Source organism: Pseudoalteromonas sp. UCD-33C (genome assembly GCF_001306895.1).
Taxonomy (GTDB): domain Bacteria; phylum Pseudomonadota; class Gammaproteobacteria; order Enterobacterales; family Alteromonadaceae; genus Pseudoalteromonas.
On sequence record NZ_LJTB01000001.1, the window covers coordinates 173,014 to 230,684 of the forward strand.

Annotated in this window: 51 protein-coding genes and 5 tRNA genes (2 of these 56 only partly in view); 18 read left to right on the plus strand and 38 right to left on the minus strand. The window is 41.7% G+C overall.

Going from position 1 to position 57,671, the window contains the following annotated elements:
• On the minus strand, window positions 1-2,092 hold the 5' portion of the coding sequence (gene arcB, locus AOG26_RS00690; RefSeq protein ID WP_054560773.1) for an aerobic respiration two-component sensor histidine kinase ArcB. It extends 236 nt beyond the left edge of the window; only the first 2,092 of its 2,328 coding nucleotides appear in the window; it begins with the start codon at window positions 2,090-2,092; its stop codon lies off the left edge, out of view.
• Between the two features lie 173 nt (window positions 2,093-2,265).
• On the opposite strand from arcB, the gene folE2 reads away from it, so the two are divergent.
• From folE2 to AOG26_RS00710, 4 genes are all read left to right on the plus strand, one after another.
• Complete coding sequence (gene folE2 / locus AOG26_RS00695) at window positions 2,266-3,186, plus strand: GTP cyclohydrolase FolE2 (RefSeq protein ID WP_054560774.1); 921 nt, start codon at window positions 2,266-2,268, stop codon at window positions 3,184-3,186.
• Window positions 3,187-3,267: 81 nt separating this feature from the next.
• Window positions 3,268-3,861: a DUF2726 domain-containing protein gene (locus tag AOG26_RS00700; RefSeq protein WP_054560775.1), complete on the plus strand. Its 594-nt coding sequence runs from the start codon at window positions 3,268-3,270 to the stop codon at window positions 3,859-3,861.
• 103 nt (window positions 3,862-3,964) lie between these two features.
• On the plus strand, window positions 3,965-4,672 hold the full coding sequence (mtnN, locus tag AOG26_RS00705; protein WP_054551291.1) for a 5'-methylthioadenosine/S-adenosylhomocysteine nucleosidase: 708 nt from the start codon (window positions 3,965-3,967) through the stop codon (window positions 4,670-4,672).
• 1 nt (window position 4,673) lies between these two features.
• Complete coding sequence (locus AOG26_RS00710) at window positions 4,674-5,624, plus strand: cobalamin biosynthesis protein CobD/CbiB (RefSeq protein WP_054560776.1); 951 nt, start codon at window positions 4,674-4,676, stop codon at window positions 5,622-5,624.
• Between the two features lie 58 nt (window positions 5,625-5,682).
• Here AOG26_RS00710 and tyrS read toward each other — a convergent pair whose 3' ends face one another.
• A complete protein-coding gene (gene tyrS, locus AOG26_RS00715) occupies window positions 5,683-6,882 on the minus strand; it encodes a tyrosine--tRNA ligase (RefSeq protein WP_054560777.1) in 1,200 nt (399 codons plus the stop codon).
• Window positions 6,883-7,281: 399 nt separating this feature from the next.
• Here tyrS and AOG26_RS00720 point away from each other — a divergent pair, with 399 nt between their 5' ends.
• Window positions 7,282-8,598 carry a peptidoglycan DD-metalloendopeptidase family protein gene (locus tag AOG26_RS00720; protein ID WP_054560778.1) on the plus strand — a complete coding sequence of 439 codons (1,317 nt, stop codon included), beginning with the start codon at window positions 7,282-7,284 and terminating at the stop codon, window positions 8,596-8,598.
• Between the two features lie 123 nt (window positions 8,599-8,721).
• Here AOG26_RS00720 and AOG26_RS20830 read toward each other — a convergent pair whose 3' ends face one another.
• From AOG26_RS20830 to AOG26_RS00735, 4 genes are all read right to left on the minus strand, one after another.
• A complete protein-coding gene (locus AOG26_RS20830) occupies window positions 8,722-8,898 on the minus strand; it encodes a hypothetical protein (protein WP_200907848.1) in 177 nt (58 codons plus the stop codon).
• Window positions 8,899-9,025: 127 nt separating this feature from the next.
• Complete coding sequence (locus tag AOG26_RS00725; RefSeq protein ID WP_054560779.1) at window positions 9,026-10,156, minus strand: sodium ion-translocating decarboxylase subunit beta; 1,131 nt, start codon at window positions 10,154-10,156, stop codon at window positions 9,026-9,028.
• A gap of 10 nt (window positions 10,157-10,166) precedes the next feature.
• Entirely contained in the window at window positions 10,167-11,939 is a 1,773-nt protein-coding gene (oadA, locus tag AOG26_RS00730) for a sodium-extruding oxaloacetate decarboxylase subunit alpha (RefSeq protein ID WP_054560780.1), read from the minus strand.
• 15 nt (window positions 11,940-11,954) lie between these two features.
• Entirely contained in the window at window positions 11,955-12,203 is a 249-nt protein-coding gene (locus tag AOG26_RS00735) for an OadG family protein (RefSeq protein ID WP_054560781.1), read from the minus strand.
• Window positions 12,204-12,737: 534 nt separating this feature from the next.
• On the opposite strand from AOG26_RS00735, the gene AOG26_RS20415 reads away from it, so the two are divergent.
• Both AOG26_RS20415 and AOG26_RS00740 read left to right on the plus strand, forming a co-directional pair.
• Complete coding sequence (locus AOG26_RS20415) at window positions 12,738-12,911, plus strand: DUF1328 domain-containing protein (protein WP_064971747.1); 174 nt, start codon at window positions 12,738-12,740, stop codon at window positions 12,909-12,911.
• Between the two features lie 51 nt (window positions 12,912-12,962).
• Window positions 12,963-13,154, plus strand: coding sequence for a hypothetical protein (locus AOG26_RS00740; RefSeq protein WP_054551284.1), 192 nt, complete (start codon window positions 12,963-12,965; stop codon window positions 13,152-13,154).
• Between the two features lie 642 nt (window positions 13,155-13,796).
• Here AOG26_RS00740 and AOG26_RS00745 read toward each other — a convergent pair.
• Window positions 13,797-14,720 carry a hypothetical protein gene (locus tag AOG26_RS00745; RefSeq protein ID WP_054560782.1) on the minus strand — a complete coding sequence of 308 codons (924 nt, stop codon included), beginning with the start codon at window positions 14,718-14,720 and terminating at the stop codon, window positions 13,797-13,799.
• A gap of 124 nt (window positions 14,721-14,844) precedes the next feature.
• Between AOG26_RS00745 and AOG26_RS00750 the strand changes: the two genes are divergently transcribed.
• Complete coding sequence (locus tag AOG26_RS00750) at window positions 14,845-15,312, plus strand: YcxB family protein (protein WP_054561186.1); 468 nt, start codon at window positions 14,845-14,847, stop codon at window positions 15,310-15,312.
• A gap of 27 nt (window positions 15,313-15,339) precedes the next feature.
• Here AOG26_RS00750 and csrA read toward each other — a convergent pair whose 3' ends face one another.
• The 7 genes from csrA to AOG26_RS00785 all read right to left on the minus strand — a co-directional run bounded on the left by csrA (window position 15,340) and on the right by AOG26_RS00785 (window position 22,742).
• Window positions 15,340-15,531, minus strand: coding sequence for a carbon storage regulator CsrA (csrA, locus tag AOG26_RS00755; RefSeq protein ID WP_036970495.1), 192 nt, complete (start codon window positions 15,529-15,531; stop codon window positions 15,340-15,342).
• A gap of 93 nt (window positions 15,532-15,624) precedes the next feature.
• A complete protein-coding gene (locus AOG26_RS00760; RefSeq protein WP_054551281.1) occupies window positions 15,625-16,842 on the minus strand; it encodes an aspartate kinase in 1,218 nt (405 codons plus the stop codon).
• 6 nt (window positions 16,843-16,848) lie between these two features.
• Window positions 16,849-19,449, minus strand: coding sequence for an alanine--tRNA ligase (gene alaS, locus AOG26_RS00765; protein WP_054560783.1), 2,601 nt, complete (start codon window positions 19,447-19,449; stop codon window positions 16,849-16,851).
• Window positions 19,450-19,466: 17 nt separating this feature from the next.
• Window positions 19,467-19,919: a regulatory protein RecX gene (locus tag AOG26_RS00770; protein ID WP_054551279.1), complete on the minus strand. Its 453-nt coding sequence runs from the start codon at window positions 19,917-19,919 to the stop codon at window positions 19,467-19,469.
• The gene (locus tag AOG26_RS00775) at window positions 19,919-20,713 is read right to left on the minus strand and encodes a BPSS1780 family membrane protein (RefSeq protein ID WP_054560784.1); all 795 of its coding nucleotides are present in this window, start codon (window positions 20,711-20,713) and stop codon (window positions 19,919-19,921) included. Before AOG26_RS00775 ends, AOG26_RS00770 begins: the two co-directional genes overlap by 1 nt.
• 78 nt (window positions 20,714-20,791) lie before the next feature.
• Window positions 20,792-21,418, minus strand: coding sequence for a GTP cyclohydrolase II (locus AOG26_RS00780; protein WP_054551277.1), 627 nt, complete (start codon window positions 21,416-21,418; stop codon window positions 20,792-20,794).
• Window positions 21,419-21,812: 394 nt separating this feature from the next.
• Window positions 21,813-22,742 carry a LysR family transcriptional regulator gene (locus tag AOG26_RS00785; protein WP_054560785.1) on the minus strand — a complete coding sequence of 310 codons (930 nt, stop codon included), beginning with the start codon at window positions 22,740-22,742 and terminating at the stop codon, window positions 21,813-21,815.
• A gap of 97 nt (window positions 22,743-22,839) precedes the next feature.
• Between AOG26_RS00785 and AOG26_RS00790 the strand changes: the two genes are divergently transcribed.
• The 4 genes from AOG26_RS00790 to AOG26_RS00805 all read left to right on the plus strand — a co-directional run bounded on the left by AOG26_RS00790 (window position 22,840) and on the right by AOG26_RS00805 (window position 26,451).
• A complete protein-coding gene (locus tag AOG26_RS00790) occupies window positions 22,840-23,295 on the plus strand; it encodes a nuclear transport factor 2 family protein (RefSeq protein WP_054560786.1) in 456 nt (151 codons plus the stop codon).
• A gap of 1 nt (window position 23,296) precedes the next feature.
• On the plus strand, window positions 23,297-24,259 hold the full coding sequence (locus AOG26_RS00795; protein ID WP_054560787.1) for a TIGR03571 family LLM class oxidoreductase: 963 nt from the start codon (window positions 23,297-23,299) through the stop codon (window positions 24,257-24,259).
• Window positions 24,256-25,188 carry a nuclear transport factor 2 family protein gene (locus tag AOG26_RS00800; RefSeq protein WP_054560788.1) on the plus strand — a complete coding sequence of 311 codons (933 nt, stop codon included), beginning with the start codon at window positions 24,256-24,258 and terminating at the stop codon, window positions 25,186-25,188. The genes AOG26_RS00795 and AOG26_RS00800 overlap by 4 nt, the downstream gene beginning before the upstream one ends.
• Before the next feature lie 189 nt (window positions 25,189-25,377).
• On the plus strand, window positions 25,378-26,451 hold the full coding sequence (locus AOG26_RS00805; protein ID WP_054560789.1) for an energy transducer TonB: 1,074 nt from the start codon (window positions 25,378-25,380) through the stop codon (window positions 26,449-26,451).
• 66 nt (window positions 26,452-26,517) lie between these two features.
• Here the strand turns inward: AOG26_RS00805 and AOG26_RS00810 are convergent, their stop codons facing one another.
• Both AOG26_RS00810 and AOG26_RS00815 read right to left on the minus strand, forming a co-directional pair.
• Window positions 26,518-26,967 (minus strand): low molecular weight protein-tyrosine-phosphatase, encoded by a 450-nt coding sequence (locus tag AOG26_RS00810; RefSeq protein WP_054560790.1) that lies wholly within the window; start codon window positions 26,965-26,967, stop codon window positions 26,518-26,520.
• A 9-nt stretch (window positions 26,968-26,976) separates the two neighbouring features.
• Complete coding sequence (locus tag AOG26_RS00815; RefSeq protein WP_054560791.1) at window positions 26,977-27,483, minus strand: DUF3087 domain-containing protein; 507 nt, start codon at window positions 27,481-27,483, stop codon at window positions 26,977-26,979.
• 105 nt (window positions 27,484-27,588) lie between these two features.
• Here AOG26_RS00815 and AOG26_RS00820 point away from each other — a divergent pair, with 105 nt between their 5' ends.
• From AOG26_RS00820 to AOG26_RS00835, 4 genes are all read left to right on the plus strand, one after another.
• Window positions 27,589-28,236, plus strand: coding sequence for an energy transducer TonB (locus AOG26_RS00820; RefSeq protein ID WP_054560792.1), 648 nt, complete (start codon window positions 27,589-27,591; stop codon window positions 28,234-28,236).
• A gap of 6 nt (window positions 28,237-28,242) precedes the next feature.
• Window positions 28,243-28,794 (plus strand): RNA polymerase sigma factor, encoded by a 552-nt coding sequence (locus AOG26_RS00825; protein ID WP_054560793.1) that lies wholly within the window; start codon window positions 28,243-28,245, stop codon window positions 28,792-28,794.
• Window positions 28,784-29,383, plus strand: a complete 600-nt coding sequence (locus tag AOG26_RS00830; RefSeq protein ID WP_054560794.1) for a hypothetical protein — start codon at window positions 28,784-28,786, stop codon at window positions 29,381-29,383. Before AOG26_RS00825 ends, AOG26_RS00830 begins: the two co-directional genes overlap by 11 nt.
• A gap of 463 nt (window positions 29,384-29,846) precedes the next feature.
• The gene (locus AOG26_RS00835) at window positions 29,847-30,983 is read left to right on the plus strand and encodes a PQQ-dependent sugar dehydrogenase (RefSeq protein WP_054560795.1); all 1,137 of its coding nucleotides are present in this window, start codon (window positions 29,847-29,849) and stop codon (window positions 30,981-30,983) included.
• A gap of 246 nt (window positions 30,984-31,229) precedes the next feature.
• On the opposite strand, the gene AOG26_RS00840 is transcribed toward AOG26_RS00835, so the two are convergent.
• Together AOG26_RS00840 and pbp4b are read right to left on the minus strand one after the other, a co-directional pair.
• Entirely contained in the window at window positions 31,230-32,606 is a 1,377-nt protein-coding gene (locus tag AOG26_RS00840; protein ID WP_054560796.1) for a Na+/H+ antiporter NhaC family protein, read from the minus strand.
• 94 nt (window positions 32,607-32,700) lie between these two features.
• Window positions 32,701-35,148: a penicillin binding protein PBP4B gene (gene pbp4b, locus AOG26_RS00845; protein ID WP_082401540.1), complete on the minus strand. Its 2,448-nt coding sequence runs from the start codon at window positions 35,146-35,148 to the stop codon at window positions 32,701-32,703.
• Window positions 35,149-35,485: 337 nt separating this feature from the next.
• Between pbp4b and AOG26_RS00850 the strand changes: the two genes are divergently transcribed.
• Together AOG26_RS00850 and AOG26_RS00855 are read left to right on the plus strand one after the other, a co-directional pair.
• On the plus strand, window positions 35,486-36,331 hold the full coding sequence (locus AOG26_RS00850; RefSeq protein ID WP_054560797.1) for a MurR/RpiR family transcriptional regulator: 846 nt from the start codon (window positions 35,486-35,488) through the stop codon (window positions 36,329-36,331).
• A 377-nt stretch (window positions 36,332-36,708) separates the two neighbouring features.
• Window positions 36,709-39,747, plus strand: a complete 3,039-nt coding sequence (locus tag AOG26_RS00855; protein WP_054560798.1) for a TonB-dependent receptor — start codon at window positions 36,709-36,711, stop codon at window positions 39,745-39,747.
• A gap of 64 nt (window positions 39,748-39,811) precedes the next feature.
• Here AOG26_RS00855 and AOG26_RS00860 read toward each other — a convergent pair whose 3' ends face one another.
• The 20 genes from AOG26_RS00860 to recJ form a co-directional block, all read right to left on the minus strand.
• Complete coding sequence (locus AOG26_RS00860; RefSeq protein ID WP_054560799.1) at window positions 39,812-40,240, minus strand: energy transducer TonB; 429 nt, start codon at window positions 40,238-40,240, stop codon at window positions 39,812-39,814.
• A gap of 102 nt (window positions 40,241-40,342) precedes the next feature.
• Window positions 40,343-41,521 carry an exo-beta-N-acetylmuramidase NamZ family protein gene (locus AOG26_RS00865; RefSeq protein WP_054560800.1) on the minus strand — a complete coding sequence of 393 codons (1,179 nt, stop codon included), beginning with the start codon at window positions 41,519-41,521 and terminating at the stop codon, window positions 40,343-40,345.
• Window positions 41,521-42,456, minus strand: coding sequence for an N-acetylmuramic acid 6-phosphate etherase (gene murQ / locus AOG26_RS00870; protein ID WP_054560801.1), 936 nt, complete (start codon window positions 42,454-42,456; stop codon window positions 41,521-41,523). Before murQ ends, AOG26_RS00865 begins: the two co-directional genes overlap by 1 nt.
• Window positions 42,446-43,357: a BadF/BadG/BcrA/BcrD ATPase family protein gene (locus AOG26_RS00875; protein WP_054560802.1), complete on the minus strand. Its 912-nt coding sequence runs from the start codon at window positions 43,355-43,357 to the stop codon at window positions 42,446-42,448. The genes murQ and AOG26_RS00875 overlap by 11 nt, the downstream gene beginning before the upstream one ends.
• On the minus strand, window positions 43,358-44,926 hold the full coding sequence (locus AOG26_RS00880) for a sodium:solute symporter (RefSeq protein ID WP_054560803.1): 1,569 nt from the start codon (window positions 44,924-44,926) through the stop codon (window positions 43,358-43,360).
• A gap of 80 nt (window positions 44,927-45,006) precedes the next feature.
• Window positions 45,007-45,756: a L,D-transpeptidase family protein gene (locus AOG26_RS00885; protein WP_082401541.1), complete on the minus strand. Its 750-nt coding sequence runs from the start codon at window positions 45,754-45,756 to the stop codon at window positions 45,007-45,009.
• A complete protein-coding gene (locus tag AOG26_RS00890) occupies window positions 45,753-46,865 on the minus strand; it encodes a dipeptide epimerase (RefSeq protein ID WP_054560805.1) in 1,113 nt (370 codons plus the stop codon). Before AOG26_RS00890 ends, AOG26_RS00885 begins: the two co-directional genes overlap by 4 nt.
• Window positions 46,866-46,873: 8 nt before the next feature.
• Complete coding sequence (locus AOG26_RS00895) at window positions 46,874-48,250, minus strand: SH3 domain-containing protein (protein ID WP_054560806.1); 1,377 nt, start codon at window positions 48,248-48,250, stop codon at window positions 46,874-46,876.
• A 28-nt stretch (window positions 48,251-48,278) separates the two neighbouring features.
• On the minus strand, window positions 48,279-49,520 hold the full coding sequence (locus AOG26_RS20905) for a hypothetical protein (protein ID WP_235575453.1): 1,242 nt from the start codon (window positions 49,518-49,520) through the stop codon (window positions 48,279-48,281).
• Window positions 49,521-49,737: 217 nt separating this feature from the next.
• Entirely contained in the window at window positions 49,738-50,610 is an 873-nt protein-coding gene (locus AOG26_RS00905; protein ID WP_054560808.1) for a hypothetical protein, read from the minus strand.
• A complete protein-coding gene (locus tag AOG26_RS00910) occupies window positions 50,594-52,030 on the minus strand; it encodes an alpha/beta fold hydrolase (protein WP_054560809.1) in 1,437 nt (478 codons plus the stop codon). The genes AOG26_RS00905 and AOG26_RS00910 overlap by 17 nt, the downstream gene beginning before the upstream one ends.
• A gap of 796 nt (window positions 52,031-52,826) precedes the next feature.
• Window positions 52,827-52,903: transfer RNA gene (locus AOG26_RS00915), tRNA-Arg, on the minus strand.
• Between the two features lie 98 nt (window positions 52,904-53,001).
• Window positions 53,002-53,078, minus strand: a tRNA-Arg gene (locus AOG26_RS00920).
• A gap of 39 nt (window positions 53,079-53,117) precedes the next feature.
• A tRNA-Arg gene (locus AOG26_RS00925) sits at window positions 53,118-53,194 on the minus strand.
• 167 nt (window positions 53,195-53,361) lie between these two features.
• A tRNA-Arg gene (locus AOG26_RS00930) sits at window positions 53,362-53,438 on the minus strand.
• A gap of 38 nt (window positions 53,439-53,476) precedes the next feature.
• Window positions 53,477-53,569, minus strand: a tRNA-Ser gene (locus AOG26_RS00935).
• A 112-nt stretch (window positions 53,570-53,681) separates the two neighbouring features.
• Complete coding sequence (locus AOG26_RS00940; RefSeq protein ID WP_054560810.1) at window positions 53,682-53,879, minus strand: hypothetical protein; 198 nt, start codon at window positions 53,877-53,879, stop codon at window positions 53,682-53,684.
• A 252-nt stretch (window positions 53,880-54,131) separates the two neighbouring features.
• Entirely contained in the window at window positions 54,132-55,667 is a 1,536-nt protein-coding gene (gene lysS / locus AOG26_RS00945; RefSeq protein WP_054560811.1) for a lysine--tRNA ligase, read from the minus strand.
• Between the two features lie 26 nt (window positions 55,668-55,693).
• Window positions 55,694-56,792, minus strand: a protein-coding gene (prfB, locus tag AOG26_RS00950) for a peptide chain release factor 2 (protein WP_152966926.1) whose coding sequence is annotated in 2 segments (ribosomal slippage) — window positions 55,694-56,716 and window positions 56,718-56,792 — 1,098 coding nt in all. Because the reading frame shifts where the segments join, the coding sequence is not laid out codon by codon here.
• A gap of 143 nt (window positions 56,793-56,935) precedes the next feature.
• A protein-coding gene (gene recJ / locus AOG26_RS00955; RefSeq protein WP_054560812.1) for a single-stranded-DNA-specific exonuclease RecJ crosses the window boundary here: on the minus strand, window positions 56,936-57,671 show its 3' end. Its footprint extends 986 nt past the window's final position; only the last 736 of its 1,722 coding nucleotides appear in the window; the start codon falls outside the window, past its right edge; its stop codon occupies window positions 56,936-56,938.

Genomic DNA, 57,671 nt, shown 5'->3' on the forward strand with positions numbered 1-57,671 from the left:
GCTCAGTTTGGTACTGAGGATTTAACTTATTAAATAACTCACAACTGCGATTAAAGATAACCAGCCCCATTGAGCCTACAAAGTCTTCGATGGTTTCTATATCGAGCAGCTCAACGCGAATACCCGATAAATCTTTTTCAGTCACAGCTTTGATTGGCTCAGGCTGACAGTTTTGTTGCTGCTTGATATCAAATAACTCACCGAGCATTTTATCGAGTTTAGTGGTATTGATAGGCTTAGCGAGTGCACCTTGAATATTAATACCTGCAAGCTCTTCTTCGGCGCTACGCACGTTGGCAGTTAAGGCAACGATTGGTAAGTTATCAAAGTGTTCATCGTCACGAATTTGACGAGCAACTTCATCACCATTGATATCAGGTAATTGCATATCAAGTAAAACTAGGTCTAAGTCATCTTCTGTGTAGACAAACGACAGCGCATCCTCACCAGTTTCAGCCCAAATAACTTCGTGACCACGCTGCTCAAGTAAGTTAGTAGCAATTTCAGCATTTAGCGGCACATCTTCCACTAAAAGAATGTTTAAGCTGCGTACCGCATAACTTTGCTCGGTAGGCGCAATACAAAGCTTAAGCGGTATTTCAACAACAAAAACACTGCCCTCACCTTCAGTACTGCTGACATTAATTTCACCTTTCATTGCGCTAACAAGTGCTTTTGTTACCGCAAGGCCGATACCAGAGCCAATAGCATTGGTACCGTTAATATCTGGTGCTTTGTAGTACATGTCAAAAATACGATGCAGCTGCTCTTGTGGAATACCTTGCCCCGTGTCGCTCACACGCATCACTAACCACGGACCATCGGCACGATTCTCACGACGACATTCAAGCTCTACATGGCCTTGCTGAGTAAACTTAACGGCATTATTGATAAGGTTCCAAACAACTTGGCGTAAACGGGTCGGATCAAGAGATGCGTAAACATCCAGTGTGCCTTTACGTTTAATATTGAACTCAAGGCCTTTTTGTTCAGCAATTAAGCCTGCAAAATTCACTACGTCATTAATAAAGTCGGCCACATTGACTGAGTCAGCAACAATATCGAGCTGCTCACGGTCAATTTTATCCAAGTCGATAATATCATTAAAAATATTGCCAAGGGTCTCGGCACTTGAAAACACCGTGTTACACCAACTACGTTGCTGTTTATCGAGTTCAGTATCAAGTAGCATGCGGGTTAAACCCACAATACCGTTAAGCGGCGTTCTTAATTCATGGCTTAAAGTTGCAATGAATTTCCCTTTATCTTTATAAGCTGCTTCAAGGGCTTGTGCTGCTTCTTTACGACTGGTGATATCACGGCCAAAGGCAAGTAAACCTATGTACTCACCTTTTTCATTAATAAAAGGTAACTTACGCATTTCAAACCAGCGCTTTTCACCATCAACGGGGTATTCAACGTCAAGCGTCAGAGCTTGATGGGTTTGAGATACTTTTTTGTCGGTGCGCAGTACTTCTGGTAAATAATCACTTGGGTAGATTTCTTCGACACTTTTACCAATTAGCTCATCGCTACTTTTACCTATCACTTGTTCAAACATTTTATTACAGCCAGCAAATACACCATTGTTATCGCGGTAATAAAATAAATCGGGAGATGAGTCGACAATAGAGCGCAATAGCATGCCTTGTTGCGCAAGCTCTTGTTGGGTTTTCTTACGCTCGGCGATTTCGCGTCTAAGTTCTTCTATTGCTCTGTGCTTGGCATGAAACGCCATTTTACGCTCATCAATCTCTTCGTTTAAGCGACTGATATTATCTTTTAGCGTTTGGTTGAGCAGTTTTTCTTGTTTGGTTGCGCTATCTAGGTAGCTATAAGAGGCTTCTAATTGGCGAATTGAGTTAAGCAGTACAGTTATTAAAATCGGCGATACCACCGCAGTGAAGAACATCACCGCTAAAACATCAACTAAAGTTACCGTTCCAACTGCTACATAATAAAACATGCACGATAAGATCAGCGACATGACCAATAATAAGGCATAACAGGCGGCGGCAGTTTTAAACTCACCATACTTAGAAATAAAGCTTGAGAGTGTGCGAGCCCACGGACTCAAAGAAGAATCAATCATATATAAAGCTTAGGCACATAATCGAAAAAAAACAGCATAGCTAATTTTATCACTATTCCTTTAGAAATATTCATATTGTGCGATAAACATAGAATTTTTTCATCAACGCCGCTTTTTTATATTTTTTCATGTAAAATACCGCGCTTTAATAATTGCAAAGAATGAGTATTACCATGCAAACCACAATGCCAGATATTGCTGATACGGCTCCCGCCTTACAAACAGGTAAATTAGACTGGGTTGGCATGGGCGAAATTGAACTTCCTTTCATTTTTGAAACTCGCAATATTGCCCCTGTAAATGTAATTGCCAAGGCACGCGCTTTTGTAAACTTGCATAAAGAAGACGCAAAAGGCATTCATATGTCGCGTTTATTTTTAGCCCTTGATACCTTATCAACCGAGCAGCAAGTTAATCCACAAACTCTTAAACAAGCACTTGATGCCTTTATTAGCAGCCATGATGATTTAAGTGACCAAGCACAAATCGAATTTAAATTTGAGCTACCTCTGCGTCGTAAATCTTTATTAAGTGGCAAAGTAGGTTGGAAAAACTACCCTGTTCATTTGATCGCTAAGATCAACCAAGGCACTGTAAGTTTTGAGTTAATGGTTGATGTGACTTACTCGTCAACATGCCCATGTTCAGCGGCTCTTGCTCGTCAATTAATTCAAAATGCCTTTAGCGAAAAGTTTGCAGAGCAAAATATTGATAAGCAAACTGTTTTAGAATGGCTAGGCACAACTGACGGCATTGTTGCTACACCACACTCACAACGTTCAATTGCAAACGTGAAAGTAAAGCTCGACAGCAAAATTGACAGTTTTGATGTGGTTGGCTTAATTGATGCTTTAGAAGCTGAGCTAAAAACGCCTGTACAAGCGGCTGTCAAACGTGAAGATGAGCAAGAGTTTGCCCGCTTAAATGGTCAAAACCTCATGTTCTGCGAAGATGCTGCTCGTAAAATTAAAGGTTTACTTGAACAGCAAAGCTACGCAGATTATTGGCTGCAAATAAACCACTATGAATCACTTCATGCCCACGACGCAGTAGCTATCGCTGTTAAAGGGGTTGCTGGCGGATACACGGCTTAAAAATTTCGGGTGACTTCACACACTTAGGCACGCTAATTGCTATTAATTTTCAGTGTCAATTTGTTGTTGTGGAGTTACCGTATGGAATTCGCTTTATTATCAATTTTAGTATTAGTCGTAGTAGCCTCTGTTGTTGCGTCAAAGTTTACCGATGAAGGCGGAAACCCTTATCCTTTCACTCGTAAGCAAACTGTTTTTACGCAAGTTGAGAGTGCTTTTTTACATCTTCTAGAACGTGCTGTAGGCGACCAATATAAAATCGTCAGCCGCGTTAAACTCATTGATTTAATTGACTGTAAGCAAGGTTTATCTGTCAAAGCTAAACGTGCTGCAATGGCTAAAGCCAAAAACAAACAGCTAGATTACGTGCTTATCGACAAAGACAAACTTACTATTGTAGCCGCTGTTGATTTAGTCAATAACACCAACCGCGACGGCCATAAAGCACAACGTGACTGGTTTGTTAGTGGCGCGTTAGAAGCGGCAGGCATTCCGCATATTCGCATGAAGGTAAAATCAGGTTATCAACCTAGAGAAGTGCGTGATGCAATCATGTTTAAACTTGGTAAACCTGCAGCAGCGCCTGCAAGACCTGCACGCAACCGCGTTACTAAACCTGCGGTATTATCACCATCACAAGCAAAAGCACACTCAACGGCGCTTGCAGAAATATAACCTGTCATAATATTGGCAAAAGCAGACTTTAAGGTCTGCTTTTTTGTTTGTTTCAGGCATTTTTAGGTATAATCATCCTATTCAATCTAAGGAATCAAATATTATGCACGTTGGTATTATTGGCGCGATGGAGCCAGAAGTAAAAATCTTACGCGAAGCAATGGTAAACCCAAGCATCATGACTAAAGCTGGTTTTACCTTTTACACCGGTGAACTAGCGGGTAACACAGTTACTTTAGTTCAATCTGGTATTGGTAAAGTGGCTTCTGCAGTAGCAACAACACTACTAATCGATAACTTCAGTCCAGATTGTGTGATCAACACAGGTTCTGCAGGTGGTTTTGAGCCATCGCTAAATGTAGGCGATGTCGTTATTTCTTCAGAAGTTCGTCACCATGATGTAGACGTAACTGCATTCGGTTACGAAATCGGTCAAGTACCACAAATGCCAGCAGGCTTTGCTGCGCACCCTAAACTGATTGAAGCGGCAGAGCAAAGCGTAAGTCAAATCAGCGATGTTAAAACCATGATTGGCCTAATTTGTACTGGTGATTCATTCATGTGTGACCCGGTACGAATTGAAAAAACACGTGCTGAATTCCCAACTATGCTTGCAGTAGAAATGGAAGGTGCAGCAATTGCACAAGCTTGTCATGTGCTAGAAACACCATTTGTTGTTATTCGTTCAATGTCTGACATTGCTGGCAAAGAGTCGCCGCAATCATTTGAAGAGTATATCGAAACTGCATCTATCAACTCATCTAAAATGGTTGTTGCTCTTTTAGAGAAGCTAACATCGGTGAGTTTATAAGGTGATTGCAAATATTGTTCAAAACCATTTGGACATTATTGTATTTTTTGTCGCGCTCTTAGCTGAGCGCTTCTTTCCTTTGGTTAGTTGGTATCATCCTAATACCTTTTTAACCGTTATTTTCTCTGCGCTTAGCGAACGTTTATACAACCCAACGAACCCCAAAAGCTATCAATATTTAGCCTCAACCTTAGCTTTTACTCTCACCATTTTAGTGATAGTGACATTGGTTGTGCTGTTTTTAGAGTTTGCTTTTTACCCTGAGCTATTAAATGGCTTAATTTTATATTTGTTACTCAGTAGCCGCGCTCAAGAGAAGAAATCATTACGTATTGCCAGATTACTCAAGCTCAACCAAAAAGCGACTGCAAGAGAGCTACTAGCTAGCCTCGTTGCCCGTGATGTATCACGTTTATCAGCCCCAGGCATTTGCAAAGCAACCATGGAGTCACTGGTGCTACAAAGTGCGCGGCATTATTTTGCCGTTATATTCTTTTATCTACTTGGCGGCGCTATCCTTGCTTTGGTTTATCGTTTACTCACATTAATTCATCAAGCATGGCGAAAAAACCTAAAACCCAACAACCCGTTTTTGGCTCCCATTGCTAAGTTACTGTTTGTATTGGAGTGGTTACCCACTCGATTAGTTGCATTAACGATTGCAGCAACCAATGCCAGTAAACAATGTATTCATTATATAAAACACTATGGCAGACACTTTTATCAAACCAATACAGGATGGCTGTTAAGTGTTACATCGGCTGCTTTGCAAGTGCAATTAGGCGGCCCTGCCCTTTACCAAGGTGAGCGCTTTAATAAAATGCGTGTTGGGACCGATCGCTTACCAGATGCCGATGATATTCCTGCCTTAGTGAATCGCTTAAATCAAGCGAAAGCATTTTGGTTACTACTGATAGTCGGGATTGAAGTAATTGGCCTATTCACAAACTAATCAAAATATAAGCACAAAAAAACCAGCCGCAGCTGGTTTTTTATACCAATTAGCTTAATTAAGCTAAGGTGATTTTAGCAAACTTACGTTTACCTACTTGGTAAATCTGTGTTGTGCCTTTAGCAACTTCAAGCTTAGTATCCGTTACTTTCTCTTCACCATTAATCTTTACAGCACCTTGTTTAATCATACGCATTGCTTCTGACGTACTAGCTACAAGGTTAGCTTCTTTTAATAGATTAGTAATAAACACAGTGTCTTCAGCAATTGTTACTGTCACTTCTGGGATCTCATCTGGTAATGCATTCTTTTGGAAACGCTTGATGAAATCTTGATGAGCACCTTCGGCTGCTTCTTCACTATGGAAACGTGCAATCATTTCTTTTGCAAGCTCAATCTTGATGTCACGCGGGTTTGCACCATCAGCAACACGCTGTTTAAGCGCAGCAATTTCTTCGATAGATAAAGCACTTAATAAGTCATAGTAACGCCACATTAGATCATCGCTGATAGACATTACTTTACCAAACATGTCGTTTGGCTCATCAGTAATACCAATGTAATTACCTAATGACTTAGACATTTTCTGAACGCCGTCAGTACCTTCAAGCAGTGGCATCATAAGTACTGTTTGTGGCTTTTGGCCTTCGTCTTTTTGTAATTCACGACCCATTAATAGGTTAAAACGTTGGTCTGTACCGCCAAGCTCAACATCAGCTTCTAATGCAACTGAGTCCCAACCTTGTACCAGTGGATATAAAAATTCGTGGATAGCAATCGATTGACCGTTGGCATAACGCTTTTTAAAGTCATCACGTTCTAGCATACGTGCTACTGTTTGACGCGCAGCCAGTTTAATCATACCTGCTGCACCTAAGTTCTCCATCCAAGCAGAGTTGAATGCAACAGTTGTTTTAGCAGGATCAAGAATTTTAAATACTTGCTCTTTATAGGTTTCAGCATTAGCTAAAACATCTTCACGAGTTAACGGTTTACGTGTTACGTTTTTACCCGTTGGATCACCAATCATACCGGTGAAGTCACCGATTAAGAAAATCACTTCATGACCTAGGTCTTGGAAGGTTTTCATTTTGTTGATAAGAACTGTATGACCTAAATGCAGATCAGGCGCAGTTGGATCGAAACCCGCTTTGATCTTAAGTTTCTTACCAGACTTTAGCTTTTCGACTAATTCGTCTTCAATTAATATCTCTTCTGCACCGCGTTTTATCTCAGCTAGAGCGGTTTGTAAATCCACTGTGTATTACTCCAAAAATTCAGCTACCGGGGCGTGGTGGCCTATCAGGGTTATAAAATATAGAGCTAAAAACTTTAAAATTTAGCTAGTTAGCACCAAAAAGCGACACTAGAAAAAAGCCTAACTTAAATAGTTTAAGAAACAGCCCTGAAGGCAGCGCGCATGATTGTTCTTTATACCGCGTTATTGCAATTTAATGAAGGTACTTTAGTTAACTAATATAGATTTAGTTTAACCATAGGCATCTGCTGCAATTTTAACCAAAAAAGTTTAACGCGCTGAGCAATTCTAGCGTAAAATAGCGCCAGTTTAAATCTACAAAACACTGGTATTTGCTCTATTTTAGGTATATCCTGCGATATTAGTATTTAAATTTCTTGACAGCAGAAAAGGCACGATATGGTTCACGTAGTGCACAAACTTCCCAAAAAACACAAACTGCTTATTCTCGGTTTGGTTTCTGCTATTGTTGGCTTGGCATTATTGCCTTCTGAAAAAGCCACCGCTTCAAAGGATAACAGTGCAAAAGCACTTGAAATTGGCAAACGCTACGAATTACAAGTTAAAGTTGATGATAACGAAAAACTAACTGAGCTTAATTCACAGCAAGCAGCAGCAAAACTTCCAGAATACGAGCTTATCGACCATGAAGTACGTAATGGCGATAATTTAGCACTTATCTTTAAACGTGCGGGTTTCTCAGCGCAAACATTACACAAACTAGTTAACACCAACGCTGAAACTCGTAAGTTAACAAAAATTCACCCAGGCGAAATCTTAAGCTTTGCAACGGCTGAAGATGGTTCTCTAGCGCAGCTACGTTATGTGATCTCAAAAACAGATACCTTATACGTTACATTAAATGACGAAGGTAACTACGACACTTCTATCGATAGCAAAGAAATCGAAACGCTAAGTAAGTCGGCTGGCGGCGAGATCTCTAATAGTTTTTGGACGTCAGGCATTGCCGCTGGCTTGAGCGAGCGTCAAATTATGAATTTTGCTGACATCTTCGGTTGGGATGTCGACTTTGCTAATGACATTCGTAAAGGTGACCAATTTGGTCTAATTTATGAAGCTCACTATGTTGATGGTGAGTACATTGGTGATGGTAAAATTATTGCCGCAGAATTTATTAACCAAGGTGAGCGTTATACCGCTATTCGCCATACTGATGGTAACTTCTACACACCTGAAGGCCGTAGCATGAAAAAAGCCTTCTTACGTGCGCCAGTTAACTTTAAGTATATTAGCTCGAGCTTTAATCCGCGTCGTTTACACCCAGTGACCAAAACGGTAAAACCTCATAACGGTATCGATTACGCAGCGCGTACCGGTACGCCAGTTGTATCATCGGGTAATGGTAAAGTGATTAAAGCAGGCTACAGTAAATACAATGGTAATTATGTATTTATTAGCCATGGCACACAGTATGTGACTAAGTACTTACACTTAAACAAAAAGATGGTTAGAACTGGTCAGAAAGTGAAACAAGGCCAGAAGATTGGTACTGTTGGTGCGACAGGTCGTGTGACGGGCCCACACTTACACTATGAATTCTTAGTAAACGGTGTTCACCGTAACCCTAAAACGGTCAAACTACCTAAATCAGAGCCTCTACCGCGCGATGAGTTAGCTAAGTTTAAACCGATTGCTGATAACTTCTTAGCGCAATTACAGCGTAACCGTGAGTTACAATTAGCGTTAAATAAGTAGTTAAGTAAACATGTAAAAGCCGCTTCAATTGAAGCGGCTTTTTTGTGCCAGAATAAATCTGGCTAAAACTATTATAGACTTTACTAAAATCAGTACTGATAGCACTGCGGGTTAATACTATTATTACCTTAAAAGAACATAGATAAGTTGAATAATCAGCGAAATCATCACCAGTGGCCAAATATACTTTGCATACTTTGTCGCGCCATCAAGCCCCATTTTAGACTGATACTTTTCAAGTAGCGGTATTAAAATAACCAAAGCAACAAAAAGGCATAATAAGATAATAAAAACATTCATGGCGGCTTCCTTACACAACTATCATTTAACTACAATTTCTTTAGGGTGACCCTAGTCTATAGGCAAAAAAAAGCGCAGTAAAATTACTGCGCCAGTCGGTTGGAAGTAAATCGACTTAATCGTGTTATTAGCCAACAATCGCTAACAAAATACCTGCTGCAACGGCACTTCCTAATACCCCTGCTACGTTTGGTCCCATGGCATGCATTAACAAGAAGTTATGCGGGTTGCTCTCAAGGCCTACCTTATTAACCACACGTGCTGCCATTGGTACCGCAGATACACCTGCTGCGCCTACTAATGGGTTGATTGGCGATTTAGAGATCTTATTAAGACCTTTTGCCATAAACACCCCTGAAGCTGTACCGATTGCAAAGGCTAAAGCACCTAACACCAAAATACCGATTGTTTCTACGGTTAAGAACTTATCGGCTGCAAGCTTTGAGCCTACCGCTAAGCCTAAGAAAATGGTGGTAATGTTGATGATTTCGTTTTGTGCACTATTGCTTAAACGATCAACCACACCTGATTCACGCATCAAGTTACCTAAGCAGAACATACCTACCAGCGGTGTTGCCGCAGGTAAAAACAAGATAGTTAAACTAAGCACCATTAATGGAAAAACAATTTTCTCTTTTTTCGATACTGTACGAAGTTGCGGCATTTGAATTTCGCGCTCTTCTTGCGTTGTTAGTGCGCGCATAATTGGCGGCTGAATAATTGGCACAAGTGCCATGTATGAATAAGCCGCTACTGCGATTGCACCAAGTAAATCAGGTGCCAACTTAGATGCTAAGAAAATAGCTGTTGGACCATCTGCCCCACCAATAATGGCGATGGCCGATGCATCCTGTAGCGAAAATTCAAAGCCAGGAATAAAGTTAAGTAGAATTGCACCAAATAAAGTAGCAAAAATACCAAACTGCGCAGCCGCGCCTAACAGCAACATACGCGGATTTGCTATCAGGGCACTAAAGTCTGTAAGCGCCCCGACGCCCATAAAGATCAAAAGTGGGAATACCCCAGAGTCAATCCCGATATGGTACACGTAATATAAAAGACCACCCGGCTCAGATAAACCAGCAACTGGGATATTAGTTAAAATAGCCCCAAAACCAATAGGTAATAACAACAGTGGCTCAAAGTTACGGGCGATTGCTAAATAGAGTAACAAGCAACCAACCGCAATCATGATCAATGCTGGAAAAGTAAAGTTAGCAATACCTGTCGCATGCCAGAGGTTTAAAACACCATCCATCCTCTGTCTCCTATGCTAGCGCGATTAGCGCATCGCCAGTGGCAACAGAGTCGCCTTCTGCTACTAATACTTCAGCTATTGTACCTGAGTGTGCGGCGCGAACTTCTGTTTCCATTTTCATCGCTTCCATAATGATAACCACATCACCTTCATTTACTGTTTGGCCAGCTTTTACTTTCACTTTGAAAATATTGCCTGCTAACGGCGCGTTTAAGGTTTCGCTAACAGACGCTGAAGCTGACTGAGGAATTAACTCACTGTCTTTTAGGGTTACTTCTTTGAGCTCACCACCTTGCGCTACAACGACATCGTAAACTTTGCCATCAACTTTAACGCTGTATTGCTCTGCTTTTGCAGGGCTTGAAGCAGCTGGCTTAGTTTCTGACTTAGCGACTTCACCCGTTGGAATTGCTTCAAACGCATCAGGGTTGTTACGGTTTTTAATAAACTTAAGGCCGATTTGAGGGAATAATGCGTAAGTAAGCACATCATCAATCACGTCATCAGCAAGCTCTAAACCTTGCTCTTTAGCTTCACTTAATAACTCTGCTTCAAGCTTCTCCAGCTCAGGTTCAAGCTTATCAGCAGGACGGCACGTAATTGCTTCAGCCCCTTCTAGTACACGCTCTTGTAGCTCTTTATTCATTGGTGCCGGTGTTGCACCATACTCGCCTTTGAGTACACCTGCAGTTTCTTTTGTGATGGTTTTATAACGCTCGCCAGTCAACACATTAAGTACCGCTTGAGTACCAACAATTTGCGACGTTGGTGTAACTAGAGGAATATAACCTAAGTCTTCACGAACACGCGGGATCTCAAGTAATACTTGATCAAGCTTATCAGCAGCACCTTGCTCTTTAAGCTGATTTTCCATGTTAGTTAACATACCGCCAGGTACTTGGGCTAATAAGATACGACCATCAACACCTTTAAGGCTGCCTTCAAATGCAGCGTATTTCTTACGTACATCACGGAAATAAGCGGCAATTTCTTCTAACTCATTTAAATTAAGGCCGGTGTCACGCTCAGTGCCTTCTACAATTGAAACAATAGTTTCTGTGGCACTATGACCGTAGGTCATACTCATTGACGAAATCGCCGTATCAAGCATATCGATACCCGCATCGATTGCTTTTTGGTAAGTTGCAGTACTTAAACCTGTCGTCGCGTGACATTGCATTGCGATAGGAATAGATACAGTTTCTTTTAAGCCTTTGATCAACTGTTCGCAATCATATGGCTTTAATAAACCCGCCATATCTTTAATACAAATTGAATGACAGCCAAGATCTTCTAGTTGTTTTGCAAGCTCAAGCCACATATCAAGCGTATGGACTGGGCTTACTGTGTACGAAATAGTACCTTGGGCATGAGCACCTACTTTAACTGCAGCTTTAATGGCAGTTTCAAGGTTACGTACATCGTTCATCGCATCGAAAATACGGAAAACATCAACACCGTTTTTGTGGGCACGCTCAACAAACTTTTCGACTACATCATCAGCATAATGACGGTAACCTAGAAGATTCTGTCCGCGTAGTAGCATTTGTTGCTTAGTGTTTGGCATTGCCGCTTTTAGCTCGCGAATACGTTGCCAAGGATCTTCACCTAAATAACGGATACACGAGTCAAACGTCGCACCACCCCATGATTCAATTGACCAGTAACCCGCATTATCGAGTTTTTCTGCCATGGGTAGCATATCGTCTAAGCGCATACGCGTTGCCAAAAGAGACTGGTGTGCGTCACGCAATACTAATTCGGTTAATTTTAATTTAGCCATGTTTAAGCTGCCCCGTTATTTTTGTTTATTTCGAAATTGAGCAATTGCAGCGCTGATTGCTGCAATATGTGCCTGTGGCACACCCTGTTGAGGTTGAATTTTTGCTGTACGCGTAGGTTCTGCAGTTGCAGGATCATCAAATCGACCCACTACCTTTGACATTAAAGTGACTGCTGAAATCAAAATAGTCAAAAAAACAAACACGCCTACCATGCCTGTCACCATCAAACTGGCCGCAGTGGTGAGTAATCCACCTATATCCATACGACTCCCCTCGCTTACTTAAAATAAAAAGTTATTTTTGTTAAATAATTATGCACCAATAATAACAAACAAAATTCATTTGTATAGCACCATTGTAAATTGGTAAAACCAATTAAATTTAAAATAACATGACGCACATATAATTAACACCCTACTATTAGCGCATTTAAAGCCCCGTTATAGATGATATAAATAGTCAATATAGCCAAACGTTATATGTTCAGCTATTAACCAATCATAGTAAAAAGCCTAAAAACCACGCACAACAAGGTGTTAGAGCTATTACCTTACAATAAAGTTAAATTGGTCTTACCAATAATTACAGGAATACTCTTTTTCTTCATTCAGCTCAATATGAAAAAATATCACTATGAATAAGTTACATGCTTACTCGTAAAAGTTACCAAATGATGACCCCTCTCAAGAACAACAAAAACACTCAACCCTTTGAAATATATAGAATAAAACTTATGGCACAGAACTCGCTTTAGTTACATCGAACTTAAGAAAATTTAAATAGCCAAGGAGACCACTATGTTACGCTGGACAATTACTTTTTTAGTTATCGCGTTAATCGCAGCAGTGTTAGGTTTTGGCGGTATCGCAGGAGCCGCTGCAGGCATCGCTAAGATTATCTTTTTTATATTTTTAGTATTACTAGTTATTTCGCTGGTATCAGGAGCACTTAGAGGCAGTGTCCCTAAGTAGTTAAAAGCAGATAACCACTTACTTTATTTTAAATTTACAAGGAATTTCATTATGAAAAATTCAACTTTAAAAGCCGCTACTATCGCCCTATTTTCAGGTTTATTCATCATGGGTTGTGAAGACAACTCTGCTGAAGACGCAGGTGAGCGTATTGATGAAGCAATTACTGATACACAAAATGCAGTTGAAGATGCATGTGAAGAAGTAAAAGAAGGTGTTAACGCAGAAGAAACTAACTGCTAACAACACACCTTACTTAAGAAAAGCGGCCAAGTGCCGCTTTTTTGTGTATGCAAGTTAGCAAGTTAGCAAGTTAGCAACTCTAGTCTGCCTGCTGCTTGTGTCAAGGAGCTTGCTAGCTTTACTCTTACCCCTAGAAGCTCGCTAACTTGTTGGGTTTCGCTCCGTTCTACCTACTTCACGTAGGTCGCCATTTATGGCGACACATGTTTTATCACTCATACTTGACGGGCTAAAGCCCGACTTACAGCCGTATTAATTGAGAAAATCGCGCGAAATAAATTTCACGCCTACGTGAGCCTCAAACTCGCTAACTTTACTTCTTTCCCCTAGAAGCTAGCTAACTTGTTGGGTTCAGCTCCGCTCTACCCTACGTCACGTAGGTCGTCATTTATGGCGACACATAACCGTTAACATTGACGGGCTAAAGCCCGACCTACGACTTACACGTAGATTTAAGAAACATCGCGCGAAATAAATTTCACGCCTACGTGAGCCTCAAACTCGCTAACTTGTTGGGTTTTAATCTGATAGCTGACGGCTGAAAGCTGATGGCTCCTTTCTCTAGAAACTCGAAACTTTACTCTTTCCCCTAGAAACTCATTAATTTGTTGGGTTTCGCTCCGCTCTACCAAACCTACGTTATTACTCACAAGACGTTGTGAGGGGCACATTTGTCGTTACACTCGCTATATGCCACTGGCCGTCGATAAAACTCACCTTTGCGACATCACTTACAGCAAAGTCGCCAGGTACATTTAAACGCGTTAAGTTACTCGCTAGCTGCTGCTGGCAATATGGGCCGGTATCGCCATGCATTACAAGTACAGGCTTATTGGTGTGCTTTGCGAAATCGCTGATGGCATCTCGGTATATTTTAAATGCATCACAATTAGAGCGTTGTGATTCACTGCAAGCAGGTTTACTGGTCGGGTGGTAAATATCAGCCTGAAAACCAAATACATAGGCCTTAGCGTCTTGCTGAACAAGCGCTTGTTTTAACCAAGTTAAGTTGTACTTATCACGCTTGTCGGCGGCATCTAGTGCAGCGTTTTTATCACTTTTTAAAATTTGTGAGCGACCATTAAAAGTGCCCGGTATATGTAAGGTACGAAACTCAATACCATCAAACTGCCAGCGGGCATTTTCTAGCATTTCAGCTTGGGTTGCATAACCCTGAAGTTGCTGTACTTTTTTTGTATAAGCATCGTCGAACATCAAGCCTTTAACAAAGCTTAGCCGTTCAAGCTCATCAAAACGCACCGATAGCTTTTCTCGGTCGCAATCGGTCCATTCATTATCACCGGGGGTATAAATAAAAGGCTGTGTGGTCAACGACGTTAATAACGCTTTATTACTTTGCAAAAGTTTATTCGTGCAAGCAAGCGCTCCCGATTTCATGTCACCAAGATGCATTAAAAAGCCATGAGGTGTTGCTGCGATTGCCTTGGTAATTTTTCCGTCTTTGGCGAGATTGATTTCATCAATCGGGGTGTATGGCATATCGCCCATAACTAAAAAAGTATTTGTGGTCATTGCAAGTACTAATGACATTGAACTAACAAACATACAACTTACACCTTTAAAATACGCATACCTTAAGCTCTCACAATGACAACTAAATGAAAACCAACTACGGAAGATTTTTTCTATCAATGTTAAACTGCCGCCAGCAAATTAAGTGAGCCCACAAATGACTTTAAGTACAACTTACAAATTAGATAAACCGTATTATTACGAATGCTTTGATGAGTCTTTACCTTATTCATCACAAGCTAAGCCTAAATATCCGCTATTGGTATTATTAATAACCTTAGGCTTGTTGGCTTTTTATCAATTAGATAATCATTATTTAGGCAGCTTTATGATTATGCTTGCCGTGGTTGAGTGCTTATCGTTTTACTACAAACGCCCATGGTGGGTCGCAAGACAAATGATGAGTCGTGCATCGGGTAGCGAAGTGACTGTCGTATTTAATGATGAAGGCGTTAAAGCCGAAAACCCGCATAAAAGCTACCAATTAAGCTGGCAACAAATTAGTGAGATTATTGAAACTGAGCGAGGTTATATTTTAAAGGCTCAGCGCGGTATGCAATATATTTCTAAACAAGCGCTAAATGATGAAATGACAGCAGAACTAAATAAAAGAGCCACTCAGTGAGTGGCTCTTAAAAATATCTGTCGCTGATTAAACGTTGCCCGGATTTGGGTTAGATTTCTCTGCTTGGATTCGCATGTAGATTTCTTCACGATGTACTGATACATCTTTAGGTGCATTTACACCAATGCGAACTTGATTTCCTTTAACACCAAGAACAGTAACTGTTACTTCGTCACCGATCATAAGGGTTTCACCTACTCTACGAGTTAGTATTAGCATTCTCTTGCTCCCATGTTCCAAAAAATTAAAAGATTCCGCGTCAAAAACATTCTAATGAAATATAGACTTAAAAGTAAGTAAAAACTCTAGATCTTATTCATTTTCAGTTAAAAAAACTTTGTGCAGCGCACGTACAGCCAGTTCTAAATACTTTTCGTCAATTAAAACTGATATCTTAATTTCTGATGTCGATACAAGCATCACTTTGATGTTTTCATCGGCAAGGGCATTAAAAAATAAACTTGCCACACCAGAGTGAGATTTCATCCCTACACCTACTGCAGACACCTTGGCAACATTGCTGATCCCTTTAATAGATTCTGCGCTGATACCATCTTGGTTACTGGTCAAAATTTCAAGCGCTTGCTCAAAATCATTTGTGTGCACAGTAAAAGCATAGTCTATTTTTTCAAAGTTATGATTAACTTGATTAATCATATCTATTTCGATGCCGAATTCTGCAAAAAGTTTCAAAATTTTTGCAAGGTTTTCCGTTCCTTGGTGAACACCATTAACGTAAATCAGACTTTCGTCACGATTAAAGGCGATACCCGACACAATGTTTGCTTGCACATCCGGCTCCTCAAAACTGATCAAGGTCCCTTGATCCGGGTTAAAACTCGATAACACTCTGAGCGGTATATTATATTTTCCTGCAGCTTCGACACTACGAATATGCAGCACCTTAGCCCCAAGACTGGCCATTTCGAGCATTTCTTCGAAGGTGACATGGCTCATACGTCGCGCATTTGGTTCAATGCGCGGGTCGGTGGTGTATACCCCATCAACATCGGTGTAAATTTGACATTCGTCGGCATTGATAGCGCCAGCAATCTCAACCGCAGAGGTATCAGTACCACCTCGACCAAGCGTAGTGATATTGCCTTCAATATCACGGCCCTGAAAGCCCGCTATAATGGCAATACGGTTATGCTCAAGTTCATGCTTAAGACGAGTCGCAGCAATCTCTTCAATACGCGCTTTACCAAACATGTTATCGGTGCGAATGTTGACCTGATCAGCAAGTAAGCTTACCGCTGAGTGACCACGTTTGATGATAGCCATTGCAAGTAGAGAAACTGACACTTGCTCACCGGTAGTTAGCAATACATCAAGCTCACGAGCACTAGGTCGAGAATCGATTTGTTTAGCGAGTTCAATTAGACGGTTAGTTTCTCCCGACATAGCCGAGAGCACCACCACAACTTGATGGCCTTGTTGCTTGGTTTTTACAACAAGGTCGGCGACTGCCTCAATTCGCTCTATTGAGCCAACTGAGGTGCCACCGAATTTTTGGACGATAAGTGCCACTAGTAGTTAAGAACGCTCAGATAACCAACCAGTTACACTTTCTAAGGCTGCAGCTAGGTTCTCTGGCTGAGTACCACCTGCTTGCGCCATATCAGGACGACCACCGCCCTTACCGCCTACTTGTGCAGCCATGTGATTTACAAGCTCACCGGCTTTCACTTTACCTGTTAGGTCTTTAGTTACACCTGCAATTAGGCTTACTTTGTCGCCATTAGCTACGCCAAGGGCAATAACACCTGAACCAATCTTCGTTTTCAGGTCATCAACCATGCCACGAAGTGCTTTAGACTCAGTACCTGCAACATCAGCAACCAGTAGTTTAATACCGTTCACTTCAACAACAGAGTCAAGTAACGATGCACCAGCCGCACTTGCTAGCTTGTCGTTAAGCTGTGCAATTTGCTTCTCTAGGCCTTTTGATTTCTCAAGTAACGCAGTTACTTTTTCAAGTACTGTGCTGCTATCACCTTTAACTAGTGCTGCAACATCGTTTAGTTGTTGCTCTTGCTCACTTACATAAGCAACCGCTTCAGCACCCGTTACCGCTTCAATACGGCGGATACCGGCCGCGATACCGCTTTCTGATACGATTTTAAATAAACCGATATCACCTGCACGCTTAACGTGAGTACCACCACATAGCTCGATTGAGTAATCACCAATGGTTACTACGCGAACTTCGTCGTCGTATTTTTCACCGAATAATGCCATTGCACCTTTTGCTTTAGCATCTTCAATAGCCATTAGCTCAGTTTCAAGAGCAAAGTTACGGCGGATTTCATCGTTCACTGCGCGCTCGATTTGGCGTAATTCGTCTTTTGTTACCGCTTCAAAGTGAGAGAAGTCAAAACGTAAACGCTCAGGGTCAACAAGTGAACCTTTTTGATTTACGTGCTCGCCTAAAATTTGACGTAACGTTTCATGTAAAATGTGTGTTGCAGTGTGGTTTTTCTTGATGCTATCGCGACGTGCTGCATCAATTGTTGCCTCTGCTTTATCGTTTGTACCAATACGGCCTTGTACACGACCATGGTGTGCAAATGCATTACCAAGTTTCGTGGTGTTAGTCACTACAAACTCACCGCCAGCAACTTTTAACACACCCGTGTCACCAACCTGACCACCTGATTCAGCATAAAACGGTGTGCGGTCTAAGATTGCGATACCTTCTTGACCATCTTCAAGTACAGAAACCGATTGACCTTCTAAGAAAAGCTCAACCACAGTACCTGTGTAATGTTCTGCATCGTAACCTTTAAAGTCTGTGTGTTTTTCAGACTTAAGTTGTTGGTTGTAATCAGCACCAAACTTACCAGCTTGCTGTGCTTGCTTACGCTGAACAGCCATACACTCTTGGAAGCCGTGCTCATCAATCGTCATAAAACGCTCACGCGCCACGTCTGCCGTTAAGTCTGCTGGGAAACCGTAAGTATCGTAAAGTTTGAATACTAAGTCACCTGGGATCACATCACCTTCGATGTCAGTTAGGCTTTCTTCTAAAATAGCCAGACCACGCTCAAGTGTTTTACCAAACTGCTCTTCTTCGATACGCAGTACTTTTTCAATAATTTCTTGTTGCTTAGCAAGCTCTGGGTACGCTTGACCCATTTGCTCAATTAGTGCAGCAACTAGCTTATAGAAGAATGCACCTTTCGCGCCTAGCTTGTTACCATGACGAACGGCACGACGAATAATACGACGAAGTACATAACCACGGCCTTCATTTGATGGCATAACGCCGTCAGATACTAAGAACGCACACGAACGAATGTGGTCAGCCACAACGCGTAACGATTTATCATCTAAATCTTGTGCGTTTGTCACTTTAGCCGCTGCTGCAATTAGAGCTTGGAATAAATCGATTTCGTAGTTTGAGTGCACGCCTTGTAAAATTGCAGAGATACGCTCAAGACCCATACCTGTATCAACAGACTGCTTAGGAAGCGGTTCCATTGTACCGTCGGCATGGCGGTTATACTGCATAAATACTAGGTTCCAGATCTCGATGAAACGGTCACCGTCTTCTTCAGGTGAACCTGGAGGACCACCCCAAATTTCTTCACCGTGATCGTAAAAGATTTCAGAACATGGACCACAAGGACCTGTATCACCCATTGACCAGAAGTTATCGCTGGTTGCAATGCGAATAATACGGTCTTCACTAAGACCCACTTCTTTATGCCAAATGTTGAAGGCTTCTTCATCATCGTGGTAAATGGTAACAAGTAGCTTTTCTTGAGGTAGTTTTACAACATCAGTTAAAAACTCCCAGGCAAACTTGATTGCGTCTTGCTTGAAGTAATCGCCAAAGCTGAAGTTACCTAACATTTCGAAGAATGTATGGTGACGTGCAGTGTAACCTACGTTTTCAAGGTCGTTATGTTTACCACCGGCACGCACACAACGTTGTGAGCTGGTTGCACGTGAATAAGGGCGGCTTTCCGCACCTAAAAATACATCTTTAAATTGCACCATACCGGCGTTATTGAATAATAACGTGGCATCGTTACCCGGGATCAGCGAGCTTGAAGGAACAATTTGGTGTTGTTTAGAGGCAAAAAAGTCTAAGAACTGTTGCCTGATCTGTGCGGTAGTCATATGCTGCATGTGAAAATCTCACCCGTTTATTGCTGTGCTTGCATTGCAAAATCAATTTGTTCGTAATTAAAGCCTCGATACATCAAGTAGCGTACACGTTTCGCTCTTTCTTTCTGGTCGAGTTCTTTACCTGAATTTGAAAACTTCTTTAAATATGCGTCCTTTGCGAGTTCGAACCAATCGACTTCGAACTCCTCGAGCGTCTTATCTAATAGTGCTCGGTCTATCCCTTTTGCCATTGCTTCGCTCTGAATGCGTTTTACACCATGATACTTAGCTAAATGGCGGCGTACAAACCCTTCGCAATAGCGCTGTTCGTTAATAAAGTTGTGTGATTCACACCAATCTAACAAGCGCTCTGTGAACTCGGGCGTCGCCTCTTTTTGCTGTAACTTTCGCGTTAAATCCCGACGCGAATAATCTTGTCGAGACAATAACCAAAGTACGTAATTTTTTAACTTTTGTTCTTTATCATCCATTACGCGTCAAAGCGTCCTGATTGTGAGGGTGCTTCCGGTGCTTTTGTTTGGTCATCACCTTTTGGTACAACTGGCATAAAAATGGCCTGAAAAGACACGAAGAAGCTAATGTAACAAATTGGCATTAAAACCAATAGTGGAATAAACGATAAAGGAATACAGATCACCATTAAAACGGCGCAAATTAGGCCATAAACACTCAATGGTGCCATATTATGGTAAAACACCATGAATGAGGTTTTTAAAACCTGAAACATATTGCTTTGTTTTTGAAAATAAACCAAAGGCACTGCATAGGCAAAAGCGGTTAAATACACACAGATCGCCACTAAGAATACCGCAACTTGTCCCATTGAAATGGTTGCCAATAAATCTGCAATATGTGATTGGTTTTGTGGATCAAAAGTCTGACTCGAAATAACTGCGTAGGCATCTGCAAAAATGAAATTAGACAGTAAGGCCAATAAAATACCTGCCGCCATCTGATACACAGCCACACGCACTAAACCTATACGGTTCCCCTTATTACTAAAGGGTTTAAAAATATCAGCTTGGCTGACAGTCCCGCCTTGCTGCTTTGTTAACACAGCTTGATAAAAACCCGCCATCAAAAATGGCGTCACAAACGCGCCAACAACTTGCAGTAAAGGTAGTAGCAATGCCAAAAAGCTAATTATCACGATTAGCAGATGCATTAAAATAAAAGTCAAAGGTTGCAGCTTAAAGATTTCCCATCCAGCTTTAAACCATTTAACGCCCGCATCAGCTTTAAAAATACGTACTTCGATCGACATAGTTTCTCATTCAATAACGACAAAACGCACCGAGTATAACTGGGTGCGCTACTTGTTTATAGTCACCTGTAGTGAAATTTACTCAGGCTTTTTAATTTTTTTAATATCAAGCATGTGCGAACCATGTTTGATTTTCGTTTCGAGGTAAGCTCGGTTACCTACCACACCCGCCTTAATGTGCGCATGAGTGCCAACCACTGAATCAACTTCAATACCTGCGTCACGCAGTGCTTTAAGCTTATTTGGGTTATTAGTCATTAGCTTAACGTGCTTTTGATTGAGTGCTTCAAGCATTAATACCGCGTCTGAAAAGTCACGTAAATCATCAGCAAAACCCAAGTGGTTATTCGCTTCGTACGTATTCATGCCTTGCGACTGTAATACGTAAGCATCAATTTTATTGTATAAACCAATGCCACGGCCCTCTTGGCGTAAATACAGTAAAATACCGCCCTGTTGGTGCATCATCTCGATACACTCATTTAATTGCTCACCACAATCACAACGTGATGAATGGAATACATCGCCCGTTAAACACTCTGAATGCATACGAATTAAAGGGACATCTTGCTCTGTGTCAGCTTGATTAAACACTAAAGCAACATGTTCTTGGCCATCATTTAAGCCACTGAAAGATACGATTTCTGCAGGGATATCACTGTTTTTGCCAACATTCAGCTGGACTCTTGCTCTTACTTGCGCCACGACAAATCCAAATTAAAAAATAAATGCGATACTGCAAATGTGATTACAACAGCTTGAAGGTTGTAAGGATGCAACATACGACGAGTGATAACTAATATTGAGGCAGTTACCAGCAATTCAAGTATTATACACTCAAACCACCCCAAGATACGAGCTTTGCGCCTCGCTTTAGTGGCGCTAAAAAAACACCTTAAAAGCTCTACTTTTTAGAGTTAGGCCTTTGAAATAAAATAAATTAATAAATAAACCTTTGTAGATATTCGAAAAAATAGATTAGTTTAATCTCAATAAACCGCTAAGCCTTTATCAACCACCTATCAAAATAATAAAAATAACAGTGTTATGATGAGTCTCAGCGCTGATTAATAACGCACTAAAAGCGCTAGATAAACAATTATGAAGAATAACCAAAAAGTGATGCTTGAAGCTTAAACTGCTCTGCTAACTCATCAATTATAACCCTTTGACTAAGCTTTAAATATCTTGAGCGTGGCCAAACAACATTAATTGGCATAACCGCACCTGAAAAGGTATCTAAAACACTAGTTAGTCTATTACTATCTAGCTGCTCTTGAATAAGCCATGTAGGTAATTGTGCAACACCTAAACCATTAAGTGCGGCATCAAGCATCGCATCTCCATCACTGAGCATATATCTGGCATTGATTAGCTGGTTAAATGACTGCTTTTTACTATCTTTGAACAACCATGTTGGCTGCGAAGAGCGCTTACTGCCAATAATACAATCATGAGTGAGCAAATCCGCTGGAGTGTCTGGCACACCATGCTGGTCAAAATAATTTTGACTACCACACACAGTTAGTTTTTGATAACCCAACAATTTTGCTACCAGATCGGCATCATCTTCTAATGTGCCGATACGTACCACCAAATCAACATTTTCATTTATTAAATTTATACGACTTTCACTAAAGTGAACCGCAAGCTCTAGTTTAGGATACTTATTTGCTAGTTTAGAAAGTATTGGCATTACATACTTACGGCCGAATGCCGCAGGTAAGTGAAGCTTTACTTGCCCTGAAACATTATGGCTACCTGCAGTTACAGCTTGCTCTAGGCTATCTATTTCAGCCAGTATTTTTACCCAGCCTTCAAAATAATGCTGCCCTTCTGGGGTTGCCATAATTTTACGAGTTGTTCGATGCAGTAGCTTTGTACCTAACTTACTTTCAAGCCTAGTAACAGTTTTGCCAACAGCGGAGCCTGTTAAACCTAACCGATTACCAGCTGCTGTGAATGTACCCATGCGTAGTGTTTCAACAAACTCTCGAATACCAAAGAAAGGGCTATCTTCTGGTTTCATTGTGGAATCTAAGGACAGAATAAATGGAATATTAGCTAGGTTATCATTTAAAAAGAAGATAATAAAATAGTGTTCACTTATTCAGCAATAGAGAAACATGATGAGCGAACGCAAACTTCTCGATTTACTCGAAAAAGAAGAGATCCGAACTCTTCGCTTAAAGTACAGCCAACTTTTAGACTCTGGCCAAATTCATAAAATGGAAGAAGTATTTACTAGCAACGCACGAGTCGAAGTAACAGTGGGAGAAATGAATGGAATTGAACAGATAAAGCAAGGATTAAAAAATGCTTATGATGAATTCGATACCCACAATAGAAAGCACTTCCCTTTTGTTCATGCCGTAATGAACCATCAAATAGTACTGACAGATAAAACAACAGCACAGGGTGAGTGCTATCTAATTGACTTTGTTACAAGTAGGGAGCAAAGCGAATCTCCCCTTTTATTAGTGGGCCGATACTTAGATCGCTATGAAAAAATCGACGGTCAATGGCGCATTAGCCACTCTAAACTTGATGTTGTCTGGCCAGCGAATTCGGGAGTTCAGTAATATGAATAATCTACCAACTAGCTTTACAAATGTATTTGCCGACAACAAATTAACGCTGGGATTGCTCACTCCCCTTGAAGCTTACCCTAGCAGCCCTTTCCCTACCCTCAATGCTGATATAGCAACGGCTAAGCAGGCTGAACAAGCAGGTATTGCCAGTATTTGGTTTAGGGATGTGCCTTTTTATGATCCTAATTTTGGTGATGCTGCACAGATGCTTGATCCATTCACTTACGCAGGTTTCATTGCTGCGCATACAAATACAATTACTTTAGGCACCGCAGGGGCTGTTTTACCATTACGCGATCCTATCATGGTTGCCAAACAAGCAGCCTCAGTAGATCATCTAAGTAATGGTCGTTTTGTGTTAGGAGTTTCAACCGGAGATAGGCCAGTTGAATACCCGGCTTTTGGTGTCGATTTTAACGCGCGTGCTGAGCGCTACAGAGAGTCAGTTGAAATTATCAAAACATTACACCAACAAAGCTTTCCTAAACACATTAGCCAACATTACGGCGAGCTTGATGGTTCACTTGACCTTTATCCAAAACCAGTAAACCAACAGATACCCGTTATGGCCGTTGGTCGTTCTAGGCAATCATTTGAGTGGTTGGCTAATAATGTTAATGCTTGGATTTGGGCTGTTGATAATGAACAAGCCATCAGTGAAATCATTAACAACCTATCAATTGCAAGCAATAGCAACAAAAGCCCACATTACGGCTATGCGACATTTTTTGACTTAGATAAAAACCCAGATGCCCCGTATCAGCGTTTTTATAACGTTGTACGAATTGGTCGAAATGCCCTTATTGAGCGACTGTTAAAACACAGAGAGCTTGGCGTAAAACACATTGCGCTAAACTTAAAACCTTCTCGAAGGGCTGCCCAAGATGTAATTGATGAATTGGGTAGCTTTGTTATTCCTGCTCTTGAAAAAGAGCAAAGAGAGCCTGCTGTATGAGTACTCAAGAACAGCTCGAAAACTTAATATCTCAGTTTAAAGATAGCTGGTTACGCTCGGATAAGCACTCGTTAGCAAAGCTGTTTAGCTCTGATATCGTTTTCATAAGTCAGCACCATGGCTCTATAAATGGGCAAAAGCATGTATCAACAACCTTGAGTGAAGATTTCAAAAACTATGCAACGAATGCTGAATTTACAAATACGTTTACTGCACACCAAAAGGATTTTGCTGCAGCAAGCAGCTACGCTTATGTAGATGTAAATCATGGGAAAAAACGCTTTTTATGTGGTTGTACATTTATTTTTCATTTCGTTTATGAAGACCAGCAATGGCTTATTAACCACATTAAATTTCAGGTTAACTGGAATAAAGGACAGCAATCCTTGCTTCCTAACTGGAACATGCTTCCTGGAGTTCAGGGGTGGCAGCTAGTTGATGGCGAACCAACAATTGTGAGTGAATTACACTCTCCATGGGCATTAATTCGTAAGTTTAAAGCTGCAGAGCCAAAGCAAGCTCTCATTGATCTCTATAACAAGTATGCATTTGCTGTTGATAATTGTGATATTAATTTACTTATTGATTGCTACAGCCAAGATATACATGGCAGCTTTCCTCCTTTAGGTGATTTATCTGGTAGAGAAAGTGTTATAGGGAATTTAAAAAACTTTAGACTGCTTGCGCCATTTTGGCAGCACTTTGCAGAGTTGGTCAAAATGGAGGTTAGCCAAGATAAAAAAGCAGCTCGATTTATCATTGCCCGAATCATTCCCGAAAACCCCGTGAATGATAGCAGTCAAAAAACCTATGCAGCTCACTATCAGTTAGCAGCAAGATTAGAGTCAGATAACTGTTGGCGACTTTACGAATCGCATTACATACCGGGTTGGTTTGATGAACAGAATTTGCCTGAGTTTATAATCTAACAATAAAGCGCTCAATGTGAGCGCTTTTTCATAAGTACCTGCGACCTGTTAAGCTTAATCACTGTTTTTGCTTAAATTAAAAACAGTGATACATTAAAAATTACTAGATACCTTGTACCTCATGATGATAATGATTATCATCAACAAGTGTTAATCCCCTCTTATCTGGGCAAAATAATAAGGAATATTATGAAAAAGAGCTCACTTGTCTTATGTGTTGCATTACTATTTAGTCAGCAAGGCATTGCCAATGAAACGACCACCCAAGAATTTAACGACACCTACCGCGCTTATGTCGCTGCTGTAGAAAATAAGCAAGACAGTAGTGAGCTTGCCAAAAAAGCGTTTGAGCTTGGCAAAGAAATTTATGGTGAAAGTGCCGACAACACCGCCAATCTTGCTATTAACTATGCAAACAGCCTTGCTAAAAGCGAACAAGAACAACGCTTTGAGTTATATCGCACAGCCTACGAAATACTTGAAAAAAACCACGGCAAGCAAAGTGTGCAAGTGTATGACTCATTAATCGGCATGGCAGAATCAACTCCCTCAGCTAAGCGCGCTGATACATATCTTGATGATGTCATTGCTATTGCTGAAAAACAAAACTCAGACAAGCTAGTTGCTGATGCAAAAATGACCGCCGCTCGTATCCTTGCTTACAAAGGCACTGGCGAGCGCTATTACACAGCGAAGGAGTATCTTGAAGAAGCCGATAAGTACTACCAAGAAAACTTACCAAATAACGCTGTCGATCGTATTAGCGCTGACTTTTTAGTTGCCGCATTCGCAGAAAACCAACGTAAATACAGCACCGCCATTGAGCGATTGAATCACGTAGTTAGCGTATTTGATCAAGAGCTAGACTTTGATCATCAAACCGAATTAAACGCCCATTCGAAGTTGGTTCACTTATACGAAAAAACAGGTAAAAGCGACGAAGCAACCAAGCATTGCTTAGCGATTGCGAAAATGGTGCCTTGGAAAGAAAGCCAAGAACAAGAGCCGTTGTACCGTGTGCCACCGAAATATCCAATGTCAAAAGCACAACGTATGGAAGACGGCATTGTCGTGATGGAATTTGAAGTAACCCCGTCAGGCTTTGTAGACAATATAACTGTGGTTGACTCTGAAGGTGGTAGTGCATTTGAAAGAGAAGCAGTAAAAGCAATGAAAAAATGGCGTTATGCGCCTAAGTTTGAAAATGGTCAAGCCATTGCTGCAACTTCTCGTGTGCAATTAGACTTTAAAATAAAAAGATAAATAACAGGGTCGCAATGCGACCCTTTTTATAGCTTTTTATAGCTTTTTATAGCTTTTTATAGCTTTTTATAGCTTTTTAAGCAGGTTATCGGCTGCGTTCTCAATTAAATCGAGTACTTTTTCAAAGCCTTGATCGCCACCATAATAGGGATCTGGGATCTCACTCTCCCCTGCATCACCATGACTTAAAAACAGCGACAGCTTATATTGTAAGTGCTCTGGACACTGGGCTTGTAAATCAGCAAGATTTTGCTTGTCGGCTGCGAGAATTAAGTCAAACTCATGAAAATCAGCTTGAGTCACAGGTCGTGAATAGATGCCTTTAAAACTATAACCGCGCTTTTCGGCTGCTGCTTTTGAACGTGAATCAGGTGGATTACCTTGGTGGTAACCAATGGTGCCAGCAGAATCAACTATAACATTGACACCCAGCGCCTTGGCACGACTACGAAGTACCGCTTCTGCAGTAGGTGAACGACAAATATTGCCTAAGCAAACAATCAAAACCTTTTTCATTATTCGTCCTTAAAATTGCTTTAAGATTGACTCATCATAACGTTCTGCATCAAGCGAGAGGTTGTATTTATCTGCAACACTATCAAGCTCTGCCTGCTTAATTGCCAACTCATCCATGGTAATAGTGTTGTCATCAAGTTGCCATAACAAACGTGATCCCGCATAGCTGTAATGAATTGCTAATAAAGCATCTGCATTGCCCTCACGCCCTGCTGCTTTTAACTTTGGCATTTTTCGGGTGATTTTATTAAGCGCTTTTTTAAGCTCCCACACATAAACAATTTCAGTCATGTAATCATGATTGCGGTATTTATTAAGCATAAAGCCCACCAGCAAACTACACATAACAACACCTAATAGGTTCCAATGAAAATGGCTACCGCTTGGGTCAGGAAATAACGCTATTAACGTTTGTGAAATGGCTAAACTGCCAACGGCTAAAGCAATTACACAAGCAATAATTACTTGGTTTAAATGTTTACGGTAACGGGCTTTATCTATTTGAATAAGTTTCATAACAACCTAAAAAACTTGTGAAAAATAAAAAGTGAAAAAATTTCACCCCTTTTTTATTTGCCAGCCGTTTTAGCTATGAAAGCAATTATCCAAAGAGGAACGGCTATGCATACTTTACCACTAAACTCAGCAAGCTTGAATAACAGCAATGCTGCTTTAAAGACAACCGCAGCAATTATTGGCGGCGGTGTCATGACCTTTGCAGCATTTGCATTTATGCAGTACTTAATTTCTGCTGAGCAAAGAGCCGATGTTAAAACAGGCCCAGATATCACGGTTGAAATTTATGAAGTACCGGAAGACTCAAAAGTGCAAGTAAAGCAAACACTGCCGCCACCGCCAGTTGCTAAAATGCCACCAAAAGTACCACCGCGCCCAACCATTGATACGACAGATACCGTTGTAGTAGCTGATTTAACACCAACAATGACATTCGATAACATTGGCGACACGCTTAGCAAAAGCATTAATCAACCAACAGGAGATGCGACACCAATTGTGCGTATAAACCCTAAGTACCCTCCGGTAGCAGCTCGTGATGGCATTGAAGGTTGGGTACAAATTAGCTTTAGCATTTCACCGACTGGCGAAGTGATTGACCCTGTTATTATTGATGCCGAGCCCAAACGGGTATTTAACCGTGAAGCAATTCGCGCCATTAAACGTTGGAAATATCGCCCTAAAGTAGTTGAAGGTGTGGCACAATTACAAACAAACCAAAGCGTTCAACTTGATTTTAAAATAGATGGATAACTGCCTATGCTAATGAGCATCAAGACATGGTTATTTGACAAGCCAAACACAGATTGTTTGGCGCAGTATGCCAAAACGGGCGACAACCGTTACCTTAACCAACTCGTTGCTCAATACGGGAACGATCTTTATCACTACCTAGTTACACAAAGTGATAAGGATCTTGCCCTCGATATATGCCAACAAACCTGGTTAAAAGTTATTGATAAACGCGACTTTTACAATGATCAAAACAACCCAAAAGCGTGGCTTTTTCGGTTAGCACGTAATTTATTAATTGATGAATTTCGTAAGCAGCAAAAGTTCGTTGAATTAGAAGACAACCAACTATTTTCTGAATCTCAGGATGCAAGTTATCACTACGACTATGAAGCCTTTGATAAAGCACTCATGGGGCTTAGCTTTGTACAACGTGAAGCGCTGACCTTACAACAAGAAGGCTTTAGTCTCGAAGATATTGTTGCTATCACCCAAAGTAACCCAGAGACCATTAAAACTCGGCTGCGATATGCCCGTCAAAACCTGAAACAACAACTAGGAGGCCATCATGAAGCGTAACGACGAGCAATTCGATGCTGATTTAAAAGCACATTTTCAAAAACGTAAGGCAGAGCACAGCTTAAGCAGCGACGAGCTTTCACACATGCAAAAGCCACAGTCGGCAACGCCAAGGCCACAGCGCTTTTTAGGCCTGCAAATGACCGGAGTTTTTGCTGCTTTAGCGATTCTTGGTTTTGTCATGCTGCAATACAACAACCGTGAATTAACCCATGTTTACGCCGTGGATTTATCAGATTATCAATGGCTTGAGGTACACGAACTCGATGCCAAAGGCAGCTATGTGAGTAATCTTAAACAACAAAAACAAAACCTAGATGCGAACTACCAGCAAGCATTAACCAATCACCAAGCCCGCACCAGCTTCACCGGCCGTCTAGTCAGTGTTGATAACGACTGGTATATCGCCGACTGCGAGCAAAATGTCATAGTACAAATTAAACAATCACTCCTTGAAGAACTACAAAAACACGGCACCCTAGATACTCATATTCACCAAGGTGACCTACTCGCCCTAGACCAAAACAAGCAAGGCCAAATCATTGCACTCAAACAGCTGACTCATGAGGCGAAAAAGTGTAAAGCTTGAAAGCAGCGGTCAGCTCTCAGCCGTCAGCTATCAGATTTAAAACAAGTTAGCGAGTTACAAGGGGAAAGAGTAAAGGAGTACCGTAGGCGTGAAATTTATTTCGCGCGATGGTTCAACGAGCCATCAGCTCTCAGCCGTCAGCTCTCAGATTTAAAACAAGTTAGCGAGTTACAAGAATAAAGTCCCAAGTTTTTAGGTAGCAGCGGGGTTACCCCGCGTAGGCGTGAAATTTATTTCGCGCGATGGTTTCCACGAGATTTCAAACTGACGGCTGACGGCTGACGGCTGACGGCTGACGGCTGACGGCTGACGGCTGACGGCTGACGGCTGACGGCTGACGGCAATACTCCGCTCTTTACCTCGCTTTTCCTACCAATAATCGCACATTGCTCTAATGTTAATAACAATTTAATGCTGAACCAGCTAGGCTAATAACATCGTGTTTAAATATTATGGAGTTACCATGAAAAGGTCTTTGTTTAACAGTTTAATCATTGCCTCAATTAGCTTGTCGAGCTTGCAAGCGTGTGCTCAGCCGGAGCAAAAGATTCCTCTGGATGCCAGCGCTAATAACTACAAACTAGAATTAGTAAGCGAAGGTATTCAAATTCCTTGGGGTATGGCTTGGCTTAACGAGCGTGACTTACTCGTTACTGATCGACGTGGCGAGCTTAGATTGATTCGTGATGGCAAACTCGTTGAGCAAGCAGTTAAAGGCACACCTAAAGTACATGATGAAGGTCAAGGGGGCTTATTAGATATAGAGCTTGATCCGAACTTTGCCGACAATGGCTGGATTTACTTTTCGTACTCGGGCTATGAAGGCGATGGTGAGGGTTACAATACCTCAATTATGCGCGCCCGCTTTAAAGATATGGTTCTTGTCGATCAGCAATTATTGTTTGATGGCGAGCCAAATATTGAAACAACAAAACACTATGGTTCGCGTATTGAGTTCGACAAACAAGGTTACTTGTACTTCTCTATTGGCGACCGTGGCAAAAGAGACGTTCACCCACAAAGCCTAGACTATGATGCAGGCAAAATTCACCGTATCAATAGCGATGGCTCTATCCCTAAATCAAACCCGTTTTATAACCATAAAACAACTCACAAAAGTATTTATTCGTATGGACACCGTAACCCACAAGGTATGGCAATGCACCCTGAGACGGGAGTTATTTGGAGCCATGAACATGGCCCTCGTGGCGGCGATGAAATCAACATAGTTAAAGCAGGTGCAAACTATGGTTGGCCTGAGATCACTTATGGGATCAACTACATTGGTACGAAAATTACCGACGAAACTAGTCGCGAAGGAATGGAACAACCTGATTGGTATTGGGTGCCTTCAATTGCCCCTTCTGGGATGGAATTTATCACCAGCGATAAATACCCACATTGGCAAGGCCAAATTGCCGTAGGTTCGATGAAGTTTGGCCACCTTGTTTTGGTAAAACTTGATGGTGACAAAGTAACAGGCCACAGCAAAGTATTTGAAGGTGTAGGTCGCGTTCGTAGCCTAGCCACCCACCCTAATGGTGATTTATATCTTGGTGTTGATGGTGTCGGTGTTTATAAGGTTGTACCGAAAACATAGCTTTCAGATTTAAAACAAGTTAGCGAGTTACAAGGGGAAAGAGTAAAGGAATACCTTAGGCGTGAAATTTATTTCCCACGATGGCCTCAATCCATACTCTTGTAGGTCGGGCTTTAGCCCGTCACTTTATAAGTGATTCGACATGTGTCGCCATAAATGACGACTTACGTTACAAGCAATAAAAAACCACAGACTTCTCTGTGGTTTTTTACTTATAACTTAAGGCTTAAGGCTTAAAGCTATTACTTATAAAACAATAATACTCGTTACAAGGTAAGCAATGAAGGTTAATGCGCCGCCGAATAAAGCGTATGGCATTTGGGTTTTTACGTGAGTTAATAAATCACACCCTGATGCAATAGCCGATACCGCGCTGGTATCTGAGATTGGCGAGCAGTGATCGCCAAACACGCCACCACCTAAAATAGCAGCAATAACCAATGAAGGTGGTAAACCTAAAGCTTGAATGAGCGGTACACCAATTGGAATAAGTATTGCAAAAGTGCCCCATGAGGTACCTGTGGTAAATGAAATAACCGCACCTGTAATAAATAGCACTGGCACAACTAAATAAATTGGTAAGAAATCACCTACTAGGCCTGCTACAAACACACCGGTACCAAGATCTTTCAAGCTTGCGCCTAACGTGAGTGATAGCAATACAATAGACACTAATGGCAGTAACTCACCCATTCCTTTAAAGCCAATATCTACCAGCTTATGGTGTGTAAATTCACGCGAGCTAATCATTAAAAAGTAAGCCACAACACAGGCTAAAATAGTTGCATACAGCACTGATTTAGAACCACTACCGCTGGCAATATCACCATCGCCAGTCCAGAACATAAAGCCAACCATACTACCAATTAAGGTAATTAGAGGCACGAGCATGTAACGTGCTTTTGAACCCTTCACTTCTTCTGTAAGTTCGGTTTCTTGTTGCTCTAGGTTTTCTTCTGCTTGCTTTAATGGGCCATGTACCTTGTCAAAGGTAATGGTGTAGAACACGATAAGTAAAGTGATAATAGCATAGAAGTTATAACCAATACTGCCCCACAATACCGAAACCGCAGACTCTTCCATTTCGTAGTTGCCAAGAAGGCCGAGCACGTAGGCGCCCCATCCATTTAGCAAGATTAAAATACACACAGGTGCGCTAGTACTATCGATAATGTAGGCAAGGCGTGCTCGGCTCATTTTGAACTTATCGAATAAACCACGCGATAAAATTCCCGAGGTTAATACGCTTAAGTTCGATTCAATGAATACCGCAATACCAGAGAACATGGTTAAGTAGCCCACTTGGCGCTTACTTTTAGCAACCCCTTTATTCATCAGTAAATTAACCGTCGCGGCTACACCGCCAGATTCACGAATATAGGCAAGTAAAGCACCTATTAAGATACTAAAAATAAGGATGCGGCTATTACCAGGGGAGCTGGCAACCTCAATGACTCGCTCAATAGTGTTGATAAAGGTGAAAAACAAGGTATTACCTTCACCATTCAGAGCAAGCAAAAACTCAGACGACGCAACCGCGACCAATAACGCCATGATCACTTCTTTGCGCCAAAACACAATTAAGATAGCAATCAAGGGTGGTAAAATTGAATACCAAGACATAAAAACCCTTTTAAATTAAGAACAACATTTTATTTTTATTATGCGAAAACTCGCTAAGCTTAATGGCTTTGCCACCAAACTCAACTTAATTCGACTAGTGATTTAATATACTCTCATAAATCAGTGAGATAATAGAGCCATACTTACCTGTTTCGAAACGCTTGCCGACAAACTGGTAATTTTCTTGCGAACCTTCAATCGGTGAATGACGGGCATTGGTTAATAGCACAATAGCAAGGTCATACTCAGGGTCAATAACGGTCACGGTGCCTGTCCAGCCAGTATGACCAAAAGCCCGCGGGCTAGCATAAGGGCCAAAATGCCATTTACGCGCTTGATGCCCCGCTCTACGCCACCCTAAACCATAAGTCTCATCACTTGCTTGGGAGTTTGTGAATTGCTCAAGTACTTGTGGTGTAAAAATTTGCTTGTTGTCGTAGCCACCCCCATTGAGTAACACCTGCATAAGCACAGACAAATCACCGGCGGTACTAAAAAGCCCTGCATGCCCCGCTACGCCACCTAGAGCATAAAATGCCTTTTCATCATGTACTTCACCTTGCAGTACATCGGTTCGAATATTTTCAAACTCGATGCGACCACCTCGGGTGTTGCCGTTAATCTCAGTGGCAGCAATTTGCGAAGCTAAAAAACCTTTCTGTAATGGATTATAAACCGTATGCGTTAAGCCAAGTGGCTGATAAATTTGGCTTTCTACATAGGTATCCAGCGCCATACCACTGATGCGTTCAACCAGTACACCAAGCAACATATAATCGATATCAGAATACAGGTGTTTTACGTTACGACCAGCCACGAAAGGGACACCTGTTAACAGTAGGTTTTTAGTACGCAGGCTGTTTTGAGAAAAAAAGCGCTCACCAAATTTATTGTCTTTACGATGAAAATCAACCACCGCAGGATAACCCGCACTGTGGGTGAGTAAATCTTTTACTAAACGCTGTTCACGGCCGCTGCCTCTAAATTCTGGTAGGTAATAAAACAGTGGCTTTTCTACGTCAAGTTTCCCTTCGCTGGCAAGCTTCATCAGCGCAAAATTAGTGGCAAACATTTTTGAGTTTGAAGCTATATCAAACAAGGTATCGTTTTGCATAGCTTGTGGGCTTGCAAGTTCACTGCCATCAGCATGGTACTTTTTAGCCGCGCCATAATGGCTTAGTTTAATCAACTTGCCATCTTTAACAACGGCGAGTACCGCGCCCGGAAAGCCCTCTTTAACCTCTTGATTAATTAATTCATCAACAGCACTAAAACGCTTTTGAGTGCTGTTTTTATCAAGCGTTGGGTAAGGAAAACGTAAGGTTAAGCTTGCCCCTTCAGGCAATACACTTTCTACTTTATACGTGTTTATGCCATCGCGGGTGCGTTTAGCCAAACTGTATTGATATATTTTTTCGGCTGTTAATGGTGAGGCAATATTAATTTTTTCACCATTAATGAAAATATCAGCACTGGTTGCATCTTGGTTGTCAATGATGATCTCACCGCGACCTTTATAGGCAGTAAATGTGCCTCGGTCGTTAACAAGCGCGCGACTGCTTGGATCAAGAGCCGGAATACGCGCTATCACTTGTGCATTAGCCAGTGTTTTTGGCGCAGGCTCAACCGCTTGCTGTTGCTGCTGATATTCTTTAAATAATCGCTCTAGTTTTTTAGGGAAGTACTTATCTAGTAATGCAAATAGCACCGCGGCACTTCTTGCATCACTATTACCGCTTACATGCCAAGGTAAAAAGTGCATTTGAAAGGCACTTAGAGCATCTAGCGTTTGCGAATCAAGCTGACCCGTTGCAATCACCTCATAGCCGTAACTGCGTAGTGCTTTTTGCATTAATTCAACTGAGGGTTTTGATGCGCTAAATAACTGCCAATATTTATCAACGGTGTCGCTTTCATACCACGCACCGATACCTGCTTTATAAAGTTGATACCAAGGAAAACGCGGGCCTGGGTCGTTCTTACGGCTTGGGGCAATATCAGAATGGCCAACAACTTGAGTTGGCCCGATATCTGGGTTACGAGCAAGAATATCTTTACTAAGCTTTATTAGTAGCTCTATTTGTTTAGCATCATAGTCAGGAAAAATACATAACTTACTTGCGTCATTTTCCATCGCAAGGTTTGCTTGCTCAGGAATATGACAGGTTGGTACATTCACTATTTCAATACCAATAGAATGATCATTTAAATCTTCGCGGCCTTGCCAAAAACTGCGTCCGGCATGCCATGCTCTATCTTTTTCATCAACCAGCTGAATAATTTCTAATTCATCTTTTGGATAACTAGAATCGCCTGATTCAGGTAATAAATAATGTGAACTTAAGCCCCCTTCATCCACGAGCGCACGCATTGATTTTTCGTAATCAATGGCGGTGTAATGCATCACTAAGAATTTAACACGATGGCTGTAATTAGCTGATTGTGTATAGGTATATGGATTACTGGCACAGCTTACTAATAATGCCGCACTACTTAGATAACACAGCTGTTTAAGTAATGTTTTCAAAGGGGTAAAACTCATAACAGATTCATACCTGATGATTTAAGCGTTGACGATTCTCAGCAATACAGTAGCAACACCCACTTAACATGTAAAATATTTTATTTCACAATTAAAGAATAAAAAGCATACATTATCGCTAAGTTACTAAAAATAGAGGTATCTCAATAATTAGTGTTGTATCTATTATGGAATAAAACTATATTATTCCATCTAAATTAAGAAAAATATTCCAAACTTAGGTCTGCTAAAACAAAAATAAGTCGTCGTGTTAAGCAAACAATGCGCCCAAGCCCTGTGTTTATAATAGAACCATCGCTTTGCGCTTTGACTAAGTTAAGCAAACAAAGTGAGCCCTATGTCTACTTTTGTAAAAATTAAAGCCTTACGCCAATCTCTATCGAGCAGCGAAGCTAAGCTTGCTGACTTTACGTTAAATTCAGCGAATGCCATTCGTAATTTATCATCGGTTGAACTAGCAAAAGTGGTTGGTGTAAGCCAATCAAGTGTGGTGAAGTTTTCGCAAAAGTTAGGTTATAAAGGCTTCCCTGCTTTTAAACTTGCGGTAATTGATGCACTTAACGATGAAAGCAGCGAACCTAAGCTACATGGCAAGATCACCCTGAATGACTCGCTAGAGCAAATCGCCGAAAAACTATTAAGCAGTAAATTAGCGGTGTTAACCGAAACCAAAAACCTCAACGAAGCGCCAGCAGTCGAAAAAGCGGTTGAGCTATTAAAATCAGCAAAACGTATTCTGATTTGTGGTTTAGGTGGCTCAGCGCTGGTTGCAAAAGATTTTTCTTATAAATTACAAAAACTCGGTATGCCTGCGATTGCAGAGCCAGATGGCCATGCACAACTTGCGTATGTTGCGACGTTTTCAAAAGGTGACTTGGTCATCGCGATAAGTGAGTCAGGTATGACTCGCGAAATTGCCGAAGTTGTTAAACAAGCTAAGAAAAATTCAAGCTCGGTGATCTCAGTGACTAAATTTGGCAGCAGCCTTGTTGCCGACTCGGCTGATGTAAAACTTTACTCGGTTGCTGAAGGCGAGTCTGTGCGTTTATCATCGATTTTAGCGCGTACGGCGCAAGATTTTGTCATTGATATTTTGTTTATTGCCTTAACGCAGTCGAGCCGCCAAGGTCGTAAGTTACTAGAACATTCTAATGAAGTTGTTGGCGAATTTAAGAATAACTAATTTCTTCAATAAGGTTATATAAATACTTTAAAGCAGCTCAGGCTGCTTTTTTTATGCCTAATTTAGGATGCAGTTTAACAATCCCCTTTCTCCTCTAAACTACCAAACAATTACGATAAATTATTGACTTTAAAGTCATAATTTCTTACAAAATTGTAGTAAGAATAAATTAGCACCCCGTTAAAGCAAGTCATTACTGATCTTTACCTAAAATCGGTTATATATTTTATTCCTAAAAACCAACCTTTAAATGAAAAAATATTCTTGACCAACTTAAATAACACCTGTTTAATATGTGGGCAACATAATTTTAAAGTTCATAAGTCTCAATTGGGTAAGTAGTCCAGCAAAGCATATAAATATAAGGACGGGAAACAATGAAACAACATGCATCCACACTCGCAATGAGCTATATAGCAAAAGCGACTAGCAATGCACTTCGCGCAAAGAAAACAGCCTTTACAGGTGTTGTTATGGCCGCGGCACTCGCCAGCGCGCCAGCCTTTGCAAATCTAACCGGGGGGATCAAAGGTAAGGTATCATCACCAGAAGCACAGCAGTCACTGGCAGGGATCACTGTTACAGCAAAAAGTAATGTGATGCCAAAACCACGTACCGTTGTTACGCGAGAAGACGGCAGCTACGACTTACCACAATTAAAACCAGGTACTTATGAACTGACTTTCACCGATAAAAACGGTGTAACTCAAACTATGACTGTAGATGTTTTACTTGAACAAACTTCGAGCCTAAACGTCACTATGGGTGGTGCTAACGAAAACGTTGAAGTCATCACGGTTACCGGCAGTAAATTATTCCGCCAAGGTAAGTCTGCACTGACTAACTCACTTGGTGAAGAAGCAATCAATAGCGTACCAGTTGGTCAAGATTACCGTGACCTATTAAAACTTGTACCAGGTGTTGAGCTTTCGGCAAATACAGTCTTAGGTCCATCTGCAGGTGGCTCAGGGGTTGATAACTCCTACGGCTTTGATGGTGTAAATGTTTCAATGCCAATGTTTGGTAACTTAGCATCAGAGCCATCAACCCATGACGTTGCTTACGTAACTATGGACCGCGGTGGTGCAAAAGCAGTAGGTTTTAACCGCTCAGGCGGCTTCTCAATCAACACAGTATCAAAATCGGGTACTGACGAATTCCACGGTAATGTTGAATACAAGGTACAACCTAAAAGCTTTGTTGCAACACCTGTAGGCGAAGAAAGCTATGAGCTTGATAAAAGCTGGTTAACAGCAAGCTTAGGCGGCCCGCTTATTGAAGATACCTTGTATTTTTATACCTCTTATTATCGCCCAGAAGAAACTAAAGCGAACAAAGCTACCGCTTACGGTGATGTGAAGGACTATGAAAGTATCCGCGATGAATACTTTGGTAAATTAACCTGGGCACCTACAGACGATATTTTAATTAATATTTCACAGCGTACATCTGACAAAGAAGTTAAAGGTGATTCAATTGGCGCTTACGAAACTGACAGTGTATCTGTAGGTAGTAAAGCTGACCAAGATATCTTTACTTTAGATGGCTCTTGGATTTTAGGCTCTGCAACTACTCTATCATTTCAATACAGTAAATTTGAATTGGAAACAGGCTCGAAACCAGATACTGAGTTAAGCGTTATTCCATCATTATCTAGCCAAGTAGATATCAATAACCTTACTCAAATGGGTTATTTTTCTGTTCCAAACCTAAGAGAATATGATTCTGAAGGTGCTTTCACAGAAGAGCAAATAGCTTCTTATAATGCGGGAGCTACAGCATTAATCAATGCTTATGGTTACTTAGAAGATGGTGTAATGAAAGGTGAAGGTGGTGTTGGTGCTTACGCCCAATATGATAACCAAAACTTTTACAGAGACTCTTTTGAAATTAATTTAGAGCATGAGTTTAACTGGGGTGACACTTACCACACACTACACTTAGGCGCAAAATGGGAAGAAGGTGAAGAGCAGATTACTCGTTTATCAAATGGTTGGGGGCGCATCTCTTACCTAGGCGGTTTAGTCGATCCTGATGCAGACACTGAAGGTTTTGACCCTGCCGACGCTATATATAGAGCACATGTACAGCAAATGAGTCTAGCAACTGATGGGAGCACAGTCGCTGGTATCAATTCAGAAATGCGTAGCCTCAATTTCGAAATAAACGATACTATTGAACATGGTGATTGGACTTATAATATCGGTCTACTTGTGAGCCAAGATACTTGGTACGGACAAGGCTTAAAAGAAAAATCAGGAACAATATCAGGTTATGAGCTAGCTCCAGGCCATAAGTATGAAATGTATAAAACAGATTGGTCTGATATGCTTCAACCGCGTTTAGGTGCAACTTGGACCTATTCTGAGGAAGACTCAGTATTTGCGAATTTTGCTATTTATAACCCTGAAGCAAGCTCATTAGCGCGTGCAGCATCTTGGGATCGAAACACACGTTCGGAAATTGAGTTACTGCTTGATGATTCGGGTAATATTCTTTCAGCATCGCCTCGACGCGGTTCTTCAGGTAAAGCATTCCAAGAAGGAATGAAACCTCGTCGTATCAATGAGTTCACACTTGGTACCACTAAATATGTAGGTTCTGACTTAGTGCTACGTGCTCACGTACGTCACCGTAAAGGTATGCACTTTTGGGAAGATATGCCAAACACAGCACGTTTAACTGACTACTCTGGCGTTGATGCTGATGGTGTACCACAACACATAGCAGATAAAGGTTTATATGTAGATAACCTAGCCGAAATCCGCGATGAAATTGGCGGTTCATCTTATGTTATTGCTGAAGTAGATGGTGGCGAGACTAAATATTGGGAAGCCAGTATCGAAGCTGAGTACCTAGGTGAAAACAGCTACATCAATGCTTCTTATGTTTGGAGCCATTACTACGGTAACTTCGACCAAGACAATACCACAACAAGTAATGATGCTAATAACTTTATTGGCTCATCATACTATGGTGATGGTCGCGGTCGTTACTCATGGGATAACCGCTACGGAACACTATCTGGAGATAAACCGCATAAAGTCAAAGTGTATGGTTACTACACTGTGCCATGGGAAGCAAACATTGGTGCTTACTTTGTATTCCAATCTGGTCAGGCTTGGGAAGCATGGGATGGTACACAATACGGATACGCTTCAAGTCATGTGAGTCGCTATGCAGAACCTGCTGGTTCTCGAAGAACAGCAAGCCACTGGCAACTTGACTTAAACTATACCCAAGACTTTAAGTTCTCAGGTGATATGGAATTACAATTCCGCGCAGATTTATTTAATGTCTTCAACAGACAAACAGGGTTCAACAAAAACCCGTACGCTCAGTATGACAACTTTGGTGAATCACGCAGTTACTATAACCCTCGTAGTTTACAGCTTTCAGTTAACTTCAAGTTCTAAGTTTATCAATCCTGTTGGGGGCCGCTATAGCGGCCCTTTTTTATGCCTTAAAAACAGTAAAAACTTAAATTGTACAAAATGCTTTTGCGGCATCCATATTACTCGCTTCTTTCATAAAGTAGTCGAGTTGCACAGTTCGAATAATCGCTCTCGATTCGCTGTTACTTTCCCTTGCCTGCCAGTGCCAAGTTTTAAGCGACTCTCGCGACACATCGACAAATAGCCCTTCAGGGAAGCTCTCTACAAAACGGATATCGGTGGTATTACCTTGTTTATCAATAGTAATAATAAAGCGCGCACAGCCCGTCTGTTTGGCAATTTCTGCTGCTTTAGGGTAACTGGGCTTTGTTGCGTGTTTAAGCATCCACAGCTGCTCTGCTGCGTTTTTATCATCCCGAAGGTCAAGTACATCGGTTGAATTACTTGTTGTACTGTTTGGGAGTTGTGAGCAGCCAGCAAGTAATGTAAATGCAGCAATTAAATGAACTTTCATGGTATATCCTTACAAATCAAGTTCATGAATATAACATAGCTTTTTATAGGCATAAAAAAACGAGGCAAGCGCCTCGTTCTTATTCAACAAGTTATCTAGTTATTATTGATACAGCAAATATGGGGAGCGCTTTCGTTCAAAAGCACTTAAGTCGGCTTGCCAGCTTTGCTTTATTTGCTGCTCAGTTTGGCCTGCTTCAATGGCTAAACGCAATTTATCAGTCCCTGCAAGTTTATCCATAAAATCAGCGCGTTCAAAAAACGTTTGCTCATTCGCACTTAGCTTTTGATAAGCCGAAATAATCAAGCTTAAATCTAGGCCGTGAATATCAGCATCTCGTAAGTCTTGACCAAATACTTCAACCCCTTTGAATTTAGGGTGCATTGAAGCGCCTTTAATCGCCCTTGGCGTAAAGCTAAATTCGCCGAGTTTAACTGGCGAGTAACCAACAACTTGAAACGGAAAATCAGTGCCCCGGCCAATAGTCACAGGCGTAGCTTCAAAGAAACACAATGATGGATACAGCGCAATTGATTGGGCATTTGGTAAGTTAGGACTTGGCTTTATTGGTAGCTCATAAGCCATAGTGCGGTCATAATTCTCAACAGGCACGACACTCAGCTTAAGCTTATCAGCGTCATTTATCCAACCTTCGCCTTTGATCATCTGAGCAAGCTCAGCCACTGTCATACCGTGTAAAACAGGAATTTCGTGCATGCCAACAAATGAGCGAAATTGCGGATCAAGGATAGGTCCATCTACATAGGCTATATTCGGGTTAGGTCTATCGAGTACTACAACCTGTTTACCATTTTCAGCGGCGGCTTCCATCACATAGTGCATTGAACTGATATAAGTGTAAAAACGCACACCAACATCTTGAATATCAAAAATAATAACGTCTAAATCAGCAAGCATCTCAGGACTTGGTTTTTTGTTACTGCCATAAATCGACACAACATCAATGCCGGTTTTAGCATCTACTGTGCTTTTAACGTGAGCACCGGCGTCATGGTCGCCGCGAAAGCCATGCTCTGGGGCAAATATTTTGCTAACCACAACGCCTTTCTCAAGTAATGCATCAACCAAATGTTGACCATTCACCACTGACGTTTGATTAACTACCAAACCAACACGCTTCCCTGTTAATGCAGGTACATAAGCTTGAAAATTGGCTGCGCCCACCTGTAAAGGCAGTGCATTTTTAGGCGCTTGTGCAGGTGTTTCTTGGCAACCCAAAAGCGCAAAACAACTAAGAACTAAAACAGCTAAAAAACGCATTATTCTTCAACCGCCTTACGTAAAAAGCCACCCGCTTTTGACAATAACTGTTTTGCTTCAGGAGCTGGTTTTCCAGTTAACACAATTAAAATTGCTAGTTTGGCACTTTGCTCAGCTTGCTTTAATGCATCCACAGCTTGCTGCTGAGAACACTCTGTTGCTTGCATCACAATACGAATAGCACGAGCGTGCAGCTTTTCGTTACTGGCATTCACATCAACCATCAGGTTTTTATACACCTTGCCTGTGCGGATCATGCTGGCTGTACTTAGCATATTCAACACCAGCTTCTGTGCCGTGCCCGATTTCATACGTGTAGAGCCAGTTACAGCTTCTGCACCCACCACGGGGCAAATGCCGATTTGTGGTAAACGCATCACCGCTGAATCAGGATTGCAAGTGACACCCACAGTGACACAACCAAGTGATTTAGCGTATTCAATTGCCGAGCAAACATACGGTGTACGGCCACTGGCAGCAATACCAACCACGACATCTTTACTAGTTAAATTGGCATTTTTTAAATCTTCAATAGCAAACGTGGTGCTATCTTCAGCGCCTTCTACGGCTTTTTTAACCGCGGTGTCACCACCAGCAATAATACCGAGCACTTGTTGATCGCTTACGCTATAGGTAGGCGCACATTCAACCGCATCCAAAATACCCAAACGACCACTGGTGCCAGCACCAATGTAGATTAACCTGCCACCTTGTTGAAATGCTTCAACGACATGATCGACAGCTTCACTAATTTGTGGGATCACAAGTTTCACGGCACCCGCTACTTTGTGATCTTCATTATTGATTTTAGTGAGGATCTCAGTGGAGCTGAGCAGATCGATATCCAAAGTGTCAGGGTTTTGTCCTTCAGAGACAATACCGTTTAACTCTTCGAGTAACTCACGTTGTTGCTTAAAGACGTGCTCAGGGCTCATTGGGTTGTCCTTTTTCAATAATGTCATGGTAATGCTTTGCCGCTAAAATGGCGGCACCAGTTAATGAATCTCCTTTACAAGGAGATAATTCGTTTTGTAAGGCAAGTGGCAATAACGGTTGGCTAACTTTCGCCAAACCACCAATTAATATCACTGGTAATGGCGAGTTACCTCGGCTTTTATTTATTAACCTAACCACCGATTGGGTGTGCTCTGTTAATACCGCTTTTGCCGCCTCACAGTCGTTTTGTAAGCTAAACACCAACGGGCTAAATGCTGCATAATCCGCGGGTTTTGCTTGTTTAAGCCAACTACTAATTGTTTGACGAGTGCATCCTAGCTGCTCACTCAAACGAATCGTTAATCGGCTTTTTGGTAAATCGTAAATATCTATATCGTTTAATAATTGCTGCACAGCCATCAGGCCGATACGCGCACCACCGCCAAAATCATCAACGGTAAAACCCCAGCCACTCACCAGCTTAGTTTGCTTTTGAGCGTTTAATCTTGCGCCGACGGCACCGGTGCCAAGTGCAATAACCACACATGGATCACCAAGATTAGCACCATATAATGACGTAATTGCATCGCTGGTAATTTGCAAACTGGCAAATTCTATTTCGTAAATCAGCTTGAGCATCACTGTTAATTGCTCAGCGAGGCTCTGCGATGAGCCACCAGCAACACCCATAACGGTGACTATTTCACTTGGCTCTGCACCACTTTGCTGGCAAACATCACGGGTTACTTTAACAATGTTTTCTAACGCTAAATCAAGATCATTCGAAATTGATGCCGAACCCGCTTGGGCACGAAAAGTAGCGCCACTTACCTGCTCTTTTAGCTCTGCTAACACTTTGGTGCCACCACCATCGATGGCTAAAACATAGCGTACAGCCATTTACGCACTCTTCTCGTCTGCCGCTTTACCAAGGCAACACACCAATGTTGCGAGCAATGTACCTATGCATAGCTGCCAAGTAAATCCTAAGTAAAAGCGCATTGATTCGGGTAGTAACCAGTCAATCATGTACGGCTGCATTAGTAAGGTCACCATAAAGCCCGCTATTAGCGCTGCTAACACTGAGCCTTCACTGCCTCGTTTGGTAAACAAGGTAGTAAAATACACACCTAGCAAACCGCTGTACGAAAATACCATTACACTTAGCGCAAATTTTAATAATGGCATATCACTGTATTGCTGCCAGAAATAACAAAGAATAGCCATCAGCGCTAAGGCAAGGCTCACTAGTGCCATCCCTACACGACCCGCTTTTACAAAGTGATGATCGCTTACTTGCTTGTTATGTTTTTCTAAATACGGGCGATAGATATCTTGTACGATGACTGAAGACATCGAACTAAGCCCAGAGTTCAAAGTAGAAATAGCCGCAGCAATTATACCCACGCTGACTAAACCTTTAACCCCGGCTGGTACTTCGTTTAATACGTAGTACATAAAGATAGTGATTTTTTCGCCGTTAAATTCTTGTACGACCGTTTGCCCAGCTTCGTTATTCATTAGTGCAGGTTGCTGATAAACAATATAAAGCAGCAAACCAATAAAGATAAAAATAGCCATAACTGGGATCACCATCACCACCGATAGTAATAACGCTTTACTGCCTTCTTTTGGACTTTTACAGGTTAATAAACGCTGCGTCATATCTTGGTCTAAACCAAATGCGGCGATGTTTAATAGCACAAACCCCGTTAACACAGAGGCCATGTTAAAGACCCCTGACGGGCCAAAATCTAAATCAAATTTAAACAGCGCAAGCTTTGAATCTGCACCAGGACTTGGCTCATTCAGCGTTGCAATAATGGTTGAAAAATCAGCCGGAATAACATTCAACAAGCACCAAATAACCGCAATAGCCGCACTAACATAAACGATACTTTGCAGTACATCAGAATAAATAACGCTGCGAATGCCCCCTAAAAAGGTATAAAGCAGACCTGCAAGCGCCAGCACTAAAGTCGCGATAACCACACTATCGGCATCGATATTGCCATATAGAATCATCGCCACAGCAATCGCGGCCATGTATAAACGAGCACCACTGGCAAACACACGGCCAAATAAATACATCATGCCACTACGGCGCTTGGCCTTTGGCCCGATACGTTTTTCAAGCAGTTCATATACAGTGAACACTTTTTGCTGGTAGAACTTTGGAATTAAAAACGCCGACACCACAAATGCCGCAATAAACGCACCGATATTAGTCGCAAGGTAAGAAAAGTCACCTTGATAGCCTTGATCTGGCCCGCCAATAAACGTTGCCGCTGATTGCGAAGTCGCTAAAACAGAAATAGCCACCATCCAAGTTGGCATACTATTTCCGCCTAGAAAAAAATCTTGGCTTGAGTTAGCGCGTTTGCGATTAAACCACCAGCCACTTAGCAATAAAATTGCACCGTAACTTGCGAATACTAGCCAATCGAGAAAAGCGTAATTTGCACTCATTTATTATCCTAACCCAAACCTTGTTGGAATATATTATTCCACCATTATGACAAAATTAAAATACTTTTATTTTATTATTTTTATTTAGCTAAGTTAGGTAATTGCCACTGACTTTGCTTTTGTTGATATTGCGCTTTGGTCAAGCTGACTAATAACGGTTTTTTACGCTCATCTAACCAAGCAAGTAACGCATCCATATCGCTTTCTGTCATTGCTGTACAACCTGCTGTTGGCTTACTTGGTGCCCGCCATAAATGCATAAAGATACAACTGCCCGCACCATTGATATTGCTTGGGTTATGCTTAACAACAATGCCTTTTTTATAAAGGTTATCTTGACTGTAAATATCACGACGCATCCATTCTGAAGAGTCTTTTACGGCGTCTTCACCTACTTGTGCTTTATCAACCAATTGGTTGTAAAACGGTGAGCCTTTCACATCGATACAATAATCATTTGCTGTCATTGCTTGATAACTGAGGTTCGTTTGTAATGAATCTAAATAACCAAAAGCAGTACCAAGCTCAAAAATACCCGCAGGTGCTTTACCATCGCCTTCTTGTTTTTGCTGACCTGGCTGTGCAGGATGCAGCCCCACTCCCCATGCAAGGCCAGTACGACCTAGTACCACCGCGTGCTGCTGGCCTTGTTGTTGCCAGCTACCTGCGCTTTTTTCAAAACGATACAAGGTGGCATCAATGGCATCACTGTCATTGGCAACCACTACGACGAGCTGTTGATGACTGTTATCAATAATAGGTTTAGGTAACTCTTTGCTGGCACAAGCCGATAAACTCATAGCTGCAATAAGACTGACTAGTTTTTTCATGCTGGCCATACTCCGTTTGTAATTAGTTCAAGCCCCGTTATTGATTCAATGCCAAGACCCGGGGCATCCGATAAGCGTATTTGTGGGCCGCTAAATTCAACGCCCCCTTGCACAGGGTCATATTGACCAAGGGCTGGGCCATCTAAATCGATTTTACTGATTTGCTGCGCTTTGGCAGAGGCTAGATGTGCAGCACCCGCAACGGCAATACTGCCCTCTAGCATACAACCTATCATACACTCTGCTTGGTATTGGGCTGTGATATTAGCAATCTCAATTGCTCGGCTTAAACCGCCCGTTTTCATTAATTTAATATTGATAATATCAACTGCGCCAAGCTCTAAAAGTTGGATCACTTGCTTAGGTGAAAAGGCGCTTTCATCGGCCATAATCGGGGTATTCACTCGCTCAGTAATATATTTGAGACCTTGAATATCACTGCTTTTTACTGGCTGCTCAACCAACTCTAATACCACGCCGGCTTGCTCAAGTTGCTGCAGTGCATACACAGTTTGTTTGGCATTCCAGCCTTGGTTTACATCTAAACGCAGCTGCGCCTTAGCGGCAAACCCTGCATGGATTGCTTTTACTCGTTCAATATCTTGATTAAGGTTATTACCGATTTTTATTTTTAATACATCAAAACCTTGCTCAACCGCTCGCTGACAATCACTGAGCATTTTATCTATGTTATCGACACTAATGGTGATATCGGTTTTCAGCGCTGACTTACCACCGCCAAGTAACTTATATAAAGGCGCTTGATAGAGCTTGCCCCACAAGTCATAAACCGCCAGCTCTAACGCCGCTTTTGCACTACTGTTACCAACCACCGTTGATTGAATAATGTGGGTAAGCTGATTAATGTTTTCGATTTCTTGCCTCACTAATTTAGGGGCAATAAACTGCTGAATGACCGCGATCATTCCTTGATGGGTATCGCCTGTAATAACCGGTGTTGAAGCCGCAGAGCCATAGCCAATTTGGCCACATTCGGTGTCGATTAAAACCACTAAATCCTCAATAAAACTCACTTCTCTCAGTGCTGTTTTAAATGGGGTAACTAATGGCACTTTGAGCTTTGCAAAGCGAACAGCTTTAATTTTCATAATGGCCTCTAGCGAATACGCTTAATGTTATAAACACGATCTAAGTAGCTGGTTTCTTGAGATAATCTAAGTGGCAATAATGGTGTGACCGACACCCCATTCAAGGCACTATTATAAAAACTGCCATCGCCTTTGTTATAACCTAAGCCTTTAACGTCATGAATAACATAAGGCTCACCATGATGCTCTCCTAAGTACATCATTACATGACCCGGAATATAAATTAGATCGCCAATCGCCATATTTTTAACCGTCGGTAACTTATCATCTGCCGCAGTATTTTTATCAAAACGACTATTTTTCCCGTATTCACTACTGCCTTGCTGTCCTGAATTACGCGGCATTAGTAGGCCAAAGCTCTTATAAATTTCACCAACAAAGCCAGTACAGTCACGGCCATTGTAATCATGGCCCCAACCATAGCGCTCGCCTAAAAACTTAAAGCCTTGTCTAATCAGATTCTGCTCGTTGTAGTCTAGGTAGCCTAAGTTTACATCGGCAGTTTTACTGATCATTGCAGGTTTAATAACAAGTTTGCCTTGCTCATCGCGGGTAGGTAACTGTACAACATGGCTCGCATAGCTGTTTTGGCCGTTGAGCAAATACGGTACTTGCTCACTATCAACTAATGGTAAGCGTACTCCCATATCGAGCTGAACTTCTGAGAGGGTTTCATCGTTTGGCACATAAGCAGTATTGACCTTTGCACCGGTTACCACCAAAAAGTTATCTTGTTCGCGATAAGCTTTTATTTTATCTGCATCAGCAAAGGCAAGATCTTCGGCAGGCGTCCACGCAAGATAGTTGTAAGCACGTACTAACAACCATTTCTTATCTGCGCTTTGATGTAATACAGCAACCGCTTCGCCCGGAAACATACCGCTTTCTTGAAAGCGATCTAAGTCTTGATCAAGGCCGCTATTTAAAACCCGATCCCAAGTTGGAAAAGTACGTAATGCAGTGCGCTTAACGACCACAGCAAAGCGTACCTCATTGTTATCTACGACCTTGTTAAGGTTTAAATTAGCCTGATATTTAGCAAAGTCTTTCGCGGTGAGTTGTCGGCCATCGGTAAAAAAGCGCGGGCTTTTTGGAATTGAACTTGCTGAATGAATGGCGCTTGTTAGCTCGTCTTTAGTGAGCGATTTTTGAAATGAAAGAGGATCAACAATATATTTATTTTCTTTAATTAATTTCTCGTTGAAGGCTGCAATTTGCGCCTCAGCCATGATCACTTTTGCCGATGCACCTTGTGCTAGCCAGTAGCTAGGCGAAAGCTGTGACTGCGTGACCCCGATAACATCTGATTGCCAACCCTCAGCATGCATAGGTGCACTAAAAGCAACACCTAAAGTAATTGATAAAGCGATAATTGAACGACGCATAGCTGTACCTTAATTCTTATTGAACGCGTTAATCTAATAATTTTGTAAAAGCATGCTGCAACTTTTGCTGCATTTGCTTACCGACTATTGGCAAATTGGCTTCGTCGGCCCCCGAAGTTGACTGCTGTACACTAAACGTAAACTCACGGCCACCTTGGTAATTGCCTAAACACACATGTGCCAACATTACGGTTTCTGTGGTGGAGCGCGTTTCACTTGGCCCCCAGCCAATTTTTTGCCAAACACGCCATTGCCCATTCGTTGCGCTATCGAGCACTTCTTTTGCTGAGCGACTATCATTGGGAGCAATAACATTTGCCAATGCATTTGTAACGATATGACTGATACCCACCATCATACCGCCTACAGGAGCATGTTCATCTGTATGACCTGTGCCGTTAAGTAGCACATCAACATCACTTGCTTGTAAAAAAGGCATTTGCGTACTTGGTTCACGCTGATGACTAACCAGACGTTTTAACCATTCCGCTTGAGTAAGTGTGGTCATTGCTTTGTTGCCCGTTAAACCACAGCTCTCACAACGATACCCTAAATAGCTAGGATCATCACTGCTTGCTTTGAACCGAGCTATCTTTGCATCAAGCTCATTATTGACAAGGTTATGCCAGTATTCGTCTGATGGCATAAACTGCTCTGAGCCATATGCGCCGTTAAATAACAAACGCTGATCCTCTAGTTTTAGCCAGCCTTCATTAAAAAGCCCACGCAAATATTCGCGCCCTGCGACATTGACAAAATAACTGGCTATCGCATTTGAATTACCATCGGCTTTACCAAATGCTTCGTAACTATTAATACTGCTGATCAAATCAGCCAGTGCTGTATCACCGGCAAATGAAGCTGCACCAAGCTCAGGGTGGGTTTGCCTTACTTTTGACAGCGCACCGCTAAACGCTTGAATTTTTGATGAACTCCAAGGTTCATACAACTCATTGTGGCTGCCGTCACTTAAATACCGGTAAGCTAATTGCCCTGCTTGAACTTGATAATCAATTAGGAGTAGCTTGCCCGGTTGCTCTGGGGCTAAAAAATACTGCCAATCGGCCGCAACTCTGTTTTGCCAACCTGTTTGCTGGTAATTAACCTCAGCCGCTGATTTATAGCTTTGCAGCTTAGTTTCACTCTCAAGCGATAAACAACCGGTATTCGTTAAATCGTCTGGCAAAATAGCAGGCGCTAACATCACCTGCTCAAAATATTGTTGGTCGGTTAACGGGGCTGTTTCTGTGCTAGTTTGACAACCAGCCAAGAGCATCAAGCCGCAACTTATAGCCAGCCTGTTTTGATATGCACCTTTCGCATACATAAAATAAAATTCCCACTTGTTATTATTTTTGGAATATTTTATTAAATCTAACACAAATTGACCGTGAAGCAAATTAACTCGGTTTTATTGCGTAAAGGATTTGAAACAGTGAGGATTTAGGCAAAGTTGAGTGTGAAACTACACTCAACTTATAAAGAGATTACAGAACTTGCTCAGTGTATTTTTGTAAGTCAGTGATCAAATCACGATATAGCGTTGAGCTTTTATCCTTAATGCGGTCGAGAAAGAAATCGTCAGCAATACGGGTGATTTTTTGACGCTTCTTTTTATCGCTTAATTTGCTTTGCGCAACATCCATCAGCTCGGCTATTTTCTCACGTTCATAGCCGTTTAAAGAGGGATCTGTGCTGATATCTTTTAGCATGATTAATGAGTCTATTGTTGAGCCATTTAGGGTTACCGTTAACGCTTTTGCTAAGCTTGGTAACCAGGGTTTTTCAATCTGCTCACCAATCACATAAAACATGTTTTGTGCTGTCGCTAGGTCACCATCACGTACTGCAACACTGCCAATAATAAGATAAGAAATAAGCTGCTCTTTTGGATAGCTCTGGCTCACTGTCGCAAACAAAGGATCGGTGCGAATGAAGTCAGCTTTTTGTTTAGCCATTTTACGCCAGCCTTTGTTATAAAAAGCTAAAGACTGAGCACTGTATGCTAAATATTTACCCCGCATATCAGTCGCTTTAGCAAGCGCTAAGTCGCTTTCTGCAATTGCAAAATCTTTACTTACACCAAGGCTCAAAATGTAGCTCATCATGGCATGAGTCAGTGTTGGCTCAATTGCACCTATTTGCTCTAACTGTTCTTTTTGCAGTTTGTTATAACCATAAGCAATGGTATCGACACTGGTATTCGACACTCCCCTGTACGTTTCATAACTAAAACTATCTTGTAGATCAGCATATTGTTGTTGCTCAGTCTTTGTTGATTTGCAACCACTTAGTAAAGCGACACAAAACAGCGAGCACGCTGCTAATTTAACAAAAGGGATGCTATTTAAAGCGGTCATCAATAATTCCTTTTTCTACTTCTATGGCATCATGTGCCAAACCTTGGTATATCGGGCTATGGATTCTACTTAACGAGAATATAATATTACTGTCATCGACAACGCTTATTGCATGCTCTGATGCATTGATTTGCACACCAGCACCATCAAATCGGCTTTCATTCAGTTTTACACCTTGTTGTGCCGTAATAGTGACATTGGTTAGTTCAACCACAGAACGCTTAATATTTAAAGCGAGTTTAGCCCCTGATAAACTTACATTTTCTAATCTCACTAAAGAATCTTTAATACGGATAGATTCAGCAACCACATTTTTAAGTAACACATTATTACAGTCTTCAATGATCATATGACGGTAATGGCCTGAAAACTCGCGGCTGTGCTGTTCTTCACAATGAAATGTTTCGATTTGTTTATCAGAAACTTCTGCACTGGCTGCTTTTTTAACTTCCCCAGTAAATGCACGATTTAATAAAGCTAAAAACTGGCTGGGCTGTTGCTTCATTGGCACATGGCCCACATCAGGCAAAGTAGCTAAATCACTGTTGATTAGCTGGCTGTTCAATACTTTTGCAGTTCGTAATGGAGCTACTGCATCTTCTTCACCCCAAATAATATGTGTTTCTATTTTCAGATTGCTGACAATCTCGCTAAAGTCTTCTTCAACTAAACTCAGCGCTGCATTCATATTTGGTGTTTCACCCATTACTAGCTTCCACGCACCATCACTACGCTGCAATAACTCTGTCAGGTATGAATCAATCACCCCTTCTTCAATGAGTCCGGTTGTAAAATCATTAAGCTGAGCTAACTTAGTTGAGAGAAATTTAGGTAGCTTAGTATTAGGCTTAGGTACGTTGGAGATAGGCTTTATAAATGCCACTTTATGTAAGATACCCGCTGCGTCGACTAGCACCAGTTTATTGAGTTTCTCCGGGTATTTGCCAGCAAAATACAGGCTGACCGCGCCCCCCATCGAATGACCCACAACCGTGGTTGGTTCAGCAATATAGAGATCGACCACTTCCGCCAGTACAGCAGCATAATTGCGAGGAGAGTAACGCCCTTCGGGGCTTTCTGAGTGAGCAAAACCAGGTAAATCAATCGCAATAACATGATAATGCTTAGTGAGTTCAGGAATAACCCCAAACCAATCTTGCATACCTAATACGCCTAAACCATGCACAAGCAGCAAAGGCGGCGACTTTTTATCACCGGCCTCTAAGACCAAAATTGATGAATTAAATACGGACTCTTGGTAAGTACTAAACAACCAATCTGCTTTAATAGGAGATTCAAATTTGAGTGCTTGGATTTGTTGTTGGTTTAATGGTGTTGATTGCGATACAACTGGCTCGCTTTGCGCAGCAAACGAACCAAGCAAAATGCAATAAAAAAAGAATAAATGAAATAGACGCAAGGGATATTGGTTTAATTATTATTATATTAGCGAGATTGTACCCTTTGTCGGTTAAATGTAAATAATGCATGAGCATGAACCTTACATTGAGAAATGCTTATTCTGGGATAGATAGCAAGATGTGAGAGGTGTAGATCATCATTTATGGCGACAGCATCTTGATACGCGTGAAACACGTTTCACGCCTACGGGGTGCACTTTTTATATTTTGAGCTGGGTTTTAATTTGTGGAGTGCAAGCATGATGTTCGCGACTGAAGTCGCTCCTACCCTGTAGGTCGTCATTTATGGCGACAGTATCGTGATACGCGCGAAACACGTTTCACGCCTACGGGGTGCGTTTTTTGTATTTTGAGTTGGGGTTTAATTTGTGGTGTGGAAGCATGATGTTCGCGACTGAAGTCGCTGCCCCCCCCTGTAGGTCGTCATTTATGGCGACAGTATCGTGATACGCGCGAAACAAGTTTCACGCCTACGGGGTGCATTTTTTGTATTTTGAGTTGGGGGTTTAATTTGTGGTGTGGAAGCATGATGTTTGCCGAATTGCAGGCACAAAAAACCGACTTTCGTCGGTTTATATCACTTTAACTCTACTTGAGAGAAAAGTGGCGGACGCGGGACGTATTTTGAAACAGTGAACCTCCGGCTGCGTGGTTCAAAGTCGCCCAAAGAATAATGAGGTGCAATAAAACGGTATGTTTATTCACGACTGAAGTCGCTCCTACAACCACACCTACGCAAATTGCAGGCACAAAAAAACCGACTTTCGTCGGTTTATGTCACTTTCAAGAAGAAAGTGGCGGACGCGGGAGGATTCGAACCTCCGACCGCCTGGTTCGTAGCCAGGTACTCTATCCAGCTGAGCTACGCGTCCGCATTATTTTTTTGCATGTTTAAGTCGTGCATTGACTGTATCTTAAAGACACAAAAAAACCGACAGCTTGTCGGCTTATGTCACTTTCTAAGAGAAAGTGGCGGACGCGGGAGGATTCGAACCTCCGACCGCCTGGTTCGTAGCCAGGTACTCTATCCAGCTGAGCTACGCGTCCGCAGTTGCATTTTATAATCTTGCGATGATTTTTCAAATATGGCGGACGCGGGAGGATTCGAACCTCCGACCGCCTGGTTCGTAGCCAGGTACTCTATCCAGCTGAGCTACGCGTCCACACGCACATTTGAACATTGCTAATTTATTCTCTTAGCAAGAGACTCAAGTTTATACTCGATGCAGAGTTAAAGTAAAAAGGGCGGTTGCGGGACGTCTCTTGAAAGAGTGAACCTCCGACCAAATTTACTAACATCTTATACTCGATGCAGAGTTAAAGTAAAAAGTGGCGGACGCGGGAGGATTCGAACCTCCGACCGCCTGGTTCGTAGCCAGGTACTCTATCCAGCTGAGCTACGCGTCCACACATATTACTTTCAAGACATGCCATTTTAGGAAAAATGGTGGAGAAGGAGGGATTCGAACCCTCGATAGAGCTACAAACCCTATACTCCCTTAGCAGGGGAGCGCCTTCGGCCACTCGGCCACCTCTCCGTCTTGTGGGGCGTATAATAAAGATTTCAGGAAATATGTCAAACACTTTTCAAGGAAAATCGCATAGATGGTTATAGATTGTCCATAACGAGCCAAAAGAGCTTGTTTTTGTTTATCCTTTCGCCGTTTTTTCTTTATCACTCAACGGCTCAAGACCCGTCAATGGGATCAATTCATCAGTTAACTCTGCGAGGTATTGATCTTGATAACCCAATTGTTGAAATTCGGCGATGCAAGCACGATAAAAATCTTCACGTTGAGGCTCGCTTTTGTTCGTATCTGTAGGCAACGGCGAAGGCTTTTTAGTCATTATTATTAAGTCCATTTATACATTGAACGAGAATTGCGCAATGATGTCATATCTTGGCTAAAAATAATACTATTGGCCTTGGGATTTGTAGAAAAATTTTACAACTTAGTAACTTTGTTGGAAGACTAATTCAGTATTTCTTTTTAGATCAGCTAATTACAATTGAGTATTAAAATTGAGAGCAATAAAAATCAGAAATTTCTGATAACAAAAACGCCGCTAAAAAGCGGCGCTTTCAAGACTTTTAGCTGATTAATCAGCTTGAGGACGCATGTGTGGAAATAGGATCACGTCTTTAATTGTTGGTGAGTCAGTAAATAACATCACTAGACGATCGATACCAATACCCTCACCCGCTGTTGGTGGTAAGCCGTATTCTAATGCACGGATATAGTCATCATCGTAGTGCATCGCTTCATCATCACCTGCGTCTTTCTCTTCAACTTGACGAGTAAAGCGCTCTGCTTGGTCTTGTGCATCGTTAAGCTCAGAGAAGCCATTTGCTAATTCACGGCCGCCAACGAAAAATTCGAAGCGGTCAGTTACAAATGGGTTTTCATCGTTACGACGTGCAAGTGGTGACACTTCCCACGGGTAAGCGGTAATGAAAGTTGGTTGAATTAGCTTATGCTCAGCTGTCTCTTCGAAGATTTCACATAAGAATTTACCCGGGCCCCATACACAGTTTTCTGGGATCTTAACGTGTACTTGCTTCGCGTACGCTTTAAGCTCTTCAAAATGGTTTTCAGGGTCATTAAATACCGCAGCATCAAAGTCTGGGTTGTACTTAAGGATTGCTTCGCTCATTGTTAAACGAGTAAACGGTTGACCAAAATCGTACTCTACTGAATCAACCACTTCACCGTTTTCATCTTTCGTTGTGTTTACAACAATTGGTGAACCAAGTACGTCTGTCGCAACAGTACGTAACATGTCTTCAGTAATGTTCATCAGGTCAATGTAGTCAGCGTATGCTTGGTAGAATTCGATCATCGTGAATTCTGGGTTATGACGCGTTGATAAACCTTCGTTACGGAAGTTACGGTTGATTTCAAATACACGCTCAAAGCCACCCACAACTAAACGTTTTAAGTAAAGTTCAGGGGCAATACGTAAGTACATGTCGATATCAAGTGCATTGTGGTGTGTTACGAATGGACGAGCAGACGCACCACCTGGGATCACTTGTAGCATCGGTGTTTCAACTTCCATGAAATCACGATCTGCTAAGAAACGACGGATACCTTCAACAACTTTTGAGCGAATACGGAAGGTTTCACGTGTCGCTTCATTAGTAATTAAATCAACATAACGTTGACGATATTTAGTTTCTTGATCAGATAAACCATGGAATTTTTCAGGTAACGGACGTAATGACTTTGTCAGTAACTCGTACTCTGTCATTTCTACGTATAGGTCACCTTTACCTGACTTATTAAGTGCGCCTTTAACACCGATGATGTCACCGATATCAAGTTGACCATATTTTGCTTTTAATTCTTTTTGTACGTCTTTTGATGCGTACGCTTGAATTTGACCTTTCATGTCTTGTAACGCAAGGAAAGGACCACGTTTTGCAAGAATACGACCTGCAACTGATACAACGTGTTGCTCAGCAACTAATTCTTCTTTCGATTTATCACCAAACTCAGCTTGCAAATCAGCCGTGTAATGTTCACGACGGAATTGGTTTGGATGACCGTTGGCTGGGCAATTTTCGCGGATTGCGTCTAATTTGCCACGACGCTCAGCGATTAACTTATTTTCGTCTTGGATTTGATCAGTCATTTTTTAGCTCTTTTTTAGCTTGGTGGTTATAGGCCAGATTTAAGGCTGGCTTCAATAAATTTATCTAAGTCGCCGTCAAGAACCGCTTGTGTATTACGGTTTTCAACGCCTGTACGTAAGTCTTTAATGCGCGAGTCATCAAGTACGTATGAACGAATTTGACTACCCCAGCCAATATCAGATTTAGCATCTTCTTGGCTTTGTTTCTCAGCATTTTGCTTTTGAATTTCAAGCTCAAACAATTTCGCTTTTAACTGCTTCATTGCTTGGTCTTTATTCTTGTGCTGTGAACGCTCATTTTGGCACTGTACAACAGTGTTAGTTGGTATATGAGTAATACGAACCGCAGATTCTGTTGTATTTACGTGCTGACCACCGGCGCCTGATGCGCGGTAAACGTCAATACGTAAGTCTGCCGGATTAATATCAATTTCGATATTATCGTCGATTTCTGGGTAAACGAATGCCGATGCAAACGAGGTATGACGACGACCACTTGAGTCGAACGGGCTCTTACGCACTAAACGGTGAACACCTGTTTCTGTACGTAACCAACCGTAAGCATATTCGCCAACAAAGCGCACTGTTGCGCCTTTGATACCAGCCACATCACCATCAGTTGCTTCAACCAGTTCAACTTTAAAGCCTTTTGCTTCACCCCAACGTAAATACATACGCAGTAGCATGTTGCACCAGTCTTGGGCTTCGGTACCGCCAGAACCTGATTGTAAATCAAGGTAAGCATCGTTTTGGTCATGATCGCCTGAGAACATACGACGGAACTCTAGCTTTTCAAGCTGTGCGTTTAAATCGCCTAATTCAGCTTCGGCTTCTGTGAAGGTTTCTTCATCTTCTGCTTCAACAGCAAGCTCGACTAAACCTTCAACATCTTCGGTACCTGACACTAGATTATCGATGGTCTCAACGATAGCTTCGAGTGCCGACTTTTCACGGCCAAGTGCTTGAGCTCGCTCTGGCTCATTCCACACTGCTGAATCTTCAAGTTCTGCGTTAACTTCTTCTAACCGCTCTTTCTTAAGAGGGTAGTCAAAGGTACCCCCGAAGCAGTTCAGTACGTTCGCGAATTTCCTTGATTTGATTAATCACAGGATTCACTTCAAACATGTACATTACTCCAAAATGGCTGATTTACCGCGCACCGATATCGACAATAAATACGGTAAATTATCTACAAATATTAAAAACGCCCGATTTTAACAAAAAACCGAGCGTTTTATTAGCCTTTTATGTCGATTATAACGATATTTTTATGTCGCTTTTTGTAGCTCTCGAATAATCAACTGTAACGAGAATTTACCACGGAATTCATTTATATCGAGTTGATAAGCAGCTTTCACATAACGCACTTCGGTATCTGGCCATGCACGCACATCAACACCAAATGCAATACCGTCAACTAATCGTCCTGATTGATGTTTTAAAACTAGTTTTAAGTGTTTTTCACCGACAATGCGCTGCTGTATCACTTCGAATACATGCTCAAACACTGGTTCTGGAAATTGCTGCCCCCAGGGGCCGGCATTTTTTAGTAAGTTGGCAAACTCCATCGAAAAGCACTCATTAGGTAATTCACCGTCGGTAAGTAAAATACTTTGCTTATGCTCTTCAGTGAGTGTGTCTGTCACCATTTGCTCAAACACGGATTTAAACTCAGTAAAACTTTGCTCATTGATACTCAGCCCGGCCGCCATAGCATGGCCACCAAATTTACTGATCAAATGCGGATAGAATGTATTTACTCGCTCGAGTAAGTCTCGCATATGCAGCCCTTCAATAGAGCGGCAAGAGCCTTTTATTTCGCCGTTATCGCCCGCTGCGAAAATAATCGTCGGGCGGTGATACTTTTCTTTTAAGCGACCAGCCAAAATACCAATCACACCTTGGTGCCAATCAGCTTGATATAAACAAATGGCATCAGGCACTGACTCAGTTTTAAATGCTAAACGGTCAAGCACCGCCTGTGCTTCAGTTTGCATGCCCTGC

What these genes read in the sequence shown, in the direction of transcription:
- folE2 (WP_054560774.1), top strand. Translation starts at nt 2,266, where the DNA reads ATGCAAACCACAATGCCAGATATTGCTGATACGGCTCCCGCCTTACAA.
- AOG26_RS00700 (WP_054560775.1), top strand. Translation starts at nt 3,268, where the DNA reads ATGGAATTCGCTTTATTATCAATTTTAGTATTAGTCGTAGTAGCCTCT.
- mtnN (WP_054551291.1), top strand. Translation starts at nt 3,965, where the DNA reads ATGCACGTTGGTATTATTGGCGCGATGGAGCCAGAAGTAAAAATCTTA.
- AOG26_RS00720 (WP_054560778.1), top strand. Translation starts at nt 7,282, where the DNA reads ATGGTTCACGTAGTGCACAAACTTCCCAAAAAACACAAACTGCTTATT.
- AOG26_RS20830 (WP_200907848.1), bottom strand. Translation starts at nt 8,898, where the DNA reads ATGAATGTTTTTATTATCTTATTATGCCTTTTTGTTGCTTTGGTTATT.
- AOG26_RS00725 (WP_054560779.1), bottom strand. Translation starts at nt 10,156, where the DNA reads ATGGATGGTGTTTTAAACCTCTGGCATGCGACAGGTATTGCTAACTTT.
- oadA (WP_054560780.1), bottom strand. Translation starts at nt 11,939, where the DNA reads ATGGCTAAATTAAAATTAACCGAATTAGTATTGCGTGACGCACACCAG.
- AOG26_RS00735 (WP_054560781.1), bottom strand. Translation starts at nt 12,203, where the DNA reads ATGGATATAGGTGGATTACTCACCACTGCGGCCAGTTTGATGGTGACA.
- AOG26_RS20415 (WP_064971747.1), top strand. Translation starts at nt 12,738, where the DNA reads ATGTTACGCTGGACAATTACTTTTTTAGTTATCGCGTTAATCGCAGCA.
- AOG26_RS00740 (WP_054551284.1), top strand. Translation starts at nt 12,963, where the DNA reads ATGAAAAATTCAACTTTAAAAGCCGCTACTATCGCCCTATTTTCAGGT.
- AOG26_RS00745 (WP_054560782.1), bottom strand. Translation starts at nt 14,720, where the DNA reads ATGTTTGTTAGTTCAATGTCATTAGTACTTGCAATGACCACAAATACT.
- AOG26_RS00750 (WP_054561186.1), top strand. Translation starts at nt 14,845, where the DNA reads ATGACTTTAAGTACAACTTACAAATTAGATAAACCGTATTATTACGAA.
- csrA (WP_036970495.1), bottom strand. Translation starts at nt 15,531, where the DNA reads ATGCTAATACTAACTCGTAGAGTAGGTGAAACCCTTATGATCGGTGAC.
- alaS (WP_054560783.1), bottom strand. Translation starts at nt 19,449, where the DNA reads ATGCAGCATATGACTACCGCACAGATCAGGCAACAGTTCTTAGACTTT.
- AOG26_RS00770 (WP_054551279.1), bottom strand. Translation starts at nt 19,919, where the DNA reads ATGGATGATAAAGAACAAAAGTTAAAAAATTACGTACTTTGGTTATTG.
- AOG26_RS00775 (WP_054560784.1), bottom strand. Translation starts at nt 20,713, where the DNA reads ATGTCGATCGAAGTACGTATTTTTAAAGCTGATGCGGGCGTTAAATGG.
- AOG26_RS00785 (WP_054560785.1), bottom strand. Translation starts at nt 22,742, where the DNA reads ATGAAACCAGAAGATAGCCCTTTCTTTGGTATTCGAGAGTTTGTTGAA.
- AOG26_RS00790 (WP_054560786.1), top strand. Translation starts at nt 22,840, where the DNA reads ATGATGAGCGAACGCAAACTTCTCGATTTACTCGAAAAAGAAGAGATC.
- AOG26_RS00795 (WP_054560787.1), top strand. Translation starts at nt 23,297, where the DNA reads ATGAATAATCTACCAACTAGCTTTACAAATGTATTTGCCGACAACAAA.
- AOG26_RS00800 (WP_054560788.1), top strand. Translation starts at nt 24,256, where the DNA reads ATGAGTACTCAAGAACAGCTCGAAAACTTAATATCTCAGTTTAAAGAT.
- AOG26_RS00805 (WP_054560789.1), top strand. Translation starts at nt 25,378, where the DNA reads ATGAAAAAGAGCTCACTTGTCTTATGTGTTGCATTACTATTTAGTCAG.
- AOG26_RS00810 (WP_054560790.1), bottom strand. Translation starts at nt 26,967, where the DNA reads ATGAAAAAGGTTTTGATTGTTTGCTTAGGCAATATTTGTCGTTCACCT.
- AOG26_RS00815 (WP_054560791.1), bottom strand. Translation starts at nt 27,483, where the DNA reads ATGAAACTTATTCAAATAGATAAAGCCCGTTACCGTAAACATTTAAAC.
- AOG26_RS00820 (WP_054560792.1), top strand. Translation starts at nt 27,589, where the DNA reads ATGCATACTTTACCACTAAACTCAGCAAGCTTGAATAACAGCAATGCT.
- AOG26_RS00825 (WP_054560793.1), top strand. Translation starts at nt 28,243, where the DNA reads ATGCTAATGAGCATCAAGACATGGTTATTTGACAAGCCAAACACAGAT.
- AOG26_RS00830 (WP_054560794.1), top strand. Translation starts at nt 28,784, where the DNA reads ATGAAGCGTAACGACGAGCAATTCGATGCTGATTTAAAAGCACATTTT.
- AOG26_RS00835 (WP_054560795.1), top strand. Translation starts at nt 29,847, where the DNA reads ATGAAAAGGTCTTTGTTTAACAGTTTAATCATTGCCTCAATTAGCTTG.
- AOG26_RS00840 (WP_054560796.1), bottom strand. Translation starts at nt 32,606, where the DNA reads ATGTCTTGGTATTCAATTTTACCACCCTTGATTGCTATCTTAATTGTG.
- pbp4b (WP_082401540.1), bottom strand. Translation starts at nt 35,148, where the DNA reads ATGAGTTTTACCCCTTTGAAAACATTACTTAAACAGCTGTGTTATCTA.
- AOG26_RS00850 (WP_054560797.1), top strand. Translation starts at nt 35,486, where the DNA reads ATGTCTACTTTTGTAAAAATTAAAGCCTTACGCCAATCTCTATCGAGC.
- AOG26_RS00855 (WP_054560798.1), top strand. Translation starts at nt 36,709, where the DNA reads ATGAAACAACATGCATCCACACTCGCAATGAGCTATATAGCAAAAGCG.
- AOG26_RS00860 (WP_054560799.1), bottom strand. Translation starts at nt 40,240, where the DNA reads ATGAAAGTTCATTTAATTGCTGCATTTACATTACTTGCTGGCTGCTCA.
- AOG26_RS00865 (WP_054560800.1), bottom strand. Translation starts at nt 41,521, where the DNA reads ATGCGTTTTTTAGCTGTTTTAGTTCTTAGTTGTTTTGCGCTTTTGGGT.
- murQ (WP_054560801.1), bottom strand. Translation starts at nt 42,456, where the DNA reads ATGAGCCCTGAGCACGTCTTTAAGCAACAACGTGAGTTACTCGAAGAG.
- AOG26_RS00875 (WP_054560802.1), bottom strand. Translation starts at nt 43,357, where the DNA reads ATGGCTGTACGCTATGTTTTAGCCATCGATGGTGGTGGCACCAAAGTG.
- AOG26_RS00880 (WP_054560803.1), bottom strand. Translation starts at nt 44,926, where the DNA reads ATGAGTGCAAATTACGCTTTTCTCGATTGGCTAGTATTCGCAAGTTAC.
- AOG26_RS00885 (WP_082401541.1), bottom strand. Translation starts at nt 45,756, where the DNA reads ATGAAAAAACTAGTCAGTCTTATTGCAGCTATGAGTTTATCGGCTTGT.
- AOG26_RS00890 (WP_054560805.1), bottom strand. Translation starts at nt 46,865, where the DNA reads ATGAAAATTAAAGCTGTTCGCTTTGCAAAGCTCAAAGTGCCATTAGTT.
- AOG26_RS00895 (WP_054560806.1), bottom strand. Translation starts at nt 48,250, where the DNA reads ATGCGTCGTTCAATTATCGCTTTATCAATTACTTTAGGTGTTGCTTTT.
- AOG26_RS00905 (WP_054560808.1), bottom strand. Translation starts at nt 50,610, where the DNA reads ATGACCGCTTTAAATAGCATCCCTTTTGTTAAATTAGCAGCGTGCTCG.
- AOG26_RS00940 (WP_054560810.1), bottom strand. Translation starts at nt 53,879, where the DNA reads ATGACTAAAAAGCCTTCGCCGTTGCCTACAGATACGAACAAAAGCGAG.
- lysS (WP_054560811.1), bottom strand. Translation starts at nt 55,667, where the DNA reads ATGACTGATCAAATCCAAGACGAAAATAAGTTAATCGCTGAGCGTCGT.